This is a genomic window from Oerskovia sp. Root22 (genome assembly GCF_001429135.1).
Taxonomy (GTDB): Bacteria; Actinomycetota; Actinomycetes; order Actinomycetales; family Cellulomonadaceae; genus Oerskovia; species Oerskovia enterophila.
Map to the genome: position 1 here is coordinate 227461 of NZ_LMIL01000009.1, position 57040 is coordinate 284500.

Annotated in this window: 49 protein-coding genes and 2 tRNA genes (2 of these 51 running past the window's edge); 37 read left to right on the forward strand and 14 right to left on the reverse strand. The window is 72.2% G+C overall.

The features are described from left to right. From lepA to ASE15_RS11520, 5 genes are all read left to right on the forward strand, one after another. A protein-coding gene (gene lepA, locus ASE15_RS11500; RefSeq protein ID WP_056763395.1) for a translation elongation factor 4 crosses the window boundary here: on the forward strand, positions 1-1374 show its 3' portion. The gene continues 549 nt to the left of window position 1, outside the view; only the last 1374 of its 1923 coding nucleotides appear in the window; the start codon falls outside the window, past its left edge; it ends in the stop codon at positions 1372-1374. A gap of 76 nt (positions 1375-1450) precedes the next feature. Next, on the forward strand, positions 1451-2848 hold the full coding sequence (gene hemW / locus ASE15_RS11505; protein WP_056763398.1) for a radical SAM family heme chaperone HemW: 1398 nt from the start codon (positions 1451-1453) through the stop codon (positions 2846-2848). 2 nt (positions 2849-2850) lie between these two features. Beyond that, entirely contained in the window at positions 2851-4953 is a 2103-nt protein-coding gene (locus ASE15_RS11510; protein WP_056763400.1) for an acyltransferase family protein, read from the forward strand. Positions 4954-5187: 234 nt separating this feature from the next. Beyond that, positions 5188-6309: a hypothetical protein gene (locus tag ASE15_RS11515; protein WP_056763402.1), complete on the forward strand. Its 1122-nt coding sequence runs from the start codon at positions 5188-5190 to the stop codon at positions 6307-6309. Between the two features lie 201 nt (positions 6310-6510). Continuing rightward, positions 6511-7068: a DUF4870 domain-containing protein gene (locus ASE15_RS11520; RefSeq protein WP_056763404.1), complete on the forward strand. Its 558-nt coding sequence runs from the start codon at positions 6511-6513 to the stop codon at positions 7066-7068. A 1-nt stretch (position 7069) separates the two neighbouring features. On the opposite strand, the gene ASE15_RS11525 is transcribed toward ASE15_RS11520, so the two are convergent. Beyond that, positions 7070-7936, reverse strand: coding sequence for a DUF3097 domain-containing protein (locus ASE15_RS11525; RefSeq protein ID WP_056650764.1), 867 nt, complete (start codon positions 7934-7936; stop codon positions 7070-7072). A 113-nt stretch (positions 7937-8049) separates the two neighbouring features. On the opposite strand from ASE15_RS11525, the gene ASE15_RS11530 reads away from it, so the two are divergent. The 17 genes from ASE15_RS11530 to ASE15_RS11610 all read left to right on the forward strand — a co-directional run bounded on the left by ASE15_RS11530 (position 8050) and on the right by ASE15_RS11610 (position 29128). Further along, positions 8050-9510: an MFS transporter gene (locus ASE15_RS11530; protein ID WP_056650767.1), complete on the forward strand. Its 1461-nt coding sequence runs from the start codon at positions 8050-8052 to the stop codon at positions 9508-9510. 234 nt (positions 9511-9744) lie between these two features. Continuing rightward, a complete protein-coding gene (gene hrcA / locus ASE15_RS11535; RefSeq protein WP_056763406.1) occupies positions 9745-10761 on the forward strand; it encodes a heat-inducible transcriptional repressor HrcA in 1017 nt (338 codons plus the stop codon). A gap of 115 nt (positions 10762-10876) precedes the next feature. After that, on the forward strand, positions 10877-11989 hold the full coding sequence (gene dnaJ, locus ASE15_RS11540) for a molecular chaperone DnaJ (RefSeq protein WP_056650773.1): 1113 nt from the start codon (positions 10877-10879) through the stop codon (positions 11987-11989). Between the two features lie 3 nt (positions 11990-11992). Beyond that, positions 11993-12823 carry a 16S rRNA (uracil(1498)-N(3))-methyltransferase gene (locus tag ASE15_RS11545; RefSeq protein ID WP_056763408.1) on the forward strand — a complete coding sequence of 277 codons (831 nt, stop codon included), beginning with the start codon at positions 11993-11995 and terminating at the stop codon, positions 12821-12823. A gap of 65 nt (positions 12824-12888) precedes the next feature. Next, a complete protein-coding gene (locus tag ASE15_RS11550; RefSeq protein ID WP_056650779.1) occupies positions 12889-13257 on the forward strand; it encodes a histidine triad nucleotide-binding protein in 369 nt (122 codons plus the stop codon). Positions 13258-13589: 332 nt separating this feature from the next. Continuing rightward, the gene (locus tag ASE15_RS11555) at positions 13590-14609 is read left to right on the forward strand and encodes a PhoH family protein (RefSeq protein ID WP_157277225.1); all 1020 of its coding nucleotides are present in this window, start codon (positions 13590-13592) and stop codon (positions 14607-14609) included. Beyond that, entirely contained in the window at positions 14609-15061 is a 453-nt protein-coding gene (gene ybeY / locus ASE15_RS11560; RefSeq protein WP_056650782.1) for an rRNA maturation RNase YbeY, read from the forward strand. The genes ASE15_RS11555 and ybeY overlap by 1 nt, the downstream gene beginning before the upstream one ends. Then, positions 15058-16542, forward strand: coding sequence for a hemolysin family protein (locus ASE15_RS11565; RefSeq protein ID WP_082618393.1), 1485 nt, complete (start codon positions 15058-15060; stop codon positions 16540-16542). The genes ybeY and ASE15_RS11565 overlap by 4 nt, the downstream gene beginning before the upstream one ends. Continuing rightward, a complete protein-coding gene (era, locus tag ASE15_RS11570) occupies positions 16539-17486 on the forward strand; it encodes a GTPase Era (protein WP_056763410.1) in 948 nt (315 codons plus the stop codon). The genes ASE15_RS11565 and era overlap by 4 nt, the downstream gene beginning before the upstream one ends. Positions 17487-17572: 86 nt before the next feature. Then, on the forward strand, positions 17573-19123 hold the full coding sequence (locus ASE15_RS11575; protein WP_056763412.1) for a S9 family peptidase: 1551 nt from the start codon (positions 17573-17575) through the stop codon (positions 19121-19123). Positions 19124-19155: 32 nt separating this feature from the next. Beyond that, positions 19156-20763: a PQQ-binding-like beta-propeller repeat protein gene (locus ASE15_RS11580; protein WP_056763414.1), complete on the forward strand. Its 1608-nt coding sequence runs from the start codon at positions 19156-19158 to the stop codon at positions 20761-20763. A gap of 56 nt (positions 20764-20819) precedes the next feature. Beyond that, entirely contained in the window at positions 20820-22556 is a 1737-nt protein-coding gene (locus ASE15_RS11585) for a PQQ-binding-like beta-propeller repeat protein (RefSeq protein ID WP_056763416.1), read from the forward strand. 131 nt (positions 22557-22687) lie between these two features. Beyond that, entirely contained in the window at positions 22688-24889 is a 2202-nt protein-coding gene (locus tag ASE15_RS20840; RefSeq protein WP_056763418.1) for a DUF2304 domain-containing protein, read from the forward strand. Positions 24890-25131: 242 nt separating this feature from the next. Next, a complete protein-coding gene (gene leuA, locus ASE15_RS11595) occupies positions 25132-26907 on the forward strand; it encodes a 2-isopropylmalate synthase (protein WP_369800591.1) in 1776 nt (591 codons plus the stop codon). Between the two features lie 171 nt (positions 26908-27078). After that, a complete protein-coding gene (recO, locus tag ASE15_RS11600; RefSeq protein ID WP_056763420.1) occupies positions 27079-27843 on the forward strand; it encodes a DNA repair protein RecO in 765 nt (254 codons plus the stop codon). Then, positions 27843-28631, forward strand: a complete 789-nt coding sequence (locus tag ASE15_RS11605) for an isoprenyl transferase (RefSeq protein WP_056650807.1) — start codon at positions 27843-27845, stop codon at positions 28629-28631. The genes recO and ASE15_RS11605 overlap by 1 nt, the downstream gene beginning before the upstream one ends. 119 nt (positions 28632-28750) lie before the next feature. After that, complete coding sequence (locus tag ASE15_RS11610; RefSeq protein ID WP_056650810.1) at positions 28751-29128, forward strand: VOC family protein; 378 nt, start codon at positions 28751-28753, stop codon at positions 29126-29128. 127 nt (positions 29129-29255) lie between these two features. On the opposite strand, the gene ASE15_RS20390 is transcribed toward ASE15_RS11610, so the two are convergent. Genes ASE15_RS20390 through ASE15_RS11635 form a run of 5 tightly spaced genes read right to left on the reverse strand, consistent with a single transcriptional unit; the run spans position 29256 to position 33256 of the window. Further along, on the reverse strand, positions 29256-30080 hold the full coding sequence (locus tag ASE15_RS20390) for a DedA family protein (RefSeq protein ID WP_082618394.1): 825 nt from the start codon (positions 30078-30080) through the stop codon (positions 29256-29258). Continuing rightward, complete coding sequence (locus ASE15_RS11620) at positions 30077-30472, reverse strand: Fur family transcriptional regulator (RefSeq protein WP_056650813.1); 396 nt, start codon at positions 30470-30472, stop codon at positions 30077-30079. Before ASE15_RS11620 ends, ASE15_RS20390 begins: the two co-directional genes overlap by 4 nt. Then, a complete protein-coding gene (locus ASE15_RS11625; RefSeq protein ID WP_056651447.1) occupies positions 30460-31365 on the reverse strand; it encodes a metal ABC transporter permease in 906 nt (301 codons plus the stop codon). The genes ASE15_RS11620 and ASE15_RS11625 overlap by 13 nt, the downstream gene beginning before the upstream one ends. Before the next feature lie 23 nt (positions 31366-31388). Beyond that, on the reverse strand, positions 31389-32237 hold the full coding sequence (locus ASE15_RS11630) for a metal ABC transporter ATP-binding protein (RefSeq protein WP_082618395.1): 849 nt from the start codon (positions 32235-32237) through the stop codon (positions 31389-31391). Then, positions 32234-33256, reverse strand: a complete 1023-nt coding sequence (locus ASE15_RS11635; protein ID WP_056763422.1) for a metal ABC transporter substrate-binding protein — start codon at positions 33254-33256, stop codon at positions 32234-32236. Before ASE15_RS11635 ends, ASE15_RS11630 begins: the two co-directional genes overlap by 4 nt. Before the next feature lie 274 nt (positions 33257-33530). On the opposite strand from ASE15_RS11635, the gene ASE15_RS11640 reads away from it, so the two are divergent. Continuing rightward, a complete protein-coding gene (locus ASE15_RS11640) occupies positions 33531-34919 on the forward strand; it encodes a glycine--tRNA ligase (RefSeq protein WP_056650819.1) in 1389 nt (462 codons plus the stop codon). A gap of 93 nt (positions 34920-35012) precedes the next feature. Next, the gene (gene dusB / locus ASE15_RS11645; protein ID WP_056650822.1) at positions 35013-36224 is read left to right on the forward strand and encodes a tRNA dihydrouridine synthase DusB; all 1212 of its coding nucleotides are present in this window, start codon (positions 35013-35015) and stop codon (positions 36222-36224) included. A 150-nt stretch (positions 36225-36374) separates the two neighbouring features. Here dusB and ASE15_RS11650 read toward each other — a convergent pair whose 3' ends face one another. Continuing rightward, positions 36375-38180, reverse strand: a complete 1806-nt coding sequence (locus tag ASE15_RS11650) for a glycoside hydrolase family 13 protein (protein WP_056763424.1) — start codon at positions 38178-38180, stop codon at positions 36375-36377. A 211-nt stretch (positions 38181-38391) separates the two neighbouring features. After that, positions 38392-39429 carry a LacI family DNA-binding transcriptional regulator gene (locus ASE15_RS11655; protein WP_235534383.1) on the reverse strand — a complete coding sequence of 346 codons (1038 nt, stop codon included), beginning with the start codon at positions 39427-39429 and terminating at the stop codon, positions 38392-38394. 238 nt (positions 39430-39667) lie between these two features. Between ASE15_RS11655 and ASE15_RS11660 the strand changes: the two genes are divergently transcribed. From ASE15_RS11660 to ASE15_RS11680, 5 genes are all read left to right on the forward strand, one after another. Further along, entirely contained in the window at positions 39668-40900 is a 1233-nt protein-coding gene (locus ASE15_RS11660) for an extracellular solute-binding protein (protein ID WP_056763427.1), read from the forward strand. Between the two features lie 128 nt (positions 40901-41028). Next, entirely contained in the window at positions 41029-42681 is a 1653-nt protein-coding gene (locus ASE15_RS11665) for an ABC transporter permease subunit (protein ID WP_056651450.1), read from the forward strand. 1 nt (position 42682) lies between these two features. Beyond that, on the forward strand, positions 42683-43621 hold the full coding sequence (locus ASE15_RS11670; RefSeq protein ID WP_056650834.1) for a sugar ABC transporter permease: 939 nt from the start codon (positions 42683-42685) through the stop codon (positions 43619-43621). Between the two features lie 2 nt (positions 43622-43623). After that, positions 43624-45516, forward strand: a complete 1893-nt coding sequence (locus ASE15_RS11675) for a glycoside hydrolase family 13 protein (protein WP_082618396.1) — start codon at positions 43624-43626, stop codon at positions 45514-45516. A 146-nt stretch (positions 45517-45662) separates the two neighbouring features. Continuing rightward, positions 45663-46937, forward strand: coding sequence for a deoxyguanosinetriphosphate triphosphohydrolase (locus tag ASE15_RS11680; protein WP_056650837.1), 1275 nt, complete (start codon positions 45663-45665; stop codon positions 46935-46937). A 58-nt stretch (positions 46938-46995) separates the two neighbouring features. Here ASE15_RS11680 and ASE15_RS11685 read toward each other — a convergent pair whose 3' ends face one another. The 3 genes from ASE15_RS11685 to ASE15_RS11695 all read right to left on the reverse strand — a co-directional run bounded on the left by ASE15_RS11685 (position 46996) and on the right by ASE15_RS11695 (position 49600). Next, on the reverse strand, positions 46996-48051 hold the full coding sequence (locus tag ASE15_RS11685) for an iron-siderophore ABC transporter substrate-binding protein (protein WP_056650840.1): 1056 nt from the start codon (positions 48049-48051) through the stop codon (positions 46996-46998). Positions 48052-48192: 141 nt separating this feature from the next. Then, entirely contained in the window at positions 48193-49041 is an 849-nt protein-coding gene (locus tag ASE15_RS11690; RefSeq protein WP_056650843.1) for an AraC family transcriptional regulator, read from the reverse strand. Between the two features lie 103 nt (positions 49042-49144). After that, on the reverse strand, positions 49145-49600 hold the full coding sequence (locus ASE15_RS11695; protein ID WP_162259131.1) for a VOC family protein: 456 nt from the start codon (positions 49598-49600) through the stop codon (positions 49145-49147). Positions 49601-49673: 73 nt separating this feature from the next. On the opposite strand from ASE15_RS11695, the gene ASE15_RS11700 reads away from it, so the two are divergent. The 3 genes from ASE15_RS11700 (at position 49674) to ASE15_RS11710 (ending at position 53131) form a co-directional block, all read left to right on the forward strand. Then, positions 49674-50528 (forward strand): helix-turn-helix domain-containing protein, encoded by an 855-nt coding sequence (locus tag ASE15_RS11700; protein ID WP_056650849.1) that lies wholly within the window; start codon positions 49674-49676, stop codon positions 50526-50528. 89 nt (positions 50529-50617) lie between these two features. Beyond that, positions 50618-52555 (forward strand): DNA primase, encoded by a 1938-nt coding sequence (gene dnaG, locus ASE15_RS11705; RefSeq protein WP_056763429.1) that lies wholly within the window; start codon positions 50618-50620, stop codon positions 52553-52555. Between the two features lie 195 nt (positions 52556-52750). Beyond that, the gene (locus tag ASE15_RS11710) at positions 52751-53131 is read left to right on the forward strand and encodes a hypothetical protein (RefSeq protein WP_157257592.1); all 381 of its coding nucleotides are present in this window, start codon (positions 52751-52753) and stop codon (positions 53129-53131) included. Positions 53132-53220: 89 nt separating this feature from the next. Here ASE15_RS11710 and ASE15_RS11715 read toward each other — a convergent pair. Next, a tRNA-Asn gene (locus ASE15_RS11715) sits at positions 53221-53293 on the reverse strand. A 54-nt stretch (positions 53294-53347) separates the two neighbouring features. Then, entirely contained in the window at positions 53348-53854 is a 507-nt protein-coding gene (locus ASE15_RS11720) for a hypothetical protein (RefSeq protein ID WP_056650858.1), read from the reverse strand. Positions 53855-53917: 63 nt separating this feature from the next. Here ASE15_RS11720 and ASE15_RS11725 point away from each other — a divergent pair. From ASE15_RS11725 to ASE15_RS11745, 5 genes are all read left to right on the forward strand, one after another. Further along, positions 53918-53991: transfer RNA gene (locus ASE15_RS11725), tRNA-Ile, on the forward strand. A 109-nt stretch (positions 53992-54100) separates the two neighbouring features. Beyond that, positions 54101-54454, forward strand: coding sequence for a DUF488 domain-containing protein (locus ASE15_RS11730; protein ID WP_056651020.1), 354 nt, complete (start codon positions 54101-54103; stop codon positions 54452-54454). 303 nt (positions 54455-54757) lie between these two features. Continuing rightward, positions 54758-55573, forward strand: coding sequence for a DUF1206 domain-containing protein (locus ASE15_RS11735; RefSeq protein WP_056651023.1), 816 nt, complete (start codon positions 54758-54760; stop codon positions 55571-55573). 33 nt (positions 55574-55606) lie between these two features. Next, positions 55607-56092, forward strand: a complete 486-nt coding sequence (gene def / locus ASE15_RS11740) for a peptide deformylase (protein ID WP_056651026.1) — start codon at positions 55607-55609, stop codon at positions 56090-56092. Positions 56093-56343: 251 nt separating this feature from the next. After that, positions 56344-56844, forward strand: a complete 501-nt coding sequence (locus ASE15_RS11745) for a DUF3145 domain-containing protein (protein ID WP_056651029.1) — start codon at positions 56344-56346, stop codon at positions 56842-56844. 49 nt (positions 56845-56893) lie between these two features. Here the strand turns inward: ASE15_RS11745 and ASE15_RS11750 are convergent, their stop codons facing one another. Continuing rightward, positions 56894-57040: the end of an HTTM domain-containing protein gene (locus tag ASE15_RS11750; protein WP_056763432.1), read on the reverse strand. The gene runs 1038 nt beyond the window's last position; 147 of the gene's 1185 nt are visible here — the last part of the coding sequence; the start codon falls outside the window, past its right edge — the gene reads right to left on this strand; its stop codon occupies positions 56894-56896.

Consider the following 57040-nt stretch of genomic DNA (forward strand, 5'->3'; position numbering starts at 1 on the left):
CCCTCGACGGTCCTGAAGGTCTCGGGCAAGACGGGCATGGGCGTGACCGAGCTGCTCGACCGCATCGTCCAGGAGGTGCCGGCCCCTCAGGGGGACGCCGACGCCCCGGCGCGCGCCATGATCTTCGACTCGGTCTACGACACCTACCGCGGCGTCGTGACCTACGTCCGTGTGGTCGACGGCAGCCTGAACCCGCGCGAGAAGATCGTCATGATGTCGACGCGCGCGACGCACGAGCTCCTCGAGATCGGCGTGAGCGCGCCCGAGCCGCACCCCACCAAGGGGCTCGGCGTGGGCGAGGTCGGTTACCTCATCACGGGCGTCAAGGACGTGCGCCAGTCCAAGGTCGGTGACACCGTGACCAACGCGGGCAAGCCTGCGGAGGACGCGCTCGGTGGTTACAGCGACCCCAAGCCCATGGTGTTCTCGGGCCTGTACCCGATCGACGGCTCGGACTACCCGGTCCTGCGCGACGCCCTGGACAAGCTCAAGCTCAACGACGCGGCGCTCAACTACGAGCCCGAGACCTCGGTCGCGCTCGGCTTCGGCTTCCGCGTGGGCTTCCTGGGCCTGCTGCACCTCGAGATCGTGCGCGAGCGCCTTGAGCGCGAGTTCGACCTCGAGCTCATCTCGACCGCGCCGAACGTCGTCTACGAGGTGACCCTCGAGGACCGCTCGGTCGTCACGGTCACCAACCCGAGCGAGTTCCCGGGCGGCAAGATCGGCGAGATCCGTGAGCCCATCGTCAAGGCCACGATCCTGTGCCCCACCGAGTTCATCGGTGCGGTCATGGAGCTGTGCCAGGGCAAGCGTGGCGTGCTGGGCGGCATGGACCACCTCTCGCAGGACCGCGTCGAGCTGCGGTACACGCTGCCCCTCGCAGAGATCGTGTTCGACTTCTTCGACCAGCTCAAGTCCAAGACGCGTGGCTACGCGTCGCTCGACTACGAGCTCTCGGGCGAGCAGGCGGCGGACCTGGTGAAGGTCGACATCCTGCTCCAGGGCCAGACGGTCGACGCGTTCAGCGCGATCGTGCACAAGGACAAGGCGTACTCGTACGGCGTCATGATGACGGAGAAGCTCAAGGAGCTCATCCCGCGTCAGCAGTTCGAGGTCCCCATCCAGGCCGCCGTGGGCGCGCGCGTGATCGCCCGCGAGACCATCCGCGCGATCCGCAAGGACGTGCTCGCCAAGTGCTACGGCGGCGACATCAGCCGTAAGCGCAAGCTGCTCGAGAAGCAGAAGGAGGGCAAGAAGCGCATGAAGACGATCGGTACGGTCGAGGTCCCCAAGGACGCGTTCATCGCGGCGCTGTCCTCCGACGGCGCGGGCAGCAGCGGCGGCAAGGACGCGAAGGACAAGTCCAAGAAGTGATGTGCTGCTCTCCTGGTGAGCGCGCGGTCCTCGCTGTCGCGGGGACCGCGCGCTCTGCGGCGTCCGGGGTGCGGGCATGAGCCCGGCGCTCCCGGACGGGATCCCCGTGCCCGACGACGGCGCTCTCCCTGCGTGGGTGGGACCCGGTCCCGGCGGGGCCGGGTCGGACGACCACGCGGGTCGCGCGTTCGGGGTGTACCTGCACGTGCCGTTCTGCACGGTGCGCTGCGGGTACTGCGACTTCAACACCTACACGGCCTCCGAGCTGGGCGGCGGTGCGAGCCAGGCCTCGTACGCGGACACGGCCCTGCGGGAGATCGAGCTCGCGGCGCGCGTCATGGAGCAGGCGGGCCTGGCGTCGCGTCCGGTCTCGACCGTGTTCGTGGGAGGTGGCACGCCGACGCTGCTCCCCGCCGGCGACCTCGGCCGGATGCTCGCGGGCGTGCGCGACGCGTGGGGCCTGGCTCCGGGCGCCGAGGTCACGACCGAGGCCAACCCGGACTCGGTGACCCCCGAGTCGCTCGCGCAGCTCGCCGAGTCGGGGTTCACACGGGTGTCGTTCGGGATGCAGTCGGCGGTGCCGCGCGTGCTCGCGACGCTCGAACGGACCCACGACCCCCGGCGCATCCCCGACGTGGTGCGCTGGGCCCGCGAGGCGGGGCTCGCGGTGTCGCTCGACCTCATCTACGGGACGCCGGGCGAGACGCTCGACGACTGGCGCACGAGCCTCGAGGCTGCCCTGGCCACCGGGGTCGACCACGTCTCGGCGTACGCGCTCGTCGTGGAGCAGGGGACCAAGATGGCGGCCCAGGTCCGCCGTGGCGAGATCTCGTTGCCGAGCGAGGACGACCAGGCCGAGAAGTACGAGCTCGCGGACGAGCTGCTGACCGCTGCCGGGCTCGAGTGGTACGAGGTGAGCAACTGGGCGCGGCGGTCCACCGGTGACGCCGGTGCCGCAGCGGTCGGCCCGGATCCCGCCTTCGCGTGCCGGCACAACCTGGCCTACTGGCGTGGTGAGGACTGGTGGGGCATCGGCCCCGGGGCCCACTCGTACATCGGAGGCGCGGCGAACCGTACCGACGTCAGCGGCACGCCGACCACGTCGTCGGAGTCGACGACCGACTCGTCGGACGCGTCGGGCGAGCCTGTCCAGGGCGGCCGTGAGGGCGTGCGATGGTGGAACGTGAAGCACCCGCGGCGGTACGCGGCGCTGCTCGAGGCGGGCAAGAGCCCGGCCGCCGGACGCGAGCTCCTGACGCTCGAGGAGGCGCACCTCGAACGCGTCATGCTGGGGGTGCGGCTGCGAGAGGGACTGGACCTGAGCGTCCTTACCGAGGTGGGTCGGCGCAACGTGGCCGGGATGGTCGCGGCAGGCCTCCTCGACGGCAGGGCGGCGATCCACGGCCGCGGGGTCCTGACCCTGCGCGGGAGGTTGCTGGCAGACACGGTCGTGCGGGAGCTGACGGACGGGTGACGATGGTCGGACAGTCGGCCTCGGTGCAGACCGGGGTGGCCAGGACGTCGACCGAGCACGTCGACGTGTGGCAACGACTGCAGCCGACCGAGCTGCTGGGTCCCGGATCGCTCGCGGACCCGACCGCCGGGGCCGTCGCGCCGCCGTCGGGCCGTGAAGAACCTGCCGGGCGCAGGCCCGAGCGCCCCTCCCGCCCAGCCCGTCCCACGGTCCGCTACCGGCGGATCGCCGGCCTGGACGGGTTGAGGGCTCTGGCCGTCGTCTCGGTCATGCTCTTCCACTTCGCGCCGCAGCTGCTCCCGGGAGGGTACGTCGGGGTCGACGTCTTCTTCGTGCTCTCGGGCTTCCTCATCACGACGCTCCTGGTCCGCGAGTTCCGGGAGCGGCGCACGCTCTCGCTGAGCCGGTTCTGGGTCCGCAGGGCGCGTCGCCTGCTCCCCGCGCTCGCGCTCGTCGTGCTCACGTGCACGGCGGTCGCAGGGCTCGTGGGCGGCGACGTCCTGGTCGGGATCGGCGCGCAGGTCGCCGGTGCCGCCACCTTCACGAGCAACTGGGTGTACATCGCCCAGGGCAGCACGTACTCGGGCGGTCTCGCGCCGCAGCTCTTCGCCAACCTGTGGTCGCTCGCGGTCGAGGAGCAGTTCTACCTGCTCTGGCCGCTCGCGGTCATCGGGGTGCTCGCGCTGCGGATCACCCGGCGCCGGGCCCTGGTCCTGGCAGGGGCTCTCGCGGTGGTCTCCGCCGTCGCGATGTCGCTGCTGTACGTGCCGGGCACGGACCCCACCCGGGTCTACTTCGGCACCGACACGCACCTGTTCGGGCTCATGATCGGTGCGTTCCTGGCCTTCTGGCACCTGCGGACCGGGCGCCCGACGCTCGTGCGCGAGTCCCCGCGGACGTCGACCACGCGCGGCGCGGCGTTCGTGCTCGGTGCGGGGACCGTGGGCGCGGTCGTGCTGGTGCTCGCGATGGTCGGGATGCCGTGGGACGCAGCGGTGACCTACCGAGGCGGGCTCTTCGTCGTGTCGCTGGCCACCGCCGGGGTCGTCAACCTCGTCCTGCACGCCCCTCGGCTCGGCAGGGTGCTCGACAGGGGCCCCGCGGGCTGGATCGGCGCCCGGTCCTACGGGCTCTACCTGTGGCACTGGCCCGTGCTCGTCCTGGTCGCCTCGATCGCGGGCGGCGGTGGCCTGTATGCGACCCCCGGTCCGTGGGTCGCGCTGATCGCGACGGCCGTGACCGTGGCCGCCGCGGCACTGTCCTACCGGTTCGTCGAACGGCCGGTCATGGGACGAGGGTTCGGCGGCTACGTCCGCACGGTCGTCGCGTGGGCCCGGCGGGGTGCCGCGGGGCGGAACCCGCTGCCCGTGCACGGGTGGGTCACGCTCGCGGCGTCGTTGCTCGTCGTGGGGCTGGCCGTCACGGGGTTCGTGCGGGCCCCGGCCGTCTCCTCGGTCGAGTCGCAGATCCTCGCAGGGCAGGAGGTGGCGGCGGGGACGCAGCAGCCGGGTGGAGCGGCGGTCGAGGAGACGCCGGTCCCCGAAGCGGCCCCGGAGCCCGCGCCCCCGGACCCGGCGGTCCAGGAACCCGCGGCGCCAGCCGCGGTCCCAGGGCCCCCACCGGGCGACCAGGTCACGATCATCGGCGACTCGGTCACCCTCGCGAGCGCACCGGCGCTCGCGGCTGCACTGCCCGGGGTGCTCATCGACGGCGCGGTCTCCCGGCAGATGAAGGACGCCGGTGGGCTCGTGGACACGGTCCGGGCGGCCGGGAACCTGCGGCCCTACGTCGTGGTCTCGCTGGGCACGAACAGCACGGTCGACGCCGCGATGATGGACCGGGTCCTCGCGACGATCGGACCGGACCACACCGTGGTGCTCGTGACGGGGTACGCCGACAGGTCCTGGGTGCCCGTCGCCAACGCCGAGATGATCGGGGCCTCCCAGCGGTTCGGCAACGTCGTCGTCGCTGACTGGAGCGCGGCGATCGCGGCTCAGCCGACGCTCCTGGGGCCCGACGGCGTGCACCCGGCAGGGGAGGGGACCGCGCTCTACGCGAGCGTGGTCGCGGCCGGCCTCGCGCAGGCGGTCGCGCTCCGCGGCTGACCCTGCTGGCTCTGCGCAGCCCTGGTTCGCGCTGTCCGGACCGGTTACCTGCGGTGCGCGTGGGGGACACCCCGGGAGAACAGGTGCTCACGTCGCAGGTCCTCGACGTCACCCGCTGCTCCTGTGGCGGGAAACGTCCCGAAGCGTCATCGTTGATAGCGATCTGTGAAATGTTCGATCGTCACAGTCTGTTCACAGTGTGGCTTGCCGCACCCCGACGACCGAGGGATCCCGATGAGCGACAACACCGCAGGCGGGCCGCCGCCGGACGAGAACGAGCCCACGCCGCAGAACCCGTACGCGAGCACGCCCGACCCGGACGCCGCGCCGCCTCCCTCCGAGCCCGTGCAGCCCGTCACGCCTCCGGTGACCCCGCCCGCACAGCCCACGCCGCCGACCGCACCGCCGGTCACGCCCCCGACAGCACCGCCCGTCGCCCCGCCCCCGTACGGGGCGCCGACCCCGCCCCCGGCCGCACCGCCCTACGGCGCACCGGCCGGAGGCCAGCCGCCCGTCGCTCCGCCCGCCGGCGGTGGCGGCTACCCGCCCCCCGGCGGTGGCGGCTACCCACCCCCCGGCGGTGGTGGCTATCCGCCCCCGGGTGGCGGCTTCCCGCCTGCCGGGGGTGCGTACCCCCCTCCCGGCGGTGCGTACCCGCCTCCGGGGCAGCCCGCCTACGCGGGCGCCGCGCCCTTCGCGGTCGGTGACGCGATCGGATTCGGATGGAAGAAGTTCTGGGCGAACCCCTGGCCGTGGGTCCTCGCAGCGCTGATCTTCCTGCTGATCAACACGCTCTTCAGCTGGCTCACCGGCGGCTTCGAGCAGTTCTCGGACTATCGCACCGACGGGTTCACCGACACCAACATGTTCGAGGCCGTCGGGCTGAGTGTCGGCAGCGTGGTGCTGTCGATCATCGGCGCGATCATCGGTTACCTCATCACCGCCTTCTTCACCCGCGGGGCCCTCGACGAGTCGCAGGGGCGCAAGCCCGACGTCGCGGCGTTCTTCGGGATCGGCAACGTGGTGAACGTCATCCTCGCGGCCTTCCTGGTCGGCATCATGGCAGCCGTCGGCACGATCCTCTGCGTCCTGCCCGGCCTGGCGGTCCTGCTCTTCTCGGCCTTCGTCTACTACTTCACGCTCGACAAGGAGCAGGACGCGATCACCGCGATCAAGTCGAGCTGGTCGCTCGTCGCGAAGAACTTCGGGTCGGTCTTCCTGCTGCTCCTCGCGCTCTTCGGCATCAACATCGTCGGGGCCCTCCTGTGCGGGATCGGCCTGCTGGTCACGCTCCCGCTGTCCTACATCGCGGTGGCCTACGCCTACCGCCGTCTGATCGGCGAGCAGCCGGTCTGACCGGAACAGCAGACCAAGGTCACCGGGCCCCGGTGCCGCTCTCGTGGAGCGGCGCCGGGGCCCGGCGCCATGTCGGGCGAGGTCGTGGGCGGGACCGGTGCGCCCAGCCCCCGGGCAGGGTGGCCCCGGGCGATCGCGACCGGCTAGCGTGAGGCGCCCGGTCCGTCACGAAGGGTCCGGTTCGACCGCAGAGAGGCCACGATGAGCGACCAGCACTCCTCCGACCAGGTTCCGGACTACGGGCAGTACGTCCCGCCGGCCGGCCAGGGCGGCGCCCCCGGCCCCCAGGGACATCCGGGCCAGAACGGCTATCCCGGTCAGCCCGGCGGCTACGGGCCGTCCGCCGGCCAGCAGCCGGGACAGCAGGGGCAGTACCCGCCGCCCGGACAGTTCGGGCAGTACCCGCCGCAGGGCCAGCCGGGACCGGCCCAGCCCCTCTCGCCGGCGGACACCAAGACGTGGGCCAGCCTGTCGCACCTCCTGGGCGGCATCCTCGGCTTCCTCGCGCCCCTCGTGATCTGGCTGGTCTTCCGTGAGCGCAGCTACGTCGTGGACGGCGAGGCCAAGAAGGCCCTCAACTTCCAGATCCTCGTGGCGATCGTGCTGGTCGGCGCGAACCTCGTGCTCCCCGGCTTCCTCGAGGGCCTCGTGATCTTCGGCGTGTGGGTCACGTCGCTCGTGTTCGGCGTCCTGAACTTCCAGGCCGTCGGCAAGGGCCAGGCGACCAGCTACCCGGTCGACGTGAGGATCGTGAAGTAGCTCAGTCGACCGTCACGAAGTCGATGAGCTCCTCGACCCGGCCCAGCAGGGACGGCTCGAGGTCGGCGTAGGTCCGCACGGTGCCGAGGATGCGCTGCCAGCCCCGGGCGACGTCGGCCTGCTCGGCCGCGGGCCACCCGAGCTCGCGCAGGATCCCGCGCTTCCACTCGGTACCGCGCTCGATCACGGGCCAGGTGGTCAGGCCGACGCGCTCGGGGCGCACGGCCTGCCACACGTCCACGTAGGGGTGGCCCAGCACCTTGACGGTGCCGGGGCGCACGCCTCGCAGCGCCTCGGCGACCAGGCGCGTCTCCTTGCTGCCCGGGACCAGGTGGTCGACCAGCACGCCCACCTTGCGCTCCGCCGTCGGGCTGAAGTCCTTGAGAGCTTCCGCGAGGTTGTCCACGCCGTCGAGGAGCTCGACCACGACGCCCTCGATGCGCAGGTCGTCGCCCCAGACCTTCTCGACGAGCTCGGCGTCGTGCTTGCCCTCGACCCAGATGCGCGAACCGCGGGCGACGCGGGCGCGGACGTCGGCGACCGCGCGCGAGCCCGACGCGGTGCGCGTGGGCGCGGCGGGGGCGCGCGAGGTCACGGGTGCCGTCAGCTCGACGGGCTCGCCGTCGACCCAGAAGCCGGGGCCCAGGGGGAAGGTGCGTGTCCGTCCCGCACGGTCCTCGAGGACGACGATGTGCATGCCGCCCGACTTCTCGACCCGTACCACCGCGCCGACCCAGCCGGTCTCGACGTCCTCGACGACGAGGCCGCGCTCGGCGGGCTGCGGACGCGAGACGGGGCGCCTGCGGTGGGGGACCGGGGCGGGGGTCGCGCTGGACAGGACGTCGGCACCGTAGCGATCGAAGCTCACCCGACTCACCCTAGGCGCTGGTCGGCCCCGGGCCCGGAAGGGGCGCGCGGCGACCCGTGAACCGCCGCACGGCTCGCCGGGTGCCGTGGCGCGGGCCGTGGTACGACTGGCCGGTGAGCACTTCGAGCGGTCAGGCCGCGCCCGACCCCCAGCGATGGCGCGTCCTGGGGCTGTGTCTCGCGGTCGGCTTCATCACCATGCTCGACGTGTCGATCGTCAACGTCGCGCTCCCGTCGATCGAGAAGGCGCTCGACGCGGGCCCCACCGAGCTGCAGCTCATCGTCGCGGGCTACACCCTCGCGTTCGGTCTGGCCCTCGTCCCCGCGGGTCGCCTGGGCGACGCGGGCGGGCGTCGCACGCTGTTCATCGTCGGGCTCGTGGGCTTCGCGCTCACGAGCCTCGCAGCGGGCCTGGCGCCGAGCGACGAGTGGCTCGCGATCGCGAGGCTCCTGCAGGGGGCGAGCGCGGGACTGCTCAACCCGCAGGTCATCGGGCTCATCCAGCAGATGTTCTCGGGGTACGAGCGAGGCAAGGCGTTCGGCATGTTCGGCGCCACGATCGGCGTATCCACGGCCCTCGGGCCTCTCCTCGGCGGGTTGATCCTCCAGGTCGCGGGCGAGGAGAACGGGTGGCGGTGGATCTTCGGGATCAACGTCCCGATCATCGCGGTCGTCCTGCCGCTCGCGATCCGCTTCCTGCCCGCGTCGACGCGCAAGGCCGGCCCGCGCAAGCTCGATCCCGTGGGCCTGGTCCTCATCGCGGTCGCGACGGTCGCGGTCATGCTCCCGTTCGTCACGACGTCGGGCCAGGACGACGACCCGGGTCGCTGGTGGTGGCTCGCGGTCGGGGCGGCCGCGGTGGCAGCGACGGTGCTCTGGGAGCGGCGCTACCAGCGCACCACGGGTGCCCCCGTCCTGGACCCGCGGGTCCTGTCGCTCACGTCGTTCCGCAACGGCACGCTGCTGGGGATCACGTACTTCGCGGGCTTCACGGGGATCTTCCTCGTCGCGACGCTCTACCTGCAGAACGACCTGCACTTCACGCCCCTGCACGCGGGGCTCATCGGCATGCCGTTCGCGATCGCGTCGGGCGTCGCGTCGTGGCTCGCGGGGCGCGGCGTCGCACGCTGGGGTCGGCCGCTCGTGGTGGCCGGGCTGGTCGTGGTGCTCGTGGGGCTCGCGGGCGTGATCCTCGCGATCCGTGTCACGGGCGACGACGTGTCGGCCGGAGGGTGGGCCATCGCCCTGACCATGATGGTCGCGGGGATCGGGAGCGGCACCGTCATTTCGCCCAACCAGACGCTGACCCTCGCACGGGTGCCGGTCGAGCTCGCGGGGGTCGCGGGGAGCATGCTCCAGCTCGGGCAGCGCGTGGGCTCGGCCATGGGCATCGCGGTGGTCCTCTCGACGTACTACTCGCTCAAGGCGGGCGGCTCGACGGGTGCGGTCGCCGCGAGCACCGCGATGCTCATCACGGTCGCGCTGGTCGCGGTCTCGCTCGTGGTCGCGGTCGTGGACCTGCGGGCGCGCCACGCGCAGGGCGCGCCTGAGGGCAAGGTGCCGTCCGCGACGTGAGCTCCGCCGTCGGGCAGGGCACGGCGTGCGCCGCGCGGTGCTGCCGGGCGAACGCACGAGGCCCGACGGCGGAGCGTGCGTGGTGTGGTCGGGTGCAGCACGCCCTCGCCGGGGACCCTTCCCGCAGACCGTGTGAGGAGGATGTGCACGGCGCCCGCCGGCCTCCCGCGACCGCGTAGAATTAGCACTCGACGGTAGAGAGTGCGAACGCGCGACGATCGGCAGGAGGTGGACATGAGCGAGGAACGACGGCTCGATGTGCTGCGTGCGATCGTCGAGGACTACGTCCTCACCAGGGAACCGGTGGGGTCGCGGGTCCTCGCCGAGCGGCACCGCCTGGGCGTGTCCCCGGCCACGATCCGCAACGACATGGCCGCCCTCGAGGAGGACGGCTACATCGCCCAGCCGCACACGTCGGCCGGACGCATCCCCACGGACAAGGGCTACCGCCTGTTCGTGGACAAGCTCTCGACGGTCAAGCCCCTGTCGTCGCCCGAGCGCCGGGCGATCGAGACCTTCCTGTCGGAGGCCGTCGACCTCGACGACGTCGTGGCGCGTGCCGGGCGTCTCCTCGCCCAGCTCACTGGTCAGGTCGCCGTGGTCCAGTACCCGTCGCTGCGCCGCTCCGGGCTGCGTCACCTCGAGCTCGTGCCGGTCGGTGACCGCCGCCTGCTCGTGGTGATCATCACGGACACGGGCCGCGTCGAGCAGCGCACGCTCGAGGTCGCCGCGGCCCCGGACGAGGCGACGCTCGCCGAGCTGCGCTCGCGGCTCAACGCGGTCGCCGCGGGCAAGCGTCTCGCGGAGCTCGGGCAGGGCTTCGCCGAGGTCGCCGAGCAGTTCCGCCCCGAGCACCAGGACCTGGCCCGCTCGCTCGCGCAGCTGGTCGAGGAGACCCTCTCGGAAGAGTCCGAGGAGCGTATCGTGCTGGCCGGCACCGCGAACCTGGCCCGGGTCGGGATGCGGTTCGAGCACGCGCTGCGGCCGGTCCTCGAGGCGCTCGAGGAACAAGTCGTGCTGCTCGGGTTGTTGACCGAGATGGCCGCGGAGTCCGGGGTGAGCGTGCGGATCGGTCACGAGACGCAGCTCGAGGGCCTCGCGGAGACCTCGGTCGTGACGAGCGGATACGGTAACGAGGGCGACTCGGTCGCGCTGATCGGTTCGATCGGACCGACCCGCATGGACTATCCAGGGACGATCGCCTCGGTCCGCGCCGTGGCGCGGTACCTGTCGCGCGTCCTGACTGCATGAGCATGGTTCTTGCGCCACCGGGTGCGGTGACCGGGCCCTCGGGCCCGGTACGTGCCGCGGGGCGTTGTCGGAAGTCGCCGATCCACCGTCGGCGTGCGCTAGTAGAGAGTGACCTGTGAGCGACTACTACGAGATCCTGGGCGTGCCCCGGGACGCGAGCCAGGACCAGATCAAGAAGGCCTACCGCAAGCTGGCCCGTGAGCTGCACCCTGACGTCGCGGGCGAGGCCGCCGAGGACAAGTTCAAGGACGTGTCCCGCGCGTACGAGGTCCTGTCCAACCCGGACAAGCGCCAGCAGTACGACCTCGGTTCGGACCCGTCCGCCGCCGGTGGCGGCATGGGCGGGGGCTTCGGCTTCCAGGACATCTTCGAGACGTTCTTCGGCGGGGGACAGGCGCAGTCCGGCCCCATCCCGCGCGCCCGCCGTGGCCAGGACTCCCTGGTCCGGCTCGACATCGACCTCTCGGAGGCGACCTTCGGGGCGCGCCGCGAGCTCCAGGTGGACACCGCGGTGGTCTGCGGGACGTGCAGCGGCTCGTGCTGTCGCCCCGGCACCTCGCCGCGCACCTGTGACGTCTGCAACGGGCGCGGCACGGTCCAGCGCGTGGCTCGCTCGTTCCTCGGCCAGGTCATGACGACCGCCCCGTGCGCCGCGTGCCAGGGCTTCGGCACCGTCATCCCCGAGCCGTGCGCCGAGTGCGCGGGCGAGGGGCGCGTGCGCAGCCGCCGCACCCTGACCGTGAACGTTCCCGCGGGCGTCGACACCGGGACGCGCATCAAGCTCACGTCCCAGGGCGAGGTCGGCCCGGCCGGCGGACCCGCGGGCGACCTGTACGTCGAGATCCGCGAGCGCAACCACGAGATCTTCGTGCGCCGCGGCGACGACCTGCACTGCACGCTCCAGGTCCCCATGACCGCCGCCGCGCTCGGCACGGTCCTCGAGCTCGAGACGCTCGACGGCCCGCAGGAGATCGACCTGCGCCCCGGCACGCAGCCCGGCCAGATCGTCACGCTCAAGAACCTCGGTGTCGGGCACCTGCACACGGGTGGTCGCGGCGACCTCAACGTGCACGTCGAGGTCCAGGTGCCCACGGGGCTCGACGACGAGCAGCAGGAGCTGCTGCGCTCGCTCGCCAAGGCCCGTGGCGAGGAACGCCCGGACCCGCGCCTGTCGGCCGCGCACCCGGGGGTCTTCTCCCGTCTGCGCGACAAGCTCTCGGGGCGCTGAGGCATGAGCGCACCGGTCTTCCTCGCCGAGGCGGGCGGCTCGTCGGACGGCGCGACCGCGAGCGGCCTCGCCGGGTACCCCGCGGGCTCGCTCTACGTGCTCGACGGCGCCGAGGGGCGCCACGCGGGCGTCGTCCAGCGGCGCGGGGTCGGTGAGCACGTCGACGTCGTCGACGGCGACGGGCTGCGGCTGCGGTGCGTCATCGAGCTCGTGGAGGCTGCCCAGGTCAGCCTGCGTGTCGAGGAGGTCGTGCAGGAGCCGGCGCCCGACGTCGTCGTGACCCTCGTCCAGGCACTCGCCAAGGGCGACCGGGACGAGATGGCGATCGAGGCCGCGACCGAGGTCGGGGCCGACGCCGTCGTCCCGTGGCAGGCCGAGCGCTCGGTCGTCGTGTGGCGAGGGGACCGTGCCGCCAAGTCGCGGGCCCGCTGGCTCGCGACCGTGCGTGCCGCGACCAAGCAGGCCCGCCGTGCGCGCCTGCCGCGCGTCGACGTCGCGATCGACACGCGCGGGCTCGTCGAGCGCACGCGCGAGGTCGTCGCGTCGGGCGGCGCCGTGATCGTCCTGCACGAGGAGGCGAGCGCCCCGCTCGCCGAGGTGCCCCTGCCCGTCCCCGCGTCCGAGGACGGGTCCCGGGCGGGCCGGGCGCCCGAGGTGCTCGTCGTCGTCGGGCCGGAGGGCGGCATCTCCGACCGCGAGGTCGAGGCCCTCACCGAGGCCGGCGCGCTGACCGCGCGGCTCGGGCCGCACGTGCTGCGCACGTCGACCGCCGGACCCGTCGCGATCGCGCTGCTCGTCCAGCGGCTCGGCCGCTGGGACGGGACGCCCGCGTGAGCGGACGCGCTCCGGAGCGTGCGGTCGCCGGGCTGTGGCCCGGTGACCGGGGGTAGCCTGCCGACATGACGAGCAACGACACCTCCCGGCCCACCGACCCGGACTGCCTGTTCTGCAAGATCGTCGCGGGGGAGATCCCCGCGACGGTCGTCGCCGCGACGGACCAGGCGGTCGCCTTCAAGGACATCAACCCCCAGGCCCCGCTGCACGTCCTCGTGGTGCCACGGGCGCACCACGGTGACATCGCGCAGCTCGCGGCCGCGGACCCCGAGCTGCTCTCGGGCGTCGTCGCGCTCGCGGACGCCGTGGCGAGCGAGCAGGCCGACGGCCAGTTCCGGCTCATCTTCAACTCGGGCCCGCGCGCAGGCCAGAGCGTCTTCCACGTCCACGGACACGTGATCGGCGGCAAGGAGCTGGGCTGGACCCCGGCCTGACCTCGTCACGACCCGCGGAGGGTGCCGGGCGCAGGACACACCCGCTCAGGGCGTAATTCGCCCTGACCCGTCGCCCTGCGCTCGTTACCATGGATGCACCACGAAATCTCCCCGACCTGCAGAAGGAGTGCTTCGGCGCAAGCCGGCTCATGCCATCCTCGACACCACCCTTGCCGCACGGCTCGTCGACGCCCGGCCCCGGAGGCTCCTCCCGCGACCCGGGGCGCGCGCGCTCCGAGCAGACGAACGGCACGGACGACCGAGGGGCGCCGGGCGCCCAGCACCCCAGCACACGGGTCGAGCACCGGATCGTCGTCCCGTCCCACGTCTCCATGGCGGCCCTGCTCGGCAGCGGTGACTCGGTCCTGCGTGCGGTCGAGGCCGGGTTCCCCTCGGTCGACGTCCACGCGCGGGGCAACGAGATCGTGGTCAAGGGGCCGGTCGGAGACGTCGCGCTCGCCTCACGGCTGCTCGACGAGCTCGTCGAGGTCGTCGAGTCGGGCACGCAGCTCTCGGCCGACGTCGTCACGCGCTCGATCGCGATGCTCACGGCCGCGACGGCGTCGCGTCCTGCCGAGGTCCTGACGTTCAACATCCTCTCGAACCGCGGACGGACCATCCGGCCCAAGACGGTCGGGCAGAAGCGTTACGTGGACGCGATCGACGCGAGCACCGTGACGTTCGGGATCGGTCCTGCGGGGACGGGCAAGACCTACCTCGCGATGGCCAAGGCCGTCCAGGCGCTGCAGGCCAAGCAGGTCAGCCGCATCGTCCTGACGCGCCCCGCGGTCGAGGCGGGCGAGCGGCTCGGGTTCCTGCCGGGCTCGCTCTCGGAGAAGATCGACCCGTACCTGCGCCCGCTGTACGACGCGCTGCACGACATGATCGACCCCGAGTCGATCCCCAAGCTCATCGAGGCCGGCACCATCGAGGTGGCCCCGCTGGCCTACATGCGTGGCCGTACGCTCAACGACGCGTTCATCATCCTCGACGAGGCGCAGAACACCTCGACGGAGCAGATGAAGATGTTCCTCACGCGCCTCGGGTTCGGCTCCAAGATGGTCATCACGGGCGACGTGACGCAGGTCGACCTGCCCGGGGGCACCACCTCGGGGCTCCGGGTCATCGAGGACGTCCTGACCGGGGTCGACGACGTCGAGTTCTGCCGGCTCACGTCGACGGACGTCGTCCGGCACCGCCTCGTGAGCGAGATCATCGACGCCTACGCCCGCTGGGACGTCAGCAGCGCACGGCCCGCACGCGACAGCGGAAACCACCAGCACGGCTCGGCGCGCGGAGGCACCTCTCGCCAGGGCAGACCACGAGACCAACGAGAGCAAGGGGCACGCTGATGAGCGTCGAGATCAACAACGAGTCCGGCTACGAGGTCGACGAGGCCGAGTTCGCGGCGCTGGCGCGCTACGTCTTGGACGCCATGCACGTGCACCCGCAGAGCGAGCTCGGCATCCGCTTCGTCGAGACCGACGTCATGACCGAGCTCCACGTGCGGTGGATGGACGAGCCGGGACCCACGGACGTCCTGTCGTTCCCCATGGATGAGCTGCGTCCGGGTCGTGACGGCGACGTGACCCCGGCCGGCGAGCTGGGCGACATCGTCCTGTGCCCCGAGGTCGCGGCCCAGCAGGCCGTCACGGCCGGCCACTCCACCGCGGAGGAGATGCTCCTGCTCACCACGCACGGGATCCTCCACCTGCTCGGGTACGACCACGCCGAGCCCGAGGAGGAGAAGGAGATGTTCGCGCTCCAGCGCAAGCTCCTGCTGACCTTCCTCGCCAGCCGATGACCGAGGTCCCCGTCGCGCTGCTCCTCGTCCTGGCCGTGCTCGGCGTCGTCCTCGCGGGCGCGCTCGGCGCGGGCGAGAGCGCGGTCATGCGGGTCACGCGCGCCGCGGTCGCCGAGGCGGCCGCGGAGGCCGAGGCGGGCACGGGGACCGCAGGTGCGTCCGGAGGTGGGGCCGGAGGCCCGGTCCCACCTCGCGTCGCCCGCGCGCGACGCGTCCAGTCCCTGACCGAGGACCCGCCGCACACCGCGGCCGCGCTCGCGTTCCTGCGGGTCGTCGCGGAGATGGTGGCCGCTGCCTGCGTCACGCTCCTGGTCTCGGTGTGGCTCGACGACTGGTGGCAGGCGCTGCTCGCGGCGCTGGTCTTCGCAGTCGTCGTGGCGCTCGTGTTCGCGCGCATCGCGCCCCGTGCGCTGGGGCGCCGTCACCCCGTGCAGGTCCTGCTCCTGCTCTCGGGCGTGCTCACGCCCGCGGTCGCGCTCACGGGCTGGGTCGCGCGCGTCACGGGCTCGAAAGACGAATCGGACGGCCCCTACGAGCGCGAGCTGCGCGACATGGTGGACCGCGTGAACGAGTCCGAGATCATCGAGGAGGAGGAGCGCGAGATGATCCGCTCCGTCTTCGAGCTGGGCGACACCCTGACCCGTGAGGTCATGGTCCCTCGGACCGACATGATCACGACCCCGGCCACCACCCCGCTGTCCAAGGCGCTGTCGCTGTTCCTGCGCTCGGGGTTCTCGCGCCTGCCCGTCACGGGCACGTCGGTCGACGACCTGGTGGGAGTCGTCTACTTCAAGGACGTCGTCAAGGTCGTCAACGCTTCGCCCGAGGCCGGCTCGCGGCGCGTGGCGGACGTCGCCCGGCCCGCGATCTTCGTGCCCGAGTCCAAGCCCGTCGACGACCTGCTGCGCGAGATGCAGGCCTCGGCCTCGCACATCGCGATGGTCGTCGACGAGTACGGCGGGGTCGCGGGGCTCGTGACGATCGAGGACGCGCTCGAGGAGATCGTTGGCGAGCTGACCGACGAGCACGACAAGTCCGGTCCCGAGATCGAGGACCTGGGCGACGGGGAGTTCCGCATCCCCGCGCGGCTGCCGCTCGACGAGCTCGGCGAGCTGTTCGACCTCGACATCGAGGACGACGACGTCGACACCGTGGGTGGCCTGCTCGCCAAGGCGCTGGGCAAGGTCCCGCTCCCGGGATCGGTCGCCGAGGCGCAGGGCGTGCACATGGTCGGCGAACGGGTCGAGGGCCGGCGCAAGCAGCTCGCGACGGTCCTCGTGCGGGCCGTCACCCCGGAGCACGAGACGGACGGGGCGGACGAGACGCCGTCGGGCCGTACCGACCGCCAGGAGCGACACGACCACCGGGAGCGCGCCGAGCGCGACCACCAGACACACCCCGAGCGCGCAGAGCGCGCCGGGAGGACGAGCGAGGACCCGCGCCGCGCGGGCCAGACGAACGAGAGAGAAGCACACCGGTGACCCAGAACGACCCAGCAGCACCCGAGCACAAGTCCGGCTTCGCGTGCTTCGTCGGGCGGCCCAACGCGGGCAAGTCCACGCTGACGAACGCACTGGTCGGGCAGAAGGTCGCGATCACCTCCGGGCGCCCGCAGACGACCCGGCACACGATCCGCGGCATCGTGCACCGTCCCGACGCCCAGCTCATCCTCGTGGACACGCCCGGGCTGCACCGCCCGCGCACGCTCCTCGGCGAGCGGCTCAACGACCTGGTGCGCGAGACGCTCGCGCAGGTCGACGTGATCGCCTTCTGCCTGCCCGCGGACCAGAAGGTCGGCCCGGGTGACAAGTACATCGCGGCGCAGCTCGCCGACCTGATGAAGGGCCGGCGACCCACCCCGGTCGTCGCGGTCGTGACCAAGGCGGACCTCGTGGACCGCGAGACGCTGACCAAGCACCTGCTGGCGGTCGACCAGCTGGGCGAGTGGCAGGACATCGTCCCGGTCTCGGCCGTGGACGGCTTCCAGGTCGAGGTCCTCGAGCAGGTCCTCGTCAAGCACCTGCCGAAGGGCCCTGAGCTCTACCCCGGCGGTGAGCTGACCGACGAGCCCGAGGCCGTCATGGTCGCCGAGCTGGTGCGCGAGGCCGCGCTCGAGGGCGTGCGCGACGAGCTGCCGCACAGCCTCGCGGTCGTGGTCGACGAGATCCTGCCGCGCGAGGGCTCGGGCAACCCGGCGACGGGCAAGCCTCCGCTCCTGGACGTGCGCGTCAACCTGTTCGTCGAGCGCGACAGCCAGAAGGCCATCATCATCGGGCGCGGCGGGTCGCGGCTGCGGCACGTCGGCACCGAGGCGCGCAAGGGGATCGAGGCGCTGCTCGGCGCGCGGGTCTACCTGGACCTGCACGTCAAGGTCGCCAAGGACTGGCAGCGCGACCCCAAGCAGCTGCGCAGGCTCGGCTTCTAGGGTGGGCCCCCGGTCCGCCCTCGGGACGTCCCGCTACTTTCCTCGAACGCAGGCGGGACTCCAGCCCGCCTCGATACGATCCTGACGTGATCTTCCGGACCGCCGCCACGAGCGCCGCCCTCGCGATCGGCCTCGCCCTGGTCGGTGCGGTCACGGGACCCCAGTGGGATCCCGTGCCCGTGACCGACCACCTCGAGCCCTCGACGCCCGACACGACGATCGGCGGGCAGGGGCCCGACGTCCGGCCGGTCGGGACCTACGCCGTGCAGGAGACCCCCGTGGTCGTCCAGCTCGACGGGACGAGCGTCGACGGGATCGTGCGCGAGCCCGTCGACGCGCCCGACGGCCTGCCCGGGGTGGTCTTCCTCCACGGCGCGGGCACGGGCTCGGCCGACGAGGCGTTCGTCGACGTCGCGACAGACCTGGCGAGCGCGGGCGTGGTCACGCTCGTGCCGTCCAAGCGGCTCGACACGTACACGACGCGGCACCGGGACTACGTCGACATGGCCGACGACTACGAGCGCTCGGTCGACCTGCTGCGCGCCAGGCCGTCGGTCGATCCCGCGCGGGTAGGGCTCTACGCCGAGTCGGAGGGCACCTGGGTCGCGCCCGTGCTCGCGGACCAGGACCAGGACGTCTCGTTCGTCGTCCTGGTCTCGGCACCGGTGGTGCCGCCGCGCCAGCAGGCGGGGTTCGCGGTGGACTCGTACCTGCGCAACACGGGTGTGCCGCAGGGGGTCTTCCGGGCGATCCCGCGTGCGGTGGGCATGGAGATGCCCGGAGGCGGCTTCGAGTACGCGGACTTCGACGTCACGCCCTACCTCGCGCGGCTCTCGGTGCCCACGCTCGTGGCGTACGGCACGGCCGACCCGTCGATGCCCGTCGAGCAGGGTGCGCTGCGCATCATCGCCGACGCCGGGGCCAACGGGAACCACGACGTCACGGTCCGCTACTACGAGGGCGCCAACCACGGCATCAAGATCGACGACGTCATGGTCCCCGAGTTCCCGCGGGACGTCAGCGCCTGGGTGCAGGGGCTGCCAGGGACCGCGAGCGCCCCGCCGACGGTCGCGGGCGGGCAGCCGAACCAGCTCTACCTGGCCTCGGCCGTGCCGAACCCGCGCTGGTACGGCAACGGCGACATCGTGATCGGGTTCGTGATCGTGGGCGGGGTGCTGCTCGTGGTGGGCCCGCTGGTGTGGCTGGTCACGGGGGCGGTGCGCAGGGTCCGGCGCACCCCGCACCCTGCCGGTCGTCTCGCGCCAGGGCTGCGGTGGCCGCTCGCGGGGCTGGCCGTGGGGTCGGTCGCGACGATGGCGGGACTGGTCGTGTACCTGGTCGCCGTCGCGCGGCTCGCGCTCGACTACAAGACGGACTCGTGGGTCGTGCAGGGTGGGTGGATCGCGGTGCGCCTGCTCGGTCTGGCGACGGTCGTCGCGGCCGCGTTCATCATCAACCGGTTGTCGGACCTGCGCCAGGCGCGCAAGGCGGTCCTGGCTTCTCCCGAGGGCGGCGGTGTCGTGGTGCGTCCGGCGACGGGCGTGGGTGCGCGCACGACGTTGTGGGCCACGGTCGCCGGCTCCACGATCCTGCTCGTCACGCTCGCGTACTGGGGCGTCTACCAGCTGGGCATCTGACGCCGGACGCGTCGGACGCCTAGGGTCGAGGCATGGGACGACGCGCGCGCGACGGGGCCGAGGGGCGGATGCGTTCGTTCGCGCTCGAGGAGGTCGAGGAGGACGTCGACTGGCCTTCTCCGGTACCGGCGGGCCCGGGGGTGCAGGGCACCGCACCGGCTCGCGGCGAGGTGCCCGACGACGGAGCTCGCCTCCCGTCGGCGGGCCGCGGTCCGGGGTCTGGCGAGGCGCCCGGGGGAGCCCGGCCTGGTCGGCGCCTGTCGCGCAGGGCCCGTGGGCTCCTGGCCGCTGCTGTCGCCGCGGTGGTCGTGCTCGTCGTGGGCGGTCTCGTGGTCGGAGAACGGAACGAGGCCGCGCGCATCGAGCGGGTCATGGCCTCGTCGGGCGGTGTCCGGAGCCTGGGCGCGGACGTCGGGGTGGTCTGGAGCATCGACCCCCTCGCGGGCGGGAACGCGCCGGACCTGGGCCGGTGGAGCCAGCCGGTCCTGGTGGACGGGGTGCTGGTCGTCCCGGGGGATCCCGTGGCGGGGTACGACCCGGTCACGGGGGAGCGCCTGTGGAGGGTGGCTGACTCGTCGGTGCCGTCGGCGAGCGCGTCCCGCAGCGGGGGCCAGACGAGGTGCAGCGGCAGCGGTCCGCGCGGGGACCGGGGTCCCGTCGTCTGCACGACGTCCGACTACCGCCCGGTGACCGTCTTCGGCGAGACCTCCGAGGAGGCGCACCTGCGCGGCGTGGAGGTCATCGACCCGACGACCGGTGACCTGGTCACCTCGCGGGCTGTCGACGGGGAGACCACCGCGGCGACCGTCGCGTTCACGGACGGCCTGGCCACGTTCGCGTGGGATGCGGGAGGCCAGGTCGTGGTGACGCTCGAGGACCTGGCCACGGGGGAGGTGCGCTGGACCCGAGAGCTGGTCCCCGACCCCGAGGAGAGCGCGGCGAGCGCGCGCTATCTCCAGGGGTGGCCCGACGGCGACGGGCTCCGCGTCGAGGCGGCCGGCCTCAGCGTGACGCTGGACGCGCACGGGAAGTCCGTCGACACGCGGGAGGATCCGTCGTGGGACTCGACGCTCCCCGACGGAGGCAGGCTCTCGATGGGGGGCGACGGGACCTGGACGGTCTTCGCCCCCGACGGGCACGAGTCGTTCAGCGTCGAGGGGAACGTCGTCCCGTTCGAGGTGACCGACGGGTCGGCGGACGCTCCCCTGTTCGTCTCGGGCGGAGGAGACGTGATGGACGCGGCCGGGACGATCGCCCGGCCCGTGTTCTCGGCGCTCGACCGCCGGACGGGGCGGACGCTCTGGACGGTCGACGGATCCCTCGACCGCGCGGTCGCGCAGATCGGGGACGTCGGTGTCCTGTCAGGTGCGGGCCGGCTGTGGGGGGTCGACCTGGCGACCGGCGAGAGGGCCTGGGAGGCGGAGGGGATCCTGACGTACGGTCAGTCCTTCACCGACGGCACGGACCTCTACCTGGTCGGGCGGAGCGGGAACGGTTCGACGCGGGTCACGGCGATCTCTGTCGACTCGGGCCAGGAGCTCTGGGCGTCCGACCTCCCGGTGGCCTTGTTCTGGGCGTTCACTGCCCGGGGCCGGCTCGTGCTCGTGACCTACGAGGGCGGGCTGCTGGGACTGGGCTGAGAGGAGGCCGACGCTCGGCGGCTCCATCCCGTCGGATCAGGGCTACCGTGGAAAAGGTGGCCCCACGCCGTCGTGAGCACTCCGCCCACGCCGTCGAGCTGGTCGAAGTGGCCGAGCTCGACGACGACTTCGACGCGACCTGGGGTCTGCCTCCTGGGGGTCGGACCGCGACGGGCGGGGGAGGGGCGCCGCCGACGACGGGACCAGACCGGGGCCGCACGGGGCGCTCGAGCCCGCGACGTGGTGGCCGAGGGGGTACGGACACACCTGGTGTCGCCAGCGGCACTCTCGCGCAGTCGGCGCAGTCGGCGCAGTCGGCGCAGTCGGCGCCGACGGAGTCGTCCGAGCCGTCCGCGCCGGACGCGTCCGCACTGCCCTCCCGCGCTCGGCGGGTCCCGGCGCGTGCCCTGGTCGTGGCCGCCGTGGCCGTGGCCGTGGCGGGCACAGGCGCGTCCTTCGTCGTCGGGGGGCTCTCCGACCGTCATCGGGCCGGGCTCGTCGCGACGCAGCCGGGCGGTCTGTGGTCGGTCGCCCCTGATCCTGACGTCGTCTGGCGGGCGCCGACCGACGGCGGATGGCCCGCGGCCGTGGAGGGGCAGGTCGTGCTCGAGGCCGACGGAGCCCTGCAGGGCCTCGACGTCGCGACCGGCGAGCCGCTGTGGTCGGCCTCGTTGCCCGAGGGCACGAGCGTGTGCGGCCCGGACCTGCTCGACCCGGGGAGCGTGGGATCGCCGCTCGTGTGCGTGACGGAGGTCGACCCGGCACCGGCAGGGGAGGCGCCGGGCACCGGGGACGGCCCGGTCGACGCCTCCGAGCCGTCGACCTCGCGGTCCACGTTCGTCGTGACCGTCCTCGACCCGGCAGGTCAGGTCGTGGGGACCCGTGCGCTCGCCGGGGCGACCGACGCGGCCACCCCCCTCGCCGACGGGCTCGTGGCGACCGCTCGTCGGGACGGCGACCGCGCGGTCGTGAGCTGGGAGGAGGCTCTCGACGGGACCCTCGTGCGGACGCGCGTCCTGCACGCGGCCGGCTATCCGGTCGACGCCGTCGGCTCGACGACCCGGGAGGACGACCGGGACGCCGGGACCATCGAGCTGCGCGGACTGCGCGGGCTGCTCCACGTCCGGGCGCCGGACCTGCGCGAGACCTTCGACGCGTCCGGGGAGTACGCGACCGGCTATGCGCGCCCCCGGTCCGTGCCCGGAGGCTGGGCCGCCGGCGGCCCTCTGCCGGGAGACCTGCGCGTCCGGGCCGCGCTCGACGCCCGGACGGGCCAGGTCGAGGAGGTGCGCGTGCTCGACGCGGACGGCAGCGAGCGGTACGTCCTGCCGGGCGAGCCGTTCGTCCCGGCGGTGACCGACGGGACGGTGCCGCACGTCCTGGTCGTCCGGTCACCCGGCTTCACGGGGTACGACGCGCTCTCCGGGCGACGCCTGTGGCACCGGGAGGAGTGGCCCGAGATGATCTGGCTCCAGACCGACGACGTCCTGGTCGTCGAGTCGGGCTCCCGGCTGATCGCGATCGAGACCCGCACGGGCCGGGACCTGTGGCGGCGCTGGCTGTCGAGCGAGGTGCACCGGGCCTTCACCGACGGCGACTCCCTGCTCCTGACGAGCACGATCACGGGACGCAGGGACGACCCGGACGTGGGGGCGTCCGAGCTCGTCTCGCTCAACCTGTTCGACGGTGGTCTCGAGTGGCGAGACGTCCTGGATCCCACGTACCGAGAAGTCGTCTCGGCGCAGGGTCAGCTCTTCGCGGTCACGGACACGGAAGTGGTCCGGATCGGTTGAGGGGTCGGCCGGTCTCCTGGTGGGAGACTTGAGCCATCGGTGATCAACCGGTAGAAACTGACGGGGCCGTCATGGCCTGAAACCGGTGCTCGACCGATCCCGAGGCCGGGGCGACCTGTAGGGAGAGCACGATGACCAACGAGACCGACCCGGGGCCCGGCCCCGATCAGCAGGAACCGACCGGGGGGACGGGGCCGCTCGCCCGGGCCACGGCTCGGACGCCCGACGAGTCGGCTCCCGACGGCGCCACGGCGTCGTCGGCGGACCCTGCGGCCACGTCGTCCGGCAAGCCGTCCGAGCAGCCCGAGGAGAAGGCGTCCGCGTCGGCGACCACGTCACCTGCCGCGCCGGCCAACCCCTTCGCCGGGATCCCGGTGAGCGACTACGTGCGCGACGGCGTCGCGGCGCTCCTGCTGTTCGTCTCGTTGACCATGCCGTGGGACTTCGCGAACCGGGCGTCGGACAAGGTCGAGGTCATCCTCGTCTCGGTCCTCTCCCTGCTCTCGCTCGCCCTGCCGTACCTGGCGCGGACGGGGGTCCTGCCCACGACGTGGACGGTGCACACGACGCGCAGGGTCCGGCTCCTGGCGAGCGCACCCTACGGGCTGCTGGTCGCCGTCTACGTCGTCCTGGACCTGGTGAACGGCACGGCCGGCAACGGGTGGGGCGGCCTCGGCACGGGTCTCGCGCTCGGTCTCGCCGGGGCCGTGCTGGCCGCGCAGCCTCGCCAGGCGGAGCTCGGCCCGGTCGACCAGGACCGGGCCGTGTCCCAGACCTGGGTCAAGGTCCTGATCGGGATCGGCGCGCTCGCGGTCGTGGGTGCGGTCGTCGCGTTCGTGTTCAGCCTGACGCTCGGGCTCGGCGTCGTCGGGATCTTCGCGCGCCTGGTCGTCGCCGCGCTTGCGGTCGGGCTCGTCGGACTGCCCGTGTGGGGGATCCTCCGCAAGCAGGAGTCCTGGCGCCTGGTGCTCGTCGGCCTCGGGATCGCGCTCGTGGTGCTCTACGTCCTCAACACGGGCAATTTTCTCGTGAGCTACGAGAGCCTGCGCGGCGGCCAGTTCGGCCTGCTGCTGATCCCGGCGGCCGCAGCGGTCGCCGCCTCGCCCGCGGTCGCCCGCAGCACGGCGTCCGCGTCCCCCGTCGAGACGTGGGTCGCCGTGGCGGTCGACACCCTGGACCTGGTCCTCGTCGTCGCGGCGGTGCTGACGCTCCAGGCGATCCTGTGGCTCGCCGCCGGGCTGAGCGGGGTCGTCGTGATCCTCGCGCTCGTGCTCGGCCTCCTCATGGTGGGCGTGAGCCTCGTCGCTCGTCGTGCCCTCGCCCGGGACGCCGTGTCGGGCAGGACGCTCGCGCTGGGCGGCGCGGGGGTCGTGGCGGTGCTCGGCATCGTGCTCCTCATCGTCGTCGCGAACCAGTCCGGCCTGGGGATCGGTGTCGGGACCGACCTGCTGCTGCTGGCCTTCGGCCTGCCTGCCATCACGGCGTTCGCGCTCACGGTGCCCGCGGAGGTCCGCACGCACTTCGCCGAGAACCGTCCGGCGTCCGTCGTCGGGGCCGACGCGGCACCGAGCGCCTACGTGTGGCAGCCGCCCGCGCCTCGCCCCGTGCGCCCCCAGCCCGCCCAGGAGCCCGTCGCCGGCCCGTACGGCAGCGGGAGCTACGCGACCGGTCCTGACGGCTACGGTCCGGCCGCGGGCGCCCGCGAGCAGGACCCGGTGGCCCCCGTGTCGCGACCGACCTCGGCGCAGCCCGGCGCGCAGGCGCCCTACCAGCCGAGCCCCCAGCCGTACAGCCCGGCCCCGGCCCAGCAGCCGGCTCAGCAGCCGGCGCAGCCGGTCGCGCAGGAGCCGCACCGTCCGGCGCAGCCGGCACAGCAGCCCACGCAGCCGGTCGCGCAGGAGCAGTACCGTCCTGCGCAGCCGAGCCAGCAGCCGTACAGCCCGGCCCAGCCCCAGCAGCAGCCTGCGCGCCCGGTCGAGCAGTACCAGCCGACCCAGGTGCTGCCTGCACAGGGCGTCCAGTCCGCGCGCCCCGTGCAGCCGGCCGTCCAGGAGCGCTCCGGCTACGCGGCCCGTCCGGGCTACGCGGCCCAGGCAGCCGGGGAGACCGCGGTCCTGCCGGCCTACCAGGACCCGCAGCCGGTCGGCTTCAGCGCGGCGCAGGCGCTCGACCCGTCGACGCCGCTCGAGGTCCTCGCGCAGATCGTCCAGGAGGCGCCGCACCTGCGGCCCCAGGTCGCGGCCAACCCGTCGACGTACCCGGCGCTGCTCGAGTGGCTCGGCAACCTCGGGGACCCCGCGGTCGACGCCGCGCTGCGCTCGCGCGGACGCTGACCCCGGCGACCCGCTGAGGCGGGCCCGACGACGTCGCTCACGCGACGCGTCGGGCCCGCCTCTCGCATGTCATCCTGCGGGACGTCCCTGAGCGTGGTCCCGGACGGGGGTATGGTGACAACGTGCACCTGACGCAGCTGCTCCTCCTTCGTTGCCGCGACGAGGCCCTCTAGGCCGCAACCTCGTCGCGGTGGTTGGTGTGCCGGCTGAACAGCACCGACGAAGAGATCGCGAAGGACATGATGAGCACCACGGCGCAGACCCCCCAGACCAGCCCCCGCTCCGCACAGCAGCCGTCCGGCATGCCCGTGCACAAGTACGAGCCGTTCCACCAGCAGTTCGACGTGTCGCTGCCGGACCGGACGTGGCCGGACAAGCGCATCGAGAAGGCCCCGCGCTGGTGCGCGGTCGACCTGCGGGACGGCAACCAGGCACTGATCGAGCCCATGAACGCCGAGCGCAAGCTGAAGATGTTCCAGCTGCTCGTCGAGATGGGCTACAAGGAGATCGAGGTCGGCTTCCCGTCGGCCTCCCAGACGGACTTCGACTTCGTGCGCCTGCTCATCGAGGACGGGCACATCCCGGACGACGTCGTGATCCAGGTCCTGACCCAGTCGCGCGAGCACCTGATCGCCCGCACGTACGAGTCGCTGCGCGGCGCCAAGCAGGCGATCGTGCACCTGTACAACTCGACGTCGCGCCTGCAGCGCGACGTCGTGTTCCGCACCGACGAGGACGGCATCGTCGACATCGCGGTGGAGGGCGCCAAGCTCTGCCGCAAGTTCGAGGAGACCATCCCCGAGACGGCTGTCTTCTACGAGTACTCGCCCGAGTCGTACACGGGCACCGAGCTCGAGTTCGCGGTGCGGATCTGCAACGAGGTCATCGAGGTCTTCGAGCCGACGGCGGACCGCAAGGTCATCATCAACCTGCCCGCGACGGTCGAGATGGCCACCCCCAACGTCTATGCCGACTCGATCGAGTGGATGAACCGCCACCTCGCGCACCGCGAGAACGTGGTCCTGTCGCTGCACCCGCACAACGACCGCGGCACGGCCGTCGCGGCGGCCGAGCTGGGCTACCAGGCCGGAGCGGACCGCATCGAGGGCTGCCTGTTCGGCAACGGGGAGCGCACGGGCAACGTCTGCCTGGTGACGCTGGGCATGAACCTGTTCAGCCAGGGGATCGACCCCCAGATCGACTTCACCGACATGGACCGCGTGCGCCGCACGGTCGAGTACTGCAACCAGATCGCGGTCCACGAGCGTCACCCGTACGCGGGTGACCTGGTGTTCACGGCGTTCTCCGGCTCGCACCAGGACGCGATCAAGAAGGGCCTGGACGCCATGGCCGCGCAGGCCGAGGCCGCGGGCAAGGGCGTCGACGACCTGGTCTGGGGCGTGCCGTACCTGCCGATCGACCCCAAGGACGTCGGGCGCTCGTACGAGGCCGTGATCCGGGTCAACTCGCAGTCGGGCAAGGGCGGCATCTCCTACCTGCTCAAGTCCGAGCGGCACCTGGACCTGCCGCGGCGGCTGCAGATCGAGTTCTCGCGCGTCGTCCAGGCGTTCACCGACGCGGGTGGCCAGGAGGTCACGGGCGACGACATCTGGCGGATCTTCTCGGACGAGTACCTGCCGGTCGACCCGGACTCGGGGCTCGAGCCCTGGGGCCGCCTGAAGCTGCGCGGCACCCGGGCGTCGTCGACCGAGGACGGCCCGGACACCCTGGCCGTCGACGTCCTGGACCGCGGTGACGAGCTGACGCTCGACGGCTCGGGCAACGGGCCGGTCGCGGCGTTCGTCGACGCGATCGCGCACGTCGGGGTCGAGGTACGGGTCCTGGACTACGCCGAGCACGCGCTGTCGGAGGGCGGCGACGCCAACGCCGCGGCCTACGTCGAGTGCCAGGTGGGCGACGAGGTGCTGTGGGGCGTCGGCATCGACCCGTCGATCACGACGGCCTCGCTCAAGGCGATCGTCTCGGCCGTCAACCGCGCGGAGCGCGTCGCGGTCTGACCTCGCAGCCTGCCGGCCTCCGGTGGGGGCGAGGCTCCTGCGCGACACGCCTGGCGTAGCGCGCACGAGCTCCGCCCCCACGGGCACGGGCCCGTGAGGGACCTGTGCACGTAGGCCCACGAGACGGGGCGCGTGCACCGGGACGTGGGTGGCATGGCGGACAATAGGGGAGTGGTCCTCTACCGAGACGAAGCGATCGTGCTCCGCACCCAGAAGCTGGGCGAAGCCGACCGCATCGTCACCCTGCTGACACGGGAGAACGGCAAGGTCCGGGCCGTGGGCAAGGGGGTGCGGCGCACGTCGTCGCGGTTCGGCGCACGGCTCGAGCCCTTCATGTTCGTCGACGTGCAGCTCCACGTGGGGCGCAGCCTCGACGTCGTGACCCAGGCGGAGACCGTGGGTCCCTACGCCCGGGCGATCTGCGAGGACTACGGCCTCTACACCGCGGGGACCGCGATGCTGGAGACGGCCGACCGCCTGGTCGAGGCCGAGAAGGAGCCCGCGGTGCAGCAGTTCTGGCTGCTCGCGGGGGCCGTCCGCTCTCTCGCGGTCAACGCCCACGCCCCCGGCCTGGTCCTGGACTCCTACCTGCTGCGCGCCTTCGCGGTCGCGGGGTGGGCGCCCAGCTTCACGGACTGCTCGCGCTGCGGCGAGCCCGGGCCGCACCGCTCGTTCGCGGTGGCGCTCGGCGGAGCGGTGTGCGGTCGCTGCCGGCCCCCGGGGTCCACAGCTCCCGCCCCCGAGACCTTCTCGCTGCTCGCCGCGCTGCTCGCGGGCGAGTGGGACGTGGCGGACGCGTCCGACGCGCGCCACCGCAAGGAAGCCAGCGGCCTCGTGGCCGCCTACAGCCAATATCACCTGGAGAGAACGTTGCGATCACTGCGGATGGTGGAACGAGACGGAGCGGTCACTCCGCGGGCCGGAGGAGAGGCCTGATGGCCCGACCGATCCAGCCGCCCCCGCCTCATCCGTCGGGGGCCGTCGCGCCCAGGATCCCGGCGCGGTTCGTGCCCAACCACGTGGCGATCGTCATGGACGGCAACGGCCGGTGGGCCAACGAGCGCGGGCTGCCGCGCACGGAAGGGCACAAGGCCGGCGAGGCCGCGTTGCTCGACGTCGTGGCGGGCGCGATCGAGATCGGCGTCAAGCACGTCTCGGCCTACGCGTTCTCGACCGAGAACTGGAAGCGCTCACCCGAGGAGGTGCGCTTCCTCATGCAGTTCAACCGCGACGTGATCCGTCGTCGGCGCGACGAGATGAGCAGCTGGGGCGTGCGGATGCGCTGGGCGGGTCGCCGCCCGCGCCTGTGGGGCTCGGTCATCAAGGAGCTCGAGGATGCCGAGCGGCTCACCGCGGGCAACGACACCTGCACCCTGACGATGTGCGTGAACTACGGCGGCCGCGCCGAGATCGCGGACGCGGCGCAGGCGATCGCGCAGGAGGTCGCGGCCGGTCGGCTGGACCCCAAGAAGGTCACCGAGAAGACCGTCGCCAAGTACCTCGACGAGCCGGACCTGCCGGACGTGGACCTGTTCCTGCGGTCCTCTGGCGAGCAGCGCACCTCCAACTTCATGATCTGGCAGGCCGCGTACGCGGAGATGGTCTTCCTGCCCGAGCACTGGCCGGACGTGGACCGACGCAGCCTGTGGCGCGCGGTCGAGGAGTACGCGAGCCGTGACCGGCGCTACGGCGGGGCGATCGACAAGTCGGCCGACCTCCCCTGAGGCCTGGGTCGAGGTCTCCCGTCGGGGGGAGGGGTCCGAGCCCTCCCCCCGACGGGTCCCTCCCGCACGGCGGGGGCGTCGTCCTGCGCGTGTCGGTGCCCTTCGCTAGCCTGCCCGGTATGACTCTTTCGATCGGCATGGTCACGGTGGACTCGACCGACCCGCGCCCGTTGGCGCAGTGGTGGGCACGGCAGACGGGCGGTCGCCTCGTCGACGAGGCGGACGGCTGGTTCCTCGAGGTCGTGCCTGCGGGCGACGGCCAGGGGCCCGTGCTCGGGTTCCAGAAGGTCGACGACCCGACGCCCGGCAAGAACAAGATCCACCTCGACCTGTCCGCGCCGGACCGGGCTGCCGAGGTCTCGCGCCTGGTCGCCGACGGCGCGGGCCTCGTGGCAGAGCACACGATCCCGGGCTACCGGTGGTCGGTGCTCACCGACCCGCAGGGCAACCAGTTCTGCCTGGGCGAGCCCGACGAGACGGCCACCGAGATCTCCTGACGGCGGGGACGTGACCGTCGGCCGAGTCCGTGGCGGACGGTCGACGTCGCGGACCACCGACGGTCGGCACGCGTGACGACCGGCCGCCGACGCGCCGCCTCCCCGGGAAACGGTCGCGTGCGACTCGTCAGTCGCGCGGGCGGTCGGCCTGTGAGGGCGTCGCGCCCGGACCGCGCGTGCCACGCGCGTGGTCCTGCGGGTCGCCCTGTGCGTCGAGCAGCAGGTCCGCCACGTCGCCGAACGGGTTGGCACCGGCCGGCCGCGAGCGCGCCGCCCCGTCCGCCCCTGGCTGGTCGTCCGTCGCGATGGCGTCGCCCTCGGGCGAGCCGCTCGTCCCGTCCGCGGCGTCCGCCGCGAGGGCGCGGGCGCGGCGACGGCGCCGCGAGGCGACGACGATCCACGCCACGAGCCCGACGACGAGGAGCACGATCACGGCCAGCCCGACGGGGCTGCGGGCCGCGAGCAGCACAGCCGTGTTGAATGCTGCGATCCCGATCGTCGTCCAGATCGCGGCCCAGATGGCGCAGCCGGGCAGCAGCGCCGCGAGGTAGCGCGAGAACTTCATGCGCGTGTAGCCGGCCGTCAGGTTGATGACGGTCTGCACGCCCACGGTGAAGAAGGACAGCGTGACGGCGATGGGTCCCCACGTGTTGATCGTCGAGATCGCTCGCTGGGCGCGCTCGCTCTCGAGCCGTCGCGACCACGACGTGTTGACCGTGCCCCGTGCCACACCGCGACCGGCCCAGTAGGTCGCCTGAGCGCGGACGAACACGATCGCGAACGCTGCGGCATAGATGATCCAGTACGGCACGCCGTCGATCGAGAAGATCCCGGACGACTCGTCACCGGCCGCCGAGACGACCGAGGTGACGGGGCCCGAGGAGGCGAGCGACGCCGTCGGGACGGAGAGCGCGCCCACGAACGCCCCCGCGAGCGCGGACACCGCGCTCATGCGTCCTGCTTCGCCCGGCACGCCGCGCAGGTACCGAAGAGCTCGATCGTGTGCTGGATGTCCGTGAAGCCGTGGGCCGCGCCGACCTGCGAGGCCCAGGTCTCGACGGTCGGGCCGTCGATCTCGACCGCCGTGCCGCACGCGCGGCACACCAGGTGGTGGTGGTGCTCGCTGCGCTCGCACTTGCGGTACAGGCTCTCGCCGTCCTCGGTGCGCAGGACGTCGACGTGCCCGCCCTCCGCCAGAGTCTGCAGGGTGCGGTAGACCGTCGCCAGACCCACCGCATCGCCGCGGGCGCGCAGCAGCTCGTGGAGCTGTTGCGCGCTGCGGAAGTCGGGCAGGTCCTCGAGAGCCTCGGAGACCGCCGCCCGCTGCCGGGTCATGCGCTGCATCGCTCGCCACCTTCCACGTGGACGTCGTCGGGGATGTCGGGGTGCGGGTCGTGCGACGTGCGAGGCCTGCGCCGCACGAGCACGGGACGCAGGATCGCCACGACCGCGTAGAGGGCGATCGCCAGGACGACGATCGTGGCCCCCGGGGACAGAGTCTGCCAGTACGTGACGGAGAGCCCGACCACGCAGACCACGACGCCGATGACCATGGCCAGCGCCATGGTCCGGCGGAACGAGATGGTCACGAGCTGGGCGATCGCGACGGGCACGATCATGAGCGCGCTGACGAGCAGCAGACCCACGACGCGCATGGCCACGGTCACGGTCAGGGCCGCGATGACCGCGATCGCGATGTTGAGCGCCCGGACGGGCAGGCCCGACGCGCGCGAGAACTCCTCGTCGTAGCTCACGGCGAACAGCGCCGCGCGCAGGCCCATGCCGACCGCGAGAATGAGCACGCCCAGGAACAGCGTGAGCCACAGGTCGGTGGGCGAGACGCTCGAGATCGAGCCGAACAGGTACTGCATGAGGTTGCCCGAGCTGCCGCCGGCGACCCCGATGAGCAGCACGCCGCCCGCGATCCCGCCGTAGAACATCAGGGCCAGGGCGACGTCTCCGCTCGTGCGCCCGCGCTCGCGCACGAGCTCGATGATCACCGAGCCGATCACGGCCGCGACCACGGCGCCGGGGATCGCGAGCGCGTCGTTGGGGACCACGCCCATGGCGCCGCCCACCAGCCAGCCGAGCGCGACACCGGTCAGGGCGACGTGCCCGATCCCGTCGCCGAGCAGCGACAGCTTGCGCTGCACGAGGTAGGTCCCCATGACGGGTGCGGTGACCCCCACGAGCACGGCCGCGATCAGGGCGCGCTGCATGAAGGGGTCGGAGAGCATCCCGACGAGCTCGTCCAGGGCGTTCACGAGGCGGCTCCACGGTCGATACGGGCGGGGGCGGGGGAGTGGCGCGTGAGCGGGGCGTCGGTCAGGCCCATGTCCGAACCGGGCGAGGCGCTGCGCTCGGGGTCGTCGCCGTGCGGGTGCAGGTGCTCGTGGTCCGGCCCGGCGTGCGCCGACGTGACCTGGGGCGGGGCGCCGTCGTGGACGACCAGGCCGTGGCGCAGGACCACGCAGCGCTGGATGAGCGGCGCGAGCGCGCCCAGCTCGTGCAGGACGACCAGGACCGTCATGCCGTCGCGCGTGAGCTCGGTCAGCGTCGCGGCGAACGCCTCCTGGCTGGGCTGGTCCACGCCCGCGACGGGCTCGTCGAGGATGAGCAGCCGGGGGTCGCGCGCGAGGGCCCGGGCGATGAGGACGCGCTGCTGCTGGCCCCCCGAGAGCTCGTGCACCGCGCTCTGCGCGCGGTCGGCGAGGCTGACGCGGTCGAGGGCCTCGCGGGCCGTCGCGCGCCAGCCACGAGGCAGCCGGATGCGGCGCCCGTGGAGCAGGCCCGACGCGACGACCTCCTCGGCCGTCGAGGGCACGCCCGCCTGTGCGGAGACGCGCTGGGGGACGTAGCCGAGCTGCGCCCACGGGACCTGGGGGCCCAGGTCCGCGCCCAGGAGCCGCACGTGGCCCGCCGCGAGCGGCACGATGCCGACGAGGGACTTCACGAGCGTGGACTTGCCCGAGCCGTTCGCGCCGAGCAGCGCGACGACCTCGCCGCGCTCGACCGTGAGGTCGACGCCGCGCAGGATGTCGCTGTTGCCGAGGGTCACGTGGATCCCGGTGGCCTCGATCGCCGGTGGGTTCAGGGGTGAGGTGCTCATGCGCAGGTCAGGCCGGTGCGCAGCGCCTCCAGGTTGTTCCGCATGACGTCAAGGTAGTCGCTGCCGGTGTCGCTCAGGCCCTCGAGGGGGTCGAGGACCGCGGCCTGCACGCCGACGTCCTGCGCGAGGGTCTGGGTCACCTTGGGGCTCGTGAGGGTCTCGAAGAAGATCGTCGTGATGCCGTGGTCACGGATGACGTCCGCGACCTCGCGCAGGCGTGCAGGGGAGGGCTCGGCCTCGGGGTCGATCCCGGTGATGCCGATCTGCTCCAGGCCGTAGCGCTCGGCGAGGTACCCGAACGCCTCGTGCGAGGTCACGAGGTAGGGGCTCGCGCAGCTCGCGAGCCCCTCGCTGTACTCGGTGTCGAGCGCGGTCAGGTCGGCCGTGAGCTCGGCCAGGTTGGCCGCGTACTCGTCGGCGCCGTCGGGGTCGATCGCGGTGAGCTCGGCCGCGACCTGCTCGGCGACCGGGACCAGGCGCGTGGGGTCGAGCCAGAAGTGGGGGTCGAGGCCGCCGTGCGACGAGTGGTCGTGCCCGTCGTCGGCGTCTCCGTCGTCTGCGTGGTCGTCGTGCGCGTCCTCGGTGCCCGTCGTGCTCGCACCCGTGCCCGACTCGCCCGGGTGCTCCTCGAGGCCTGCGGCCTCGGACGCGTCGACGACGTGCGCAGGCTGACGACCCTCGACGGCCTCGTCGACGGCCGCCTGGAAGCCGGACTGGTAGACGACGAGGTCGGCCGTGCCGACCGTGCGGGCCTGGGCGGGCGAGAGCTCGAGGTCGTGGGGCTCGGCCGCGGGCGGGGTGAGGTTGGAGACCTCGACGCGGTCCCCGCCCACGCGCTCGGCGACGAACTGCAGGGGGTAGAACGACGCGAGCACCTGCACGGTGTCTCCCGCGGCGTCGCCGCCCGACCCGCCGCCACCCGACGTCCCCCCGGAGCCGCAGGCCGCCAGGGTGAGCATGGTCGCGAGGGCGACGGAGCTGACGAGGGCGGCACGGTGCGATCGAGAGAGGAGGGGCATGCCCCCATCGTCGTTGATATTGATAACGGATGTCAACAAGGGTGGGTGTGGCCTGGGTGACACAGCGCCCAGGGGGACGCGACCGTCCGACGGCGCCTGCGCCGTCGGGCCTGCGGCCCACCCCGGGCTCACCTCGCCAGGAAAGACCGAGTAGCCTGGGACGTTGGCGCCCACGGACCTCGACCGCCTCGACGCGGCGACCGGGGCGCCTGTCCTGCACCGTCCCGCACGAAGCCACGTGCGGGGTACACACGATTTCCTGGAGTGATCGCCCGTGGCCACTGCGCCTTCTCGACTCGATGCCGTCGTCTCCCTCGCCAAGCGGCGCGGGTTCGTCTTCCCCTCGGGCGAGATCTACGGCGGTACCCGCTCCGCATGGGACTACGGGCCCCTGGGCACCGAGCTCAAGGAGAACATCAAGAAGCAGTGGTGGCGCACCATGGTCACGAGCCGTGACGACGTGGTGGGCCTCGACTCCTCCGTGATCCTCCCGCGCGAGGTCTGGGTCGCCTCGGGCCACGTCGGCGTCTTCACCGACCCGCTCACCGAGTGCCTCTCGTGCCACAAGCGGTTCCGCGAGGACCAGATGATCGAGGAGTTCGAGGAGAAGAAGGGCCGCGCCCCCGAGGGCGGCCTCGCCGAGATCGCCTGCCCCAACTGCGGCACCCGTGGTCAGTGGACCGAGCCCCGCGACTTCAACATGATGCTCAAGACCTACCTCGGCCCCGTCGAGGACGAGTCCGGGATGCACTACCTGCGCCCCGAGACCGCGCAGGGCATCTTCGTGAACTTCCAGAACGTCGTGGGCGCCGCACGCAAGAAGCCGCCGTTCGGCATCGGCCAGATCGGCAAGTCGTTCCGCAACGAGATCACGCCCGGGAACTTCATCTTCCGCACGCGCGAGTTCGAGCAGATGGAGATGGAGTTCTTCGTCGAGCCCGGGACGGACGAGGAGTGGCACCAGTACTGGATCGACCTGCGCACCAGCTGGTACGTCGACCTCGGCATCTCGCGCGACAACCTGCGCCTCTACGAGCACCCGAAGGAGAAGCTGTCGCACTACTCGACCCGCACGGTCGACATCGAGTACCGCTTCGGCTTCAAGGGGTCCGAGTGGGGCGAGCTCGAGGGCGTCGCGAACCGCACCGACTTCGACCTCAAGACGCACTCGGAGCACTCCGGCAAGGACCTCACCTACCGTGACCCCGTCACGAACGAGAAGTACGTGCCGTACGTGATCGAGCCCGCCGCGGGCCTGACGCGCTCGCTCATGGCGTTCCTCGTCGAGTCGTACCACGAGGAGGAGGCGCCCAACGCGAAGGGCGGCACCGACGTCCGTACGGTGCTCCGCCTCGACCCGCGCCTCGCGCCCGTCAAGGCCGCCGTGCTGCCGCTGAGCCGCAACGAGCAGCTCTCGCCCAAGGCGCGCGACCTCGCGGCCGAGCTCCGCAAGTACTGGAACGTCGACTTCGACGACGCGGGCGCGATCGGTCGTCGCTACCGCCGCCAGGACGAGATCGGCACGCCGTTCTGCATCACGGTCGACTTCGACACGCTCGAGGACCAGGCCGTGACGATCCGTCACCGCGACTCCATGGAGCAGGAGCGCGTCGCGCTCGACCAGGTGACCGCCTACCTGGCAGCGCGCCTCCTCGGCGCCTAGCGCGTCCGCCCCGCGGGGCAGCGAAGGGCCGCCGTCCACCCGTGGACGGCGGCCCTTTTTCGCCTGCTGCGGGGATGGTGGGAGAATGGCCCGGTGACCCTCCCCACCCTTTCCGACGCCTCGCGCGCGCCCGAGACCCCGGCGCCCGCAACCGGACACGTGCTGCCGCCCCTGCGGATCGGGCCCCACGTCGTCGACACCCCCGTGGTCCTCGCCCCCATGGCGGGCGTGACCAACGCGGCCTTCCGTCGGCTGTGCCGCGAGCACGGCGCCGGCCTGTACGTCGCGGAGATGGTGACCAGCCGGGCGCTCGTCGAGCGCAACGAGGAGTCGCTGCGGATCGTCACGTTCGAGGAGGACGAGGCGACGCGCTCGGCCCAGGTCTACGGCGTCGACCCGGCCACGGTCGGCGCCGCGGTCAAGATCATCGCGGGCGAGGACCGGGCGGACCACGTCGACCTGAACTTCGGCTGCCCCGTGCCCAAGGTGACCCGCAAGGGCGGCGGCTCGGCGCTGCCGTGGAAGCGGGACCTGTTCACCTCGATCGTCCGGGCCGCGGTCAAGGCCGCCGAGCCGTACGGCGTGCCCGTCACCATCAAGATGCGCAAGGGCATCGACGAGGACCACCTGACGTACCTCGAGGCCGGGCTCATCGCCCAGGCCGAGGGCGTCGCGGCCGTCGCGCTGCACGCGCGGACCGCCGCCGACTACTACAGCGGCACCGCGGACTGGTCGGCCATCGCGCGCCTCAAGGAGACCGTGACCGAGATCCCGGTCCTCGGCAACGGTGACATCTGGTCGGCTGAGGACGCCGTGCGCATGGTGCGGGAGACGGGCTGCGACGGCGTCGTCGTCGGGCGCGGGTGCCAGGGGCGTCCGTGGCTCTTCGCCGACCTGGCCGCGGCCTTCTCCGGCTCGGACGTGCGCGTGACCCCCGGCCTGCGCGAGGTCGCCGAGACCATCTACCGTCACGGCGAGCTCATGATCGAGTACTTCGGCGGCGACGAGGGCAAGGGCATGCGCGACCTGCGCAAGCACATGGCCTGGTACCTCAAGGGGTACGCGGTGGGTGGCGAGGCCCGGCAGGGCCTCGCGATGGTCTCGACCCTCGAGGAGCTGCGCGGCAAGCTCGACGCGCTCGACCTCGACCAGCCCTATCCGGGCGAGGCCGCCGAGGGGCAGCGCGGCCGCGCGGGCTCACCCAAGAAGCCGCACCTGCCCTACGGCTGGCTCGACTCGCGCGAGCTCTCCGAGGAGTTCGAGGAGAAGCTGCGCGAGGCGGAGCTGAGCGTCTCGGGGGGCTGAGGCCCGCAGGACGCTGCACGCCCGACGACGACGGCCCGGTGCCGGAGGATCTCCTCCGGCACCGGGCCGTCGTCGCGTACCGGGTGCTCGTGCTCCCGGGGGCGGTCGTGGACCCGTCGGGCCGCTCGCGCGGCCCGACGGGCTACCAGGTCACGCGCGGAACCACACCGTGGTGTCGGAGGGCACGCGCACCTGCGGGTCGGCGCTGCGGTCGGAGAACGTGGGTCCGCTCTCGACGAGCACCTGCGCGCCGTGCGGCAGGACGACGGGCTCGGAGCCCAGGTTCGCCAGGACCACCACGTCGCCGTTGCAGAACGCGATGACGTCGGTGGAGTCCGCGTAGGCGTCGACCCAGGCGAGCGAGCCCGCACCGAGGTTCTCCGCCTTGCGGATCTCGAGCGCGGCCTTGTACATCTCGAACGTCGAGCCGGCGACGCCGTACTGCGCGTCGGCCGCGAGGGCCTTGTACGACTCGGGCTGGGGGAGCCAGGTCTTGTCCGTGGCCCCGAACCCGAGCCCGGGGGCCTCGGCGGACCAGGGGAGCGGCACGCGGCAGCCGTCGCGGCCCGCCTCGGCACCCTCGGTGCGGAAGAACGCGGGGTCCTCGCGGACCTCGTTCGGCAGCGACGTGTGCTCGGGCAGCCCGAGCTCCTCGCCCTGGTAGAGGTAGGAGCTGCCCGGCAGGCCGAGCATGAGCAGGCTCGCGGCGCGGGCCCGGCGCAGGCCGAGCTCCTCGTCGGGCTGGGGTTCGTGCGCGAAGATCCCGTTGGGGCGCAGGCCGGGCTCGGCCAGGCCCAGGCGCGAGGGGTGGCGCACGACGTCGTGGTTGGACAGCACCCAGGTGGTGGGCGCACCGACCTCGTCGGAGGCGTGCAGCGAGGCGGCGACGACGGCCCGCAGCGGCGCGGCGTCCCAGGCCGTGGTCAGGAACGAGAAGTTGAAGGCCTGGTGCATCTCGTCGGGGCGCACGTAGCGGGCCAGGCGCGAGAGCGGCTCGACCCAGGCCTCGGCCACGAGGGCGCGGTCGCCGTCGTACTCGGCCAGGACCTTGTGCCAGGCGCGGTAGATGTCGTGCACGCCCTCCTGGTCGAACATGGGGCCCGAGTTGCCCGCGCCCGTGGAACCGTCCTCGGGAGCGCCCGCGTCGGTGCCCTCGACCATCGAGACCGAGCCGTCCCAGTCGGGCAGCCCGTCCTGCTTGACCATGCCGTGCGCGACGTCGATGCGGAAGCCGTCGACGCCCTTGTCGAGCCAGAAGCGCAGGACGTCCTCGAACTCGGCGCGGACCTCTGGGTTGGTCCAGTCGAGGTCCGGCTGGGTCGAGTCGAACATGTGCAGGTACCACTGACCTGCCACCTCGCCCTCGGCGCCGGTCACGACGTGCGCGCCGGGGCCCGCGGTCACGCGCGTCCAGGCCGGGCCGCCGAAGATCGACTGCCAGTTGTTCGGGGGCAGCTCGCCGTTCTCGCCCTTGCCCTCACGGAACAGGTAGCGAGCGCGCTCGGGCGAGCCCTCGGGCGCTGCGAGCGCCTCCTGGAACCAGGCGTGCTGGTCGGAGGTGTGGTTCGGGACGACGTCGACGATGACGCGGATGCCCATCGCGTGCGCCGCGGCGAGCATCTCGTCGAAGTCGGCGAGCGTGCCGAACAGCGGGTCCACGTCGCGGTAGTCGGAGACGTCGTAGCCGGCGTCCTTCTGGGGCGAGCGGTAGAACGGCGAGAGCCAGACGGCGTCGATCCCCAGTGACTTGAGGTGCGGCAGGCGGGCGGTCACGCCGGGCAGGTCGCCGATCCCGTCGCCGTTCCCGTCGGCGAAGGAGCGCGGGTACACCTGGTAGATGACCGCGTCGCGCCACCACTCGCCCGGGCCCTCGTGGGCCGCGTGGACGAGCTGGGTGGCGGTCAGTGCAGGTGCGGAGTCGACCTCGGCCGCCGGGATCGAATCGATACGAGACATGGAGTACAGGTCCTCACTGTGTGCGGGGTGTGGCGTGGTGGAGCGCGTTCTGGGGATGGTGGCCGACGGTCCGGGGCGCCTGGTGCAGCGAGGCGGTCCGTGCGGGAAACCGGGCGTCGTGGCCCGGAGGATCACCGGTACGGGGATCGTGGGCGCGACCGGTGAAGGAGGCGGGCCCGACGAGCCGTCGTCCGAGTGTAAGCGCTTGCGGCTAGGGGTTGTCGAGTCGAGGGGCCGGCGCCGCGCCCGTCGACCCGCGCACGATGAGCTCGGGCTGGAACAGCAGCTCGGACCGCGGGGCCCTGTCGCCGGAGATCTCGGTGAGCAGGGCGCTGATCGCCGCCTGGCCCATCGCGGACACGGGCTGGCGCACCGTGGTCAGCGGAGGGTCGGTGAAGGCGATGAGCGGCGAGTCGTCGTAGCCGACGACCGACACGTCCTCGGGGACGCGCAGGCCGCGCGCGCGGGCCGCACGGATGGCGCCGAGCGCCATGAGGTCCGAGCCGCACACGATCGCGGTGTGCCCCGAGTCGATGAGCTCGCCGGCCGCGGCCTGACCGCCCTCGACCGTGAAGAGGGTCACCACGATGTGCTCCTGCGCCTCGGCCACGTCCGAGACCAGCCCGTGGCGCACGAGCGCGTCGGCGAAGCCGGCGAGCTTGCGCTGTGCCGGCACGAACCGGCCGGGGCCGATCGCGAGACCGATCTTTCGGTGGCCGAGCGACTCGAGATGGCGCACCGAGAGCTCGACGCTCGCGACGTCGTCGGGCGAGACGAACGGGGCGTCCACGCCTGGTGCGTAGCCGTTGACCAGGACGATGGGCATCCCGCGGCTGCGCAGGCGCTCGTAGCGGTCGTGGCTCGCCTGCGTGTCCGCGTGCAGGCCCGAGATGAAGACGATGCCGTCGACCGCGTGGTCGAGGAGCATCTCGACGTACTCGTCCTCGGTGGTGCCCCCCGGGGACTGCGTGCACAGTAGAGGGGTGTACCCGTGCTCGGAGAGCAGCGACTCGATGATCTGCGCGAACGCGGGGAAGACGGGGTTCGTCAGCTCCGGGACGATCAGGCCGACCAGGCCTGCGGACCGGTTGCGGAGCTTCTCGGGACGTTCGTAGCCGAGGAGGTCCAGCGCAGCGAGCACTGCTTGGCGCGTCTCGCTGGCGACACCGGCCTTCCCGTTCAGGACGCGCGAGACCGTCGCAGTACTGACGCCGGCTTGTTCGGCGAGATCTGTGAGACGGGTACGCACGTGGGGCAGTGTAGGTGACACCGGACCTCCTCGTCCTGGTTGCTCGCCGGTCGGATGATTCTGGACAGGCGACTGTGTGCGACGAGCTTGTTTCGCCGTTGTGTGTAAAGCGTTGCATGAAAGTTACCGCAAGCGCTTGCACGATGGCTACCCGACGTCGTACGGTCGTCCACATCAGGGCCAAGGAGGGCAGGTTCGCCACCCTTGGCTGACATCTCGAATGCTTGGAGTGACTCAGATGCGACGGAGCATCCTTCTAGCCGCAGCGCTCAGCACCACGCTGGCGCTCACTGCCTGCTCCGGCGGCGGCAGCGGAGACGACGAGACCACCTCGGGGTCCGGCGATTCGACCGGCTCGACCGGTGCGCTGACGGTCTGGGTCGACGAGACCCGCCAGGCCGCGGTCACCGACGCCGCGAAGGCCTTCGAGGCCGAGAACGGCACCAAGGTCGAGGTCGTCCTCAAGAACTTCGACGACATCCGCGCGGACTTCCTCGCGCAGGTCCCGACCGGCAAGGGCCCCGACATCACGGTCGGCGCGCACGACTGGCTCGGCGAGTTCACGACCAACGGTGTCGTCGCCCCCCTCGAGCTCGGCGACAAGGCGTCCGAGTTCGAGAAGGTCTCGATCGAGGCCTTCACGCAGGACGGCCAGGTCTACGGCCTGCCCTACGCGATCGAGAACATCGCGCTCATCCGCAACACCGCGCTCGCCCCCGCAGCTCCCGCCACGTGGGACGAGGCCATCGCCGCCGGACAGGCCGCCGGGACCAAGTTCCCGATCCTCGTCCAGTCGGACGGCGCCAAGGGCGACCCGTACACGCACTACCCGTTCCAGACGTCGTTCGGCGCCCCGGTGTTCTCGCAGAACGCTGACGGCTCCTACACCTCCGAGCTCGCCATGGGCGGCCCCGAGGGCCAGGCGTTCGCGACGTGGCTCGGCGCACAGGGTGCCGCGGGCAACCTCAGCCAGGACACGACGTACGACATCGCGGTCGAGGCCTTCAAGAACGGCGAGTCGCCCTTCATCGTCGGTGGCCCGTGGATGATCGAGTCCTTCGAGGGCCTGGACCTCTCGATCGACCCGGTCCCCAGCGCCGGTGGCCAGCCCGCCCAGCCGTTCGTGGGCGTGCAGGGCTTCTACCTGAGCAACCAGAGCGAGAACGCTCTCGTCGCCAACGACTTCCTCGTCAACTTCCTCTCGACCGAGGAGGCCCAGACGGCCCTGTACAAGGCGGGCAACCGTTCGCCGGCGCTCACCGTCTCGGCTGACAAGGCCGCTGCCGAGGACCCGATCATCGCGGGCTTCCGCGCCGTCGGTGCCGACGCCGTCCCGATGCCCTCGATCCCCGAGATGGCTTCCGTGTGGAGCTTCTGGGGCGTGACCGAGGCCGCCATCGTCGCTGGCGCAGACCCGATCCCCACCTGGGACAAGATGATCGCCGACATCCAGGCAGCGATCGGTTCCTGATCACCTGACCTCGTGGCCGTGGCGCCTGGCGCCACGGCCACGAGCCGTCGGCGCGGACCGCACCAGCGGTGCTGCGCCAGCCCCATGACGCGGGCCGTACCCCCGTGTCGCACGACTACGGAGGCTCGATGTCCGCCCCACAGATCACGCCCACCGACAGCGAAGTCGGCGCTCCGGAGGACTCCGGGCCGCCCCAGGGGCCCCGCGCACAGCGCCCCCGTCGGGACCGTGACGGTTCGCACGCCCGGAACTACAGCCCCGGGTTCTTCGTCAAGCTCGCCCTCATGGCCGTCATCGACGCGCTCGGCGTGTACGTGGTCTGGTCCGCGTGGAGCGCGGAGTCGTACGGGATCCTCGCGGCGATGCTGGCCATGCTCGTCGCCGCCAACTGGGTCTACTTCTCCAAGCGGGCGCTGCCGCTCAAGTACATCCTGCCGGGCCTGCTGTTCCTGCTGGCCTACCAGATCTTCGTCGTGGCCTACACGGGCTACATCGCCTTCACCAACTACGGCACGGGCCACAACACGACCAAGGACCAGGCGGTCGAGGCGCTGCTCGTGCAGAACGAGCGCCGCGTCGAGGGCTCCGAGTCCGCGCCGCTCACGGTCCTCGTGGACGGCGACGAGCTCGCCTTCGCGATCGTCACCCCGGACGGGGACGTCGAGGTTGGCACGGCCGAGCAGCCCCTCACGGTGGTCGACGGCGCCGAGGTCGTGGGCGGCCGCGCCGCCGAGGTCCCGGGCTACGACGTCCTCGAGCGCGGCCAGGTGCTCGAGCGCCAGGAGGAGGTCACGAACCTCCGCGTGCCGGTGTCGGACGACCCCGAGGACGGGTCGATCCGCACGCCCGACGCCATGACGGGCTACGTCTACACCTCGACGCTCGAGTGGGACGCCGCGAGCGACACCATGACGGACACGACCACCGGGACCGTCTACACGCCCAACGACGACGGGCAGTTCGAGGCCGAGGACGGCTCGACCCTGGCCGTGGGCTGGCGTGTCGCGGTCGGGTTCGACAACTTCGTCACCGCGTTCTCGGACGGGCGCTACGCGCAGCCGTTCGTCAAGATCCTCGCCTGGACGTTCGTCTTCGCGATCGGGTCCGTGGCGACCACGTTCCTGCTCGGCCTGTTCCTCGCGATCACGTTCAACGACGTCCGCATGCGCGGTCGCAAGATCTACCGCGTGCTCATGATCCTGCCGTACGCGATCCCAGGGTTCCTCGCGGCCCTGCTGTGGTCGGGCCTGCTCAACACACGGTTCGGCTTCATCAACGAGGTCATCTTCGGGGGAGCGGAGATCCCGTGGCTCACGGACCCGGTCCTCGCGAAGCTCTCGGTCCTGTTCGTGAACCTGTGGCTGGGCTTCCCGTACATGTTCCTCATCTGCACGGGCGCGCTCCAGTCGCTGCCGTCGGACGTCATGGAGGCCGCGAAGATCGACGGCGCCGGGCGCTGGCGCACGTGGCGCTCGGTCACGCTGCCGCTGCTGCTCATCTCGACGGCGCCGCTGCTGATCTCGTCGTTCGCGTTCAACTTCAACAATTTCACGCTCATCTACATGCTCACCGGGGGTGGTCCACGGTTCGCGGACGCCTCGGTGCCGCTCGGCCACACGGACATCCTGATCTCGATGGTCTACCAGATCTCCGGCGTCGACGGCTCAGCCCCCAAGAACTTCGGGCTCGCGAGCGCGCTGTCGATCGTCATCTTCGTGATCGTCGGCACCATCTCGGCCCTGGCCTTCCGGAGCACCCGCAAGTTCGAGGAGATCAACTGACATGGCGACCACCTCTGTCTCCCCTTCCGTCGGCTCGTCCTCGGGCAGCTCGTCGGGCACCCCGTCCGGCTCGGGTGTCGGCCGTCAGCGCATGAAGCCCGGCCGCTGGTTCAGCGAGCTCGGCTGGCGCCACCTCGTGGGCGTCGTCGCGGTCGTGTTCGCGGCGTTCCCGCTGGTCTACGTCCTGTCGGCCTCGCTCTCGGAGAACGGCACGCTGACCGGCTCGAACACGCTCTTCAGCGACGTGAGCACCGCGAACTACGCGCAGCTGAGCGAGTCGCTGTTCTGGACGTGGATGCTCAACACGCTCGTGATCGCCGTGGTGACCTCGATCGGCACGGTCCTCATGGGGGCCGCGGCGGCCTACGCGTTCTCGCGCTTCCGCTTCTCGGGGCGTCGCGCCGGCCTGACGTCGCTGCTCATCATCCAGATGTTCCCGCAGATGCTCGCGTTCATCGCGATCTTCCTGCTGCTGCTGAGCCTCGGAGACGTGGTCCCGGCCCTGGGCCTGGACAGCAAGCTGTCGCTGATCTGCGTCTACCTCGGTGGCGCGCTGGGCGTGAACACGTTCCTCATGTACGGGTTCTTCAACACGGTCCCGCGCGAGCTCGACGAGGCGGCCAAGCTCGACGGCGCCACGCACGCGCAGATCTACTGGACGATCATCCTGCGCCTGGTCGCCCCGATCCTCGCGGTGGTCGCGCTGCTGTCCTTCATCAGCACGTACGGCGAGTTCATCATCGCCCGCATCGTGCTGACGTCGGAGTCCAACTGGACGCTCGCGGTGGGCCTGTACGGCTGGGTCTCGTCGCTGCGCGAGGCGAACTGGGGCCTGTTCACGGCCGGCGCCGTGGTCTCGGCGCTGCCGGTGCTGGCGCTGTTCCTCTACCTGCAGAAGTACATCGTGGGCGGTCTGACGGCCGGTTCGGTCAAGGGCTGAGCATGAGCACCTCCCTGCCCGACGACGTCACGTCCGCCGGGTCGGCCACCTCGCCCCGCGAGGTGGTCGCCCTGGCCGCGCACCACGACGGCTCCGAGGTCTACGTCCCCGGGGGCACGCCCGCCCTTGGGGACGTGGTCCCCGTCCGGGTCCGCGTGCCCCGGTTGCCGGGCGGTCCCGCCGCCCAGGTCCGGTCCGTGTGGCTGCGGACGGTCCGCGACGGCGAGCCCCGCCTGTCGCAGGCACGGCTCGAGCGCGAGGACGAGGACGAGTCCTGGTACGTCGCCGACGTCCTGGTCCACAACCCGGTCACGAGCTACCGCTTCTTCCTGGACGTCCCGGGCGGGTACCAGTGGCTCAACGGGCGCGGGGTCTTCGACCGCGACGTGCCGGACGCCGCGGACTTCCGACTCACGGTCCACCCGCCCGCGCCGTCCTGGATGGGCGACGGCGTCGTCTACCAGGTCTTCCCGGACCGGTTCGCGCGCTCGGCCGAGGCCGACGACCGGCCGGTCCCGGACTGGGCCCAGCCCGCGGACTGGGACGACGAGCCCCTCGCGGGTGGCCCCGGCGTGGGGACGCAGTACTACGGCGGAGACCTGCGGGGCATCGAGGAGCACCTCGACCACCTCCAGGCCCTCGGGGTGGGGACGGTCTACCTGACCCCGGTCTTTCCCGGGCGCTCCAACCACCGCTACGACGCGAGCACGTTCGACCACGTCGACCCGCTCCTGGGCGGCGACGAGGCCTACGCCTCGCTCTCGCGCGCCGTGCACGCGCGCGGCATGCGGCTGCTCGGCGACCTGACGACCAACCACACGGGCGCGGGCCACGAGTGGTTCGAGCGCGCGCACGCCGACGCGTCGAGCGCCGAGCGCGACTGGTTCTACTGGACGCCGGGCGAGCCCGGCTACGTGGGCTGGCTCGAGCACGCGTCGCTGCCCAAGCTCAACTACGGCTCGCCCACGCTCGGGGCGAGGATGATCGACGGGCCGGGCTCCGTCGTCGGGCGGTACCTGGGCGAGCCCTTCTCGCTCGACGGCTGGCGCATCGACGTCGCCAACATGACGGGCCGCTACGCCGACGAGGACCGCACGCTCGAGATCGCGCGCCGCATCCGGGCGACCATGACCGAGGTCAACCCGGACTCGGTCCTGGTCAGCGAGCACTTCCACGACGCGTCGCTCGACCTGGCCGGCGACGGCTGGCACGCCAACATGAACTACTCGGCGTTCACGCGTCCCGTCTGGACGTGGCTCGCCCCGCACGACTCGAGCGTCCCGTTCCTCGGGCTGCCCGTCACGACCCCGCGGCGGGGCGGGCGCAGCATGGTCGAGACCATGCGCGACTTCGACGCCGTGCTGCCGTGGGCCGTCACGTCGCGCCAGTGGAACATGCTCGGCTCGCACGACACTCCGCGCCTGCGCTCGATCGTGGGGTCGGCCGAGATGGTCGAGGTCGCCGCGACGCTCCTGCTGACCTACCCCGGCACGCCCGTGATGTTCGCGGGCGACGAGGTGGGCCTGACGGGCACCAACGGCGAGCACGCACGCGTGCCCATGCCGTGGGGCCGCTCGGAGCGCTGGGACAGCGAAACCTTCGAGGTCTACCGGCGGCTCGTCGCGATGCGCCGCGCGAGCCGCGCCCTGCGCGAGGGCGGTCTGCGCTGGCTCCTGGTCGACGACGACGCCGTGGCGTACCTGCGCGAGACGACCGACGAGCGCGTGCTCGTCGTCGTCGCGCGCGATGCGTGGGCCGGGGCGCGGCTGCCGCGGCACCTGCTCACGGGCACCGAGCCCGAGCGCCTGTACGGCGAGCTCGGTCTCGAGGTCACCGCCGAGGGGCTCGACCTGGCCGGCGACGGACCGGGTGTCGGGGTGTGGCGGATCGGCTGAGCCGGTACGCACACGTGGTCTTCGACGAGAAGTGAGCAGATGCCCCTGGTCCGCGGCGATCAGGGGCATCTACGCACTTCTCGGCGCGGGGGCGGCGCGGGGGCGGCGCGCCACCGCGCGCCGTGCGCCTCGATAGGGTGGGACCCGTGCCGCACACCACGCCAGGAAACGCCCTCGGGTACTCGGCCGCCGACGTCGAGCGCTGGGTCCCCGAGCCGCCCAAGAGCAAGTCCCGCACGCCCTTCGAGCGCGACCGGGCGCGCGTCGTCCACTCCTCGGCGTTGCGCCGGCTCGGCGCCAAGACCCAGGTCCTGGGCCCGGGGTCGGACGACTTCGTGCGCACGCGTCTCACGCACAGCCTCGAGGTCGCCCAGGTGGGACGGGAGATGGGCCGCGCCCTGGGCTGCGACCCCGACGTCGTCGACACCGCGTGCCTGGCCCACGACCTGGGGCACCCGCCGTTCGGGCACAACGGCGAGCGGGCGCTCGCGGAGATCATGGCCCAGCACGGCGGGTTCGAGGGCAACGCCCAGACCCTGCGCCTGCTGACCCGCCTCGAGCCCAAGGTCTTCGCGGCGGACGGCACGCCCGTCGGGCTCAACCTGACCCGCGCGAGCCTCGACGCGAGCGTCAAGTACCCGTGGCGCCGGGGCGAGGGGCCGCGGCGCCCCGACGGGACCACGACCCACAAGTTCGGCGTCTACCCCGACGACGTGCCCGTCTACACGTGGCTGCGCGAGGGTGCCCCCGAGCACGTCAAGTGCATGGAGGCCCAGGTCATGGACCTGGCCGACGACATCTCCTACTCGGTGCACGACGTCGAGGACGCGATCGTGGGCGGCAAGCTCGACCTCGCGGTCCTGGCCGACCCCGACGAGCGCGGGCGCGTCGTGGCCGCGGTGCGCGCCTGGTACGGCGACGCCTACGACGAGGCCGAGCTCGACGCCGCGATCTCCCGTCTCGAGGCGACCGGCCACCTGATGCGCGGCTTCGACGGTTCGCGCCGGGCGCTCGCGGCGCTCAAGGACTCGACGAGCCAGCTCATCGGGCGCTTCAGCGGGTCGGCCCAGGCCGCGACGCGCGAGGAGTACGGCGACGGGCTGCTCACGCGTTACTCGGCCCGCCTCGTGGTCCCCGCGACGACGTCCGCGGAGATCCTGGTGCTCAAGGGCATGGCCGTGGCGTACGTCATGGCCCCGCGCGAGCAGGAGCCGCTGCACCACCAGCAGCGCCAGGTCCTCGCGGACCTGGTCGAGGTCTTCAGCGACAAGGCGCCCGACGCGCTCGAGGCGCCTTTCGCGGCGGACTGGCTCGAGGCGCCCGACGACGCCGCTCGCCTCCGCGTGGTCGTCGACCAGGTCGCGTCGCTCACCGACGTCAGCGCCTACCAGCTGCACGACCGGTGGGTGTCGCCGCGCTGATCCACCGCACGACCGCGGCCCGCGCCCCGGAGGGTGCGGGCCGCCGTCGTGCCGCTGGTCAGCCCAGCGTCGTGGTGAGCTGCGCGACGAACTCGTCGAGCGCGTAGGGGATGCTCAGGACCGTGGGCGCGGACGTGGCCATGGCGTAGTCCATGCCCACGACCCGCACGACCCGGCCGTCGACGACCGAGGGCAGCGCGGCGAACAGCGGGTTGCCCAGGAGCGTGTCGTAGACCGTCTCGTCGACATCGATGAGGATGAACGCGTCGGCGTCGAGCGTGGGGATCAGCTCGGAGCTGACCGAGACCGACGAGGCGTCCTCGGCGCCGCAGACCGCGAGCGTGCCGGGGGAGGGCTCGAGCCCGACCTGCGTCAGCAGCTCGATGCGCGGGTCCGAGGGGCAGAAGACGATGACGCCGCCCTCGCCGTTCATGGCGTACGTGATGGTCTTGCCCCGGAGCTCGGGGTGGGCCGCGGCGGTCTCGGCGACCGTGGTCCCGACGCCCTCGACGAGCTCGTCCGCACGGGCAGGCTGTCCGAGGGCCGCGCCGATCATGGTCGTCTGGTCCTGCCACGACGTCTCCCACGCCGAGCCGGGGAACGCGACCGTGGGCGCGATCTCCGCGAGGCGCTCGTAAGCCGTGTCCGTGATCCCCGAGTAGACCGCGATGATCACGTCGGGCCGCAGCGCAGCGATCTGCTCGAACGGGACGTCGGGGTTGGACGTGAGGAGCTCGGGGGTCGCGCCCTCGAACGTCTCGGTGAGCCACGGCAGGATGTCGTCCTCGATGCCGGGGCCCGTGAACTTCTCGATGCCCACGGGGACCTTGCCGAACGCGACGACGGCGTCCTGGCTGCTCCAGCCGATCGTGACGACCCGCTGGGGTTCCTTCTCGATCGTCGTCGACCCGTAGGCGTGGTCGATCGAGACCGGGAACGCGTCGGCCTCGGCGAGGCTGGTCGCGGCGACGTCGCCACCCCCCGCGGGGACGGACGTGGCGGAGTCGGTGCCACCCGTCGAGCAGGCCGCGAGCGCGGCGAGCGTCACGAGCGAGGCGACGGCGCCCAGGAGGTGCCGCGGCGTGGTCCGTCGGCGGGAGCTGGTCGGGGTCATGAAGAGGTCCTCCGTCGAGCGGCTCGCGATGCGAGGCGCTCGGTAGTTAGATGAGCCTAGCCTTAGTTGGCGGAACAAAGGTGAGGCTAACCCGGGCCGGATCGAGAAATCCTGCCAGCGCGGACCGATTTCCCGCCAGGGTCAGTGGCCAGGGGCCCCGAGCAGGCGGGCGTAGGCCGCAGGCGACATGCCCGTGGTGCGACGGAAGACCGTGACGAACGTGCTCGGGCTCGAGTACCCGACGGTCCGTGCGACCTCGCGGACCGAGCGGCCCTCGGCGAGCAGCACCAGGGCGGCCCCCGTCCGGGCGAGGATGCGCCACTGGGCGAAGGACAACCCCGTCTCGGCGACGAACCGCCGCATGAAGGAACGCGGGCTCATGCCCACGTCGGACGCCCAGGCGTCGAGCGACCGGCCGTCGCCGGGGGACGCGAGCAGCCGCTCGGCGACGTGCAGCAGGTCCACGTCGCGCGGCATGCGCAGCTCGATGCTCGCCACGGGCAGGGGCAGCATCTGCTCGATCGCGAGCGCCTGCAGGCTGTGCCGGCTGGTGTCCGGCATGACGGCCGTGGTGTCGTGCAGGAGCAGCTCGCGCAGCAGGGCGCTGACCGGTACCCCCACGACGCTCTCCCACCGCGGCGCGACCTGGTCGGGATTCAGGTAGGTCGCGTAGACGGTCACGTCGGGGTCGGCCCGGACCTTGTGCCGCGTCCCGGCGGGCAGCCAGATGCCGAGGCTCGGCGGGACCAGCCAGCGTCGGCCCGTGGCCTCGACGTCGAGCGGCCCGCCCTCGCCCCAGACGAGCTCGTGCTCGTAGTGCACCTCGTCGGGCCACTCGCGCGCGTGGCCGGGCTCGAACACGTTGGTCGCGAGGCTCCACGGGTCGGCGACGAAACGCCCCTCGGGCGCCCGGTAGGGCACCGCGGGCTCCTCGGTGAACGACGGAGCACCCCAGATGCGGATGCTCCCGGGGTGCTCGGTGCTCGTCATGGGCAGGACGTTACCGCCCGTGCCTGGTCGACCGGGCCTGGTCGACCGGGCCTGGTCGACCGTGCCTGGTCGATCGGGCCTGGCGGTGCGGACGGGCGAGCGCTCAGCCGGCCGGCTGCTCGCTCATCCACGCGTCGCTGGCCCGCTGCACGTCCTCGGGCGTGACCGAGCCCGCGACCGTCACGAAGTACCACCGGTGCCCGAACGGACAGCGCACCGCGGCCTGGCGGAAGCCCTCGAACCAGTCGGCGGGCTCGGCCGTGCTCGTCGCCCCCGCGGCGATCGCGCGGGCGTAGGCCGCGTCCGTGTCGGGGACGGGCACCGTGAACGACACGGGCGTCGGGCCCTCGGGATCCGGTGCCGCGGAGCCGGCCCCCGGGAACTCCTGCGCGACGGTGAACGTCGAGAACCCGGACGTCGTGGGCAGGCGCAGGTCGGAATGGATGATCGCGTCCCCTGCCGTGATCACGTCGTCGACCTCGGCGCCGAACGCCGCGGTGTAGAAGTCGATCGCCGCGCGGGCGTCGCTGACGGCCAGGTTGGGGTGCAGGGCGGACATGTCCATGGTTCCTCCAGTGCTCGGGTGCTGATGTCCCCATCGTCTGTCGGTGCGCGGTGGCAGTCTTGGAGGAATGCGACACGAACGCGGCAGCGTCCCCGGGGTCTCCGGCGTCCCGTCCACCACCTACGGCGTGGTGGACCCCGTCGCCGCGCGCCGAGCGTTCGCCCTCGGACGGTTCCCGGCTCCCGCGGACCTCGCCGACCGCGTCGACTGGTTCTGGCTCGTGCGGTGGGACCTGCCGGCGGGCGAGTCCTTCACGCAGACCGTCATCCCGCACCCGTGCGTCAACCTCGTGGCAGAGCCCAGCGGGTTCGCGGCCCACGGCATCCCCGAGGGGCTCTTCGACCGCACCCTCGTCGGGACGGGCGTCGTCGTGGCCGCCAAGCTGCGTCCGGGCGCGCTGAACGTCCCGCGCGGGACGTCCGTGCCGGCGTCGGGCGTGCTGGGCGCCGGTGCGGACGAGGCGGGGGAGCGCGCCCTCACGCTCGCCGAGCGCGGCGAGGACGAGGACGCGGTCCGCGTCCTCGCGGGGCTCGTGCGCGAGCGGCTCGCCCCGGACCAGCACCTCGCGCAGGTCTCGCGCGTGCTGGACGCCGCGACCTCGGGCGACCTGGGACCCCGAGCGCGCGTCGCGGACCTCGCCCGGGTCGCGGGCACGAGCACGCGCAGCCTCCAGCGGCTGCTCGGCGAGCGGCTGGGCGTCGGGCCCAAGTGGGTCCTGCAACGCCATCGCGTCCACCTCGCGGCCGAGCGGCTCGCCCAGGACCCCGGCCAGGACCTGTCGGCGCTCGCGGTCGACGTGGGCTACTACGACCAGGCGCACCTGGCTGTGGACTTCGTCTCCGTGACCGGTCACACCCCCGGGGCGTACGCGCGGCGGTGCGCGGAATCCCGCGCCCGGCTGCTCGAGCTCGTGTCCTCCTGAGGTCACCCGAGCGGTCGGTGGGCGCGGCTGATGGCTGATCGGACGGGGCCCGGCGCGAGACGTCACCGGCGGCACCTACACTCGGGTACGTGGCAGGTCTGATCCGACGCGAGGACGTCGACGCGGTGCGCGAACGCGCGAGGATCGACGAGATCGTGTCCTCGCACGTGACGCTCAAGCCGGCCGGTGTCGGCTCGCTCAAGGGCCTGTGCCCCTTCCACGACGAGCGCTCCCCGTCCTTCCACGTCCGCCCCCAGGTGGGGCGCTGGCACTGCTTCGGCTGCAACGAGGGCGGCGACGTCATCTCGTTCGTCCAGAAGATCGACGGCATGACGTTCACGGAGGCCGTCGAGTACCTCGCGGACCGCGTGGGCATCCAGCTCCGGTACGAGGAGGGCGGCGGTCCGCGCCGCACCGAGGAGCCCGGCAAGCGCCAGCGCCTGCTCGAGGCGCACCGCGTGGCCTCGCAGTTCTTCTCCGAGCAGCTCTTCGCTCCCGGCGCCACGGTCGCGCGCACGTTCCTGGCGGAGCGCAGCTTCGACCGGTCGGACGCCGAGCGCTTCGGCGTCGGGTTCGCCCCGACGGGCTGGGACGCGCTGCTGCGCCACCTGCGCGGGCGCGGCTTCACCGAGGCGGAGCTGATCGCGTCGGGCCTCATGAGCCAGGGCCAGCGGGGTATCTACGACCGTTTCCGCGGCCGCCTCGTGTGGCCCATCCGCGACGTGACGGGCGAGACCATCGGGTTCGGTGCGCGCAAGCTCTTCGACGAGGACCAGGGCCCCAAGTACCTCAACACCCCGGAGACCACGCTCTACAAGAAGTCCCAGGTGCTCTACGGGATCGACCTCGCGAAGCGTGAGATCGCCAAGAACAAGCGCGTCGTGGTCGTCGAGGGGTACACCGACGTCATGGCCGCGCACCTGTCGGGCATCACGACGGCCGTCGCGACGTGCGGCACGGCGTTCGGCTCGGACCACGCGCGCATCGTGCGCCGCCTCCTGGGCGACACGACCGCGGGCGGCGGGCTCCAGCTCGCGTCGGGCGCGTCGCTCGGGGGAGAGATCGTCTTCACGTTCGACGGCGACGCGGCGGGCCAGAAGGCCGCGGTCCGCGCGTTCGGCGAGGACCAGCGCTTCTACGCGCAGACGTTCGTCGCGGTCGAGCCGAGCGGCATGGACCCGTGCGAGCTGCGCATGGCGCACGGCCCGGAGGGTGTCCGCGCGCTCGTCGAGGGCCGCCAGCCCCTGTTCGAGTTCGTCATCCGCACCACGCTCGACACGTTCGACCTGGACACCGCCGAGGGGCGCGTGGCCGCGCTGCGCGCCGCGGCCCCGGTCGTCGCGGGCATCCGCGACACGGCCCTGCGGCCCGAGTACGCGCGCATGCTCGCGGGCTGGATCGGCATGGACTCGGAGTCGGTGCGCCGCGCGGTCGCGGCGGCGGGCAAGGCGGGGGTCCCGCAGACGCTGCCGGCCCCGGTCCGCCCGCTGTCCCCCACGCCCGACGACGCAGCTCCCGCCGCGCCGTCGGGCCCGGTCTTCTCTCCGCCGGACCCGCGCGACCCCGTGGCCCGTCTCGAGCGGCAGGCGCTCGTCGTCGCGCTCCAGTACCCCCAGTTCGTGCCCGCCGAGGAGTTCGACGCGTTCTCCGAGTCGGCCTTCGCGACGCCCGCGTGGCGAGCCGTGCACGACGCGATCCGGGCCGCGGGTGGCATGGCCGGAGCGGCCGCGCACCCGGCAGGGCAGTGGGTCGAGGCCGTGATCGAGCAGTCCCCGGAGACGGTGCGCGGCATCGTCAACCAGCTGGCCGTCGCCCCGCTGCCCGAGGACCGCGAGAACGTCATCCAGGGGTACGTCAAGGGCGTCATCAAGGCGTTCGTCGACCTGGGCCTCACACGGCGCGTCGCGGACGCCAAGAGCCGCCTCCAGCGCCTGGACCCTGCGGGGGACCAGGAGGCCTACGGGGCGGCGTTCGCTGAGCTCCTGGCCGTCGAGCGGGAACGTCGAGAGCTGCGCGAGGGCGCCTGAGGACGTGGCGTGCGCCCGGTCGCCGAGGGTGACGCGTGCCGCCCTCCGTCCGGCCGTCCGCGGTGCGATCGACCCGTACAAGGTGCTGTGGACAGCGGGGGTCGAGGGCCTCGACCGGGTGAGGATGGTGGTGCCGGCCGGCACCACCGCGGGGAGGAACCCCGTCGCTCCAGGCACTTTCCGAGGAGACCGTTCATGTCACGTGCCGTCGCGGTACCCACCCTTGCCCGCAGTGCCGCTCTGATCGTGGGCGGGATGTCCGCCCTGGCACTCGCCCAGCTCTTCGTGGTCGTAGCCCTCACGCTCGACGGGGCCGCGACGTACGGCGCATCGTCCTACGGCAGGTCGCCTGACGCCTCGGGGGTGGCTGCGCTCCTGGTCCTCGGTGGTCTCGTGGCCCTGTCCGGACTGGCGACCTTCCTGGTCGGCCTCTACCGGGCGGTCGCCAACGTCGACCGCTACCTCGCGTTCCGGGTCGCCGTGATGCCGCGCCGTGTCGAGGGAGCAGGTACCGGAGGAGGCCTCGTCCTGGCCCAGGTGGGTCGTGGCGCACAGTTGCTCAGCCCGTTGAGATGAAGGTCACACCTCTCGCCGGCTCGAGGTGACCCGAGGAACGACAAAGGCCCCTGACCTGCGTCTCCGCAGATCAGGGGCCTCTCGTCGTGCTCCCGCGGTAGGACTTGAACCTACGACCGTCCGATTAACAGTCGGATGCTCTGCCAGCTGAGCTACGCGGGACCGCTCACCCACCGTTTTGCACCGGTTGGGCGACCGGAGAAAACTCTATCAGCATCAGAGGGGTAGTCCGGACATCGAGCGGACCCGGTCCTCCGCGGCGTCGATCGCAGCCCGTGTCCGCGGGTCGTCGAGGTCCACCCCGGCCTCGGCGACGACCTGCGAGAAGAGCGAGCCGTCGGTGTCGCGGCGGACCGCGACCTTGGCCGACCGGCCGGCCCCGAGAGCGACCACCTCCGCGAGCACGACCGAGGACTGCACGCGCTCCCGGACGGTCTGTGCCAGCGTGGTGCGCCGCGAGTCGGCGAGACGCAGGACCAGGGGAGCGGCGCCGTCGACCCACTCGACCGTGATCGACGCGGTGACCGGGTCGTAGCCTGCGCGGTCCACGTCGCACCAGGGGCGGGACGAGCCGTCCTCACCCGTCGTGGCCAGGACCGTGCGCGTCGCCGCGGCCCAGGAGCCGTCGACGAGCTGCGCCGCAGCGAGCACCGCGTCCTTGGGGGCGAGGCGCAGGGACCTGCGGGCGTCGTCGGGCAGGGAGCTACGGGCGAACAGAGCCATGCCAGACACGGTACTGCCCTGCTGCCCGACGGGCGCGCACCTGCCGGTACGCTTGTCCGCCGAGGGGCAGTAGCTCAGTCGGTCAGAGCATCGGACTCATAATCCGCCGGTCGTGGGTTCAAGCCCCACCTGCCCTACCCGGGAACGACCCGTGACCCTCGTGCAGACGTGCGCCACGGGTCGTTCTCCCGGTCCCCTGATGGGTGCGCGCGTGCGCCGAGACGACACCCGGCGTTCCATGGAGGCATGCCCCTCCGTATCCTGCGCGTCTATGCCGACCCCACGCCCGACGACGGCTATCGCGTCCTGGTCGACCGCCTCTGGCCGCGCGGTGTGAGCAAGGAGCGAGCGCACGTCGACCGGTGGCTCAAGGAGGTCGCGCCCTCGAACGAGCTCCGGACATGGTTCCACCACGACCGCTCCCTGTTCGACGAGTTCGTCGTGCGCTACCGAGCCGAGCTCGACGAGAACCCGGCAGTCGAGGAGCTGCGCGCGATCGTGGCCGAGCACCCCGTCGTGACGCTGCTGTACGGGGCCAAGGACGAGCAGGACAACCAGGCCGTGGTGCTGCGCGACTACCTGGAAGCGACGGGGCGCTGACTCGACGGGCCCCTGCCTCGGCCGGGCCCTGCCGAGGACGACGTTGCGCGCCGTCGAGCACGAGGTTGCGGTCGTTTTCGCCACCAGAGCGGTCGCAACCTCGTGCTCGGCCCCGGACGGGCCGACCCGGACAGGACCGGCCCCGTGCACCGGCACCCCTCCGGGCGCCTCCACAGGCCGCGCACGACCGATCGAGACCGAAGCGCCCCATACCTCCCTGACGCCTGGATTGTCGCGTTCGACAGGCGAGTGGCGGCCGGTCGTGACACGATGCCACGTCCGACGACCTGAAGGAGATGCACCATGAGCACCGGCTCGAACCGCACGACGTCAGGGACCGCGCAGCGGCTTCAGCAGAGCAAGGGGCTGCGGGCACTCGCCCGGGCCGGGTACGCGGTCAGCGGCCTGCTCCACATCATGATCGGGGTCATCGCGGTCAGGATCGCGACGGGATCGGGCGGCGGAGAGGCCGACCAGACCGGCGCCCTCCAGGAGGTCGCGAGCACGACCGGGGGAGCGTTCGTCCTGTGGTTCGCCGTCGTCGCGTTCGCAGCCCTCGGGGTCTGGCAGGTTCTCGAGGCCGTCGCCGGGACGAGCGGTGACGCGAAGGACCAGGCGACCTTCCGGGCCAAGTCGGTCGGCAAGGCCGTGATCTACCTCGCGCTCGGGGTGCTGACCTTCCAGGTCGTCAGCGGCTCGGGCTCCGGAGGCGGTCAGGACAGCCTCACGGCCTCGCTCCTGGCCAACGGGGCCGGGCGGGTGCTCGTCGGGGTGGTGGGCGTCGGCATCGCCGCCGCGGGTGTCTACCACGTGGTCAAGGGCTGGAAGAAGTGGTTCCTGCGCGACCTCGAGGGCAACGCGAAGGGGCAGGTCGGCAACGCCGTCGTCGTCCTGGGACGGGTCGGCTACATCGCCAAGGGCATCGCCCTGGCCGTCCTGGGGGTGCTCGTCGTCACTGCGGCGGCCACTGCGGACCCCGAGAAGGCGAGCGGTCTCGACACCGCGCTGCGGACGATCGGCGCGCAGCCGTTCGGCGCGTTCCTCCTGACCGCGACGGGCGTCGGCTTCGCGGCGTACGGGGTGTACTCGTTCGCGCGTGCTCGGTACGCGCGGATGTGAGACCGGCACGGGCGTCATGAAACAATGACGCCCATGGCGATGAGAGAGATCCGCGTGATTCCGGACCCCGTGCTCCGCACCCCGTGCGACGAGATCACCACCGTGGACGACCGGGTCCGCTCGCTGGTCGCCGACCTCGTCGAGACCGTCGACTACGAAGGCCGCGCGGGCCTCGCCGCCAACCAGATCGGCGTGAACCTGCGCGCCTTCTCCTGGAACATCGAGGACGAGATCGGCTACGTCCTCAACCCGAAGATCGTCGAGCTCTCCGACGAGATCCAGGACGGCGACGAGGGCTGCCTCTCGGTCCCGGGCCTGTGGTACCCGACGCGACGCGCCTGGTACGCACGCGTCGTGGGCATGGACCTCGACGGCAACGAGATCACGGTCGAGGGCACCGGCCTCATGGCGCGCTGCCTGCAGCACGAGACCGACCACCTGGACGGCATGCTCTACCTCGACCGTCTGGACAAGGCGGTCCGCAAGAAGGCCATGCGCGAGATGCGCGCGCAGCTCTGACGCGATGTCACGCGATCCCCGGCCCCTGGCAACCCCTGGGGCCGGGGATCGCGACGGCGTATGCGCAGCCGGTGCGGACCGCGTGCGGCCCTACCCGGAGCGGGTGAAATCTGCGATGGGGAGTTCTCCCCTCGCGATCCGCCGAGGTCTCGGGCAAGATATGCCTGGTATACCGCTGGACGACCCTGCATGATGATTCACCCTGGGTGAGGACGTTGGGGAAGACGAAACCTCGACCTAGGGAGGACGACATGACTGGTGCCATCACACGCGGTGTTCTTTTCGTGCACTCGGCGCCCCGGGCGCTGAGCCCGCACCTGGAGTGGGCTGCCGGGAACGTTCTTGGCGTGCGCGTCACGCTGGACTGGACCGAGCAGCCTGCTGCGCGCGACCTGTACCGGGCGGAGTACGCCTGGCAGGGCGCGCAGGGCACGGGCGCGCGCCTGGCCTCGGCGCTGCGCGGCTGGTCGCACCTGCGGTACGAGGTCACCGAGGACGCGAGCCACGGTGCCGACGGCGCCCGCTGGTCGCACACCCCTGACCTGGGCATCTTCCACGCGGTGACCGACGTGCACGGCAACGTCGTGATCCCCGAGGACCGGGTCCGTGCGGCGCTCGAGGTCTCGCACGACAACCGGGCCATGCGCGAGGCCCTTCACCTCGCGCTGGGCAAGGCGTGGGACGACGAGCTCGAGCCCTTCCGCTACGCGGGCGAGGGATCCAACGTGCGATGGCTCCACCGGGTGGGCTGACCCGCTTCACCGACCCCAGCGACCACGGTCGCCCGATGCCCGCCGGCTACTAGGAACCGGCGGGCATCGCTGCATCCCGCTCCGGAGCGCCGGAGCCCTCGACGCCCCCTGCCGGCGGGCTGGAAGGGGCAGCGGCCCCCGCGGGAACGAGGTCCCCGTCCTCCCGGGGCGTGGCCTCATGAGCCGGGGCACCGCC

What these genes read in the sequence shown, in the direction of transcription:
- hemW (WP_056763398.1), top strand. Translation starts at nt 1,451, where the DNA reads ATGAGCCCGGCGCTCCCGGACGGGATCCCCGTGCCCGACGACGGCGCT.
- ASE15_RS11510 (WP_056763400.1), top strand. Translation starts at nt 2,851, where the DNA reads ATGGTCGGACAGTCGGCCTCGGTGCAGACCGGGGTGGCCAGGACGTCG.
- ASE15_RS11515 (WP_056763402.1), top strand. Translation starts at nt 5,188, where the DNA reads ATGAGCGACAACACCGCAGGCGGGCCGCCGCCGGACGAGAACGAGCCC.
- ASE15_RS11520 (WP_056763404.1), top strand. Translation starts at nt 6,511, where the DNA reads ATGAGCGACCAGCACTCCTCCGACCAGGTTCCGGACTACGGGCAGTAC.
- hrcA (WP_056763406.1), top strand. Translation starts at nt 9,745, where the DNA reads ATGAGCGAGGAACGACGGCTCGATGTGCTGCGTGCGATCGTCGAGGAC.
- ASE15_RS11545 (WP_056763408.1), top strand. Translation starts at nt 11,993, where the DNA reads ATGAGCGCACCGGTCTTCCTCGCCGAGGCGGGCGGCTCGTCGGACGGC.
- ASE15_RS11550 (WP_056650779.1), top strand. Translation starts at nt 12,889, where the DNA reads ATGACGAGCAACGACACCTCCCGGCCCACCGACCCGGACTGCCTGTTC.
- ASE15_RS11555 (WP_157277225.1), top strand. Translation starts at nt 13,590, where the DNA reads ATGGCGGCCCTGCTCGGCAGCGGTGACTCGGTCCTGCGTGCGGTCGAG.
- ybeY (WP_056650782.1), top strand. Translation starts at nt 14,609, where the DNA reads ATGAGCGTCGAGATCAACAACGAGTCCGGCTACGAGGTCGACGAGGCC.
- ASE15_RS11565 (WP_082618393.1), top strand. Translation starts at nt 15,058, where the DNA reads ATGACCGAGGTCCCCGTCGCGCTGCTCCTCGTCCTGGCCGTGCTCGGC.
- ASE15_RS11580 (WP_056763414.1), top strand. Translation starts at nt 19,156, where the DNA reads ATGGGACGACGCGCGCGCGACGGGGCCGAGGGGCGGATGCGTTCGTTC.
- ASE15_RS20840 (WP_056763418.1), top strand. Translation starts at nt 22,688, where the DNA reads ATGACCAACGAGACCGACCCGGGGCCCGGCCCCGATCAGCAGGAACCG.
- leuA (WP_369800591.1), top strand. Translation starts at nt 25,132, where the DNA reads ATGAGCACCACGGCGCAGACCCCCCAGACCAGCCCCCGCTCCGCACAG.
- ASE15_RS11605 (WP_056650807.1), top strand. Translation starts at nt 27,843, where the DNA reads ATGGCCCGACCGATCCAGCCGCCCCCGCCTCATCCGTCGGGGGCCGTC.
- ASE15_RS11610 (WP_056650810.1), top strand. Translation starts at nt 28,751, where the DNA reads ATGACTCTTTCGATCGGCATGGTCACGGTGGACTCGACCGACCCGCGC.
- ASE15_RS20390 (WP_082618394.1), bottom strand. Translation starts at nt 30,080, where the DNA reads ATGAGCGCGGTGTCCGCGCTCGCGGGGGCGTTCGTGGGCGCGCTCTCC.
- ASE15_RS11620 (WP_056650813.1), bottom strand. Translation starts at nt 30,472, where the DNA reads ATGCAGCGCATGACCCGGCAGCGGGCGGCGGTCTCCGAGGCTCTCGAG.
- ASE15_RS11625 (WP_056651447.1), bottom strand. Translation starts at nt 31,365, where the DNA reads ATGCTCTCCGACCCCTTCATGCAGCGCGCCCTGATCGCGGCCGTGCTC.
- ASE15_RS11630 (WP_082618395.1), bottom strand. Translation starts at nt 32,237, where the DNA reads ATGAGCACCTCACCCCTGAACCCACCGGCGATCGAGGCCACCGGGATC.
- ASE15_RS11635 (WP_056763422.1), bottom strand. Translation starts at nt 33,256, where the DNA reads ATGCCCCTCCTCTCTCGATCGCACCGTGCCGCCCTCGTCAGCTCCGTC.
- ASE15_RS11650 (WP_056763424.1), bottom strand. Translation starts at nt 38,180, where the DNA reads ATGTCTCGTATCGATTCGATCCCGGCGGCCGAGGTCGACTCCGCACCT.
- ASE15_RS11660 (WP_056763427.1), top strand. Translation starts at nt 39,668, where the DNA reads ATGCGACGGAGCATCCTTCTAGCCGCAGCGCTCAGCACCACGCTGGCG.
- ASE15_RS11665 (WP_056651450.1), top strand. Translation starts at nt 41,029, where the DNA reads ATGTCCGCCCCACAGATCACGCCCACCGACAGCGAAGTCGGCGCTCCG.
- ASE15_RS11670 (WP_056650834.1), top strand. Translation starts at nt 42,683, where the DNA reads ATGGCGACCACCTCTGTCTCCCCTTCCGTCGGCTCGTCCTCGGGCAGC.
- ASE15_RS11675 (WP_082618396.1), top strand. Translation starts at nt 43,624, where the DNA reads ATGAGCACCTCCCTGCCCGACGACGTCACGTCCGCCGGGTCGGCCACC.
- ASE15_RS11685 (WP_056650840.1), bottom strand. Translation starts at nt 48,051, where the DNA reads ATGACCCCGACCAGCTCCCGCCGACGGACCACGCCGCGGCACCTCCTG.
- ASE15_RS11690 (WP_056650843.1), bottom strand. Translation starts at nt 49,041, where the DNA reads ATGACGAGCACCGAGCACCCCGGGAGCATCCGCATCTGGGGTGCTCCG.
- ASE15_RS11695 (WP_162259131.1), bottom strand. Translation starts at nt 49,600, where the DNA reads ATGTCCGCCCTGCACCCCAACCTGGCCGTCAGCGACGCCCGCGCGGCG.
- ASE15_RS11700 (WP_056650849.1), top strand. Translation starts at nt 49,674, where the DNA reads ATGCGACACGAACGCGGCAGCGTCCCCGGGGTCTCCGGCGTCCCGTCC.
- ASE15_RS11710 (WP_157257592.1), top strand. Translation starts at nt 52,751, where the DNA reads ATGTCACGTGCCGTCGCGGTACCCACCCTTGCCCGCAGTGCCGCTCTG.
- ASE15_RS11720 (WP_056650858.1), bottom strand. Translation starts at nt 53,854, where the DNA reads ATGGCTCTGTTCGCCCGTAGCTCCCTGCCCGACGACGCCCGCAGGTCC.
- ASE15_RS11730 (WP_056651020.1), top strand. Translation starts at nt 54,101, where the DNA reads ATGCCCCTCCGTATCCTGCGCGTCTATGCCGACCCCACGCCCGACGAC.
- ASE15_RS11735 (WP_056651023.1), top strand. Translation starts at nt 54,758, where the DNA reads ATGAGCACCGGCTCGAACCGCACGACGTCAGGGACCGCGCAGCGGCTT.
- def (WP_056651026.1), top strand. Translation starts at nt 55,607, where the DNA reads ATGGCGATGAGAGAGATCCGCGTGATTCCGGACCCCGTGCTCCGCACC.
- ASE15_RS11745 (WP_056651029.1), top strand. Translation starts at nt 56,344, where the DNA reads ATGACTGGTGCCATCACACGCGGTGTTCTTTTCGTGCACTCGGCGCCC.